Raw genomic sequence first — 57,671 nt, 5'->3', positions numbered from 1 at the left:
TCCACGACGGCACCCACCGCTGTCGAGGACGAGGTCACAGCGACGGTTCTTGCCTTGGTCGCCGAGAAGACCGGGTATCCGAGGGAGATGCTCGACCTCGATCTCGACCTCGAGGCCGACCTCGGCGTCGACACGGTCAAGCAGGCCGAGCTCTTCGCCGCCGTGCGCGAGAAGTACGGCATCGCACGCGACCCGAACCTCAAGCTGCGCGACTTCCCGACGCTTGCCAAGACGATCGGCTTCGTCTACGACCATCGGCCCGACCTGCGACCGGGCGCCTCGCCGGCGGCACCGCCCGAGCCCACCGTCGCCGCCCCCCCTGCCGGAGCCACGGCGAGCGAGGCGGCACCGGCTCCCGACGCGGGCACGTTCTGCCGCCGCATTCCGGTCGCCGTGCTGCGCCCCGCGCTGTCGCTCTGCAAGGCAACCGACGTCGAGCTCGGCCAGGGACGGCGCGTGCTGGTCGCCGGGGACCGGGGCGGCGTCGCCGCGCCGCTGATCGCCCAGCTCACCGCCCTCGGCGTCGCGGTCAGCGAGATCGACGCCGACGCCGCGCTCGACGAGCTCGCGGCCCGCGTCACCGCGATCGCCGCCGAGGGAGTCGACGGTCTCTACTGGCTACCGGCCCTCGACGTCGAGCCAGCCATCTCCGAGCTCGACCTCGACGGCTTCCACCGCGCCACACACCGGCGCGTCAAGGCGTTCGCCGCCGTGTTGCGCGCCCTCTACGAGCCGTTGGGCCGCGCCGGCGCCTTCGTCGTCTCCGCCACCCGCCTCGGAGGCCGGCACGGCGTCGGCGGCGCGAGCGCTCCGCTCGGCGGCGCGGTCAGCGGGATGACGAAGACCTGGGCGCGCGAACGGCCGGCCGGGCTCGTCAAGGTCGTCGACTTCGAGTCGACCGCCGACGCCTCGGCGATCGCCGAGGCGCTGCTCGACGAAACCCTGCGCGATCCGGGGGCGATCGAGATCGGTCACGCCGGCGGTGAGCGCTTCACCGTGACCGTCGAGGTCTCGCCGCTTCTCGCCGAGGCGGACGGAAATCGCGACGCCGACGACGGCGTGAGCCTCGGCCCGGACAGCGTCGCGGTCGTCACCGGCGCGGCCGGCAGCATCGTCGCGGCGATCGTCCGCGACCTGGCGCGCCACGGCGGCAGCTTCCACCTGCTCGATCTCGCCCCCGAGCCCGATCCGGCCGACGCCGACCTCGCCCGCTTCGCCAGCGACCGCGACGGCCTGAAGCTCGAGCTCTTCGCCCGACTCTCCGCCTCAGGGGAACGCGCCACGCCGGCGCGGATCGAGAAGGAGCTGGCGCGTCTCGAGCGGCAGCGTGCGGCGCTCGACGCGATCGACGCCATCCGCGCCGCCGGCGGCCGCGCGACTTACCACTGCCTGGATCTGCGCGACCCCGCCGCGGTCGCCACCGCGGTCGAGGCCGCCCTCGCCGAGCGTGGACGGATCGACTTGCTGCTTCACGCCGGCGGCCTCGAGGTCAGCCGCCTTCTGCCCGACAAGAGCGACGAGGAGCTCGCGCGCGTCTTCGACGTCAAGGCCGACGGCGCCTTCAACCTGATCCGCGCGCTGCGCGGCGCACCGCTCGGGGCCCTGGTGACCTTCGGATCGATCGCCGGTCGCTTCGGCAACGGCGGTCAGGCCGACTACGCCGCCGCCAACGACTTCCTCGCCAAGCTCGTCGCCTCGCTGGCGACGACGCAACCGGGAACGCTCGGACTCGCCTTCGACTGGACCGGCTGGGCGGAGATCGGCATGGCCAGCCGTGGATCGATTCCGAAGCTGCTCGAGGCCGCGGGCATCGACCTCCTGCCGCCCTCGCTCGGCATCCCGGCGGTGCGGCGCGAGCTCGCCGCCGGCGGACCGTCGCGCGAGATCGTCGTCGCCGGCAGGCTCGGCGCGATGCTCGACGAGCGCGAGACCGAAGGTGGACTCGACCCACAGGCCGTCGACGCCGGCGCACCGCAAGGTCCGATGCGCGGCCACGCCCGCCGATTGACCCTCCGCGAGGGTCTGGTCGTCGAGCTGACGCTCGATCCGCGCGAGCAGCCGTTTCTCGACGATCACCGGATCGACGGCACGCCGGTGCTCCCGGGAGTGATGGGCATCGAGGCGTTCGCCGAGACGGCCCGCCAGCTCTTCCCCGAGCGCCGGGTCGCCGCGGTCGAGCGGCTGGAGTTCCTCGCCCCCTTCAAGTTCTACCGTGACGAGCCGCGGACGCTCGAAGTTCGCGGACAGTTCCGCCAGGAGCGCGACGAGATCGTCGCCGATTGCCTCCTGGTCGGCCGTCGGGCGCTTCCTGGCCAGGCGACCTCTCAGGAGACGGAGCACTTCCGCGGTCGCGTCCGGCTCGCGGCGCCCGGCGCCAACCCGCCGGTTCGCCGGCTCGACCTGCCCGAGCTCGCCGACGCCAGCGAGCTCGCGAGCGAGGCGATCTATCGCGTCTACTTCCACGGCCCCGCCTACCAGGTGGTGGCTCGTGCCCGTCGTGTCGGCGAGGCGGTCGTCGCCGAGCTCTCGCCGGCGCTGCCGCCGAATCACCGGCCGGCGGAGCTCGCCACCGAGATGGAGCCGCGCTGGATCGAGCTCGCCTTCCAGACCGCCGGCCTCGATCAGCTCGGTCGGCTCGGCACCCTCGGCCTGCCGCGGGCGCTCGGCCGGGTCGCGCTCCTCGCCCGCCCCGAACCGGGCGAGTCGATCTTCGCGCTCTCGCAGCGCGAGCCCGACGGAACCTCGTCGATCGCCCTGGTCGCCGGGAGCGGCCGGATCCTTCTCGAGGTCGAGGGTTACGCGACCATCGATCTGCCGGGGGCCGGAGATCCGGAGACCCTCGCGCCGATCCGACAAGCGCTCGGTGCCGAGCCGGCGCTCGAGGAGCGCTCATGAACGCCCCGCGGTCCCAACGCCCCGCCGGCACGCGCCGTCTCGAGGTGCCGGTCCTGCTCGACGCCCGAGGCGACGCCTGGGCGCCGGCGGCGATCGACACCACGCTCGCCGTCGACGAGGTCACGGTGCTCGCGGAGTGTCCGCCGCCGACGCTCCATCCGTCGACGATCGACCGTGCGATCGCCGCGGCGATCTCCACGGCGAAAGCGGCCGGTCCCGCCGGAGCCTGGACCGTCGTGTTCAGCGTCGCCGGCGCTGCCGGCGATCCCTGCCTGCTTTCCTGCCGGCGCGGCCTGCCGCGCAGCTACGCGGCCGTCGACGAAGCCTGTGGGGTCGACCTCGCCGCGCTGGCCGCGCGCATCGAGGCCCACGCCCCCCTTCCCGTCGACCGCCCGGCGCCGCGCGGCGGCGCGGCCCACGCCGTCCTCTCGGCCCGCGATCCCTGGAACCACCTCGCACCGCGCGGCGGCGTCGTCGAGATCCTCCGCTTCCCCACCGGCGCGGGCGTCCGCGTCGACCGCGAGATCGAAGAGGGCGAGTCGATCCGCGATCGGCCGGGCACGCCGCTGCTCCGCTTGACGGCACGCGGCGGCGGACGGAGCGAGGCGCTCGCGCGCCTCCGCGGCGCCCTGGCGCAGACGGTGATCTGGATCCGCGGCGGAGCGACCGACAAGGAGCTCCTCCTCGCCGTGCTCGACCGCGACGAAGTGACCGACGGGAGCGCCGACGCCCCGTGGCTCGTCGAGCTCGCCGAGCGCGGCGAGCTGCTGCCTCGCCGCGGCGCCGACCTCGCGCTCGTGCAGGCGGCGATCGCCGGCTACGAGTCCGAGCTCGACCGCGCCAAGGCCAGCTTCTACTCCTCGGCGACCCGCGGACGCCCGGAGGTGCCCGCCGAGGCGGCCCGTACCGTCGAGCTCGGCTATCGCGGCGAACGCTACGTCGCGCGCGTCGCCAAGCTCGAAGCGCGCCGCTACCGCGTCGAGATCGAAGGGCGGGCGTTCGAAGCCGAGCTCTCGCGGACCACACGCTCCGGCCAGCAGCTCACCGTCGGAGCGCGCGCCGCACGCACCTTCGTGATGCGCGACGGCGGCCATCTGCTCATCGAGGTGGACGGACTGCCGCACCGCGTCGCGCTCGACGAAGGCGGCGTCGTCCGCGCCCCGGGCCCTGCCGTGGTGGTGTCGATCGAAGTCGAGCCGGGGGACGAGGTGCGGCCGGGCGATCGGCTCGCGGTGCTCGAGGCGATGAAGATGGAAACCGTGCTGCTCGCCGAGAGCGCCGGGCGGGTGCGCAAGGTCCTCGTGCGACGCAACGCCCAGGTCGCCGCCCAGGCGCCGCTCCTGCTGCTCGACGCCTCGGCGGCAGCCCCGCCGCCGGCCGTTGCCCCGGGCAGCCGTCGCGTCGCCTTCGACGCACTCGCCTCGCCCGCGCCCTCCGCCGGCACGGCCGACGATCTCGACGAGGCGCGCCGCCTGCTGCTCGGTTACGACGTCGAGTCCCGCGGGCTCGTCGCGTCGCTTGCCGCCGGTCGCCGGGCCGGTGCCGCCATGCCGCGGCTCGAGCTTCAGCCGCTGCGTGCCTGGGTCGACCTCGTCTCGCTCTTCCGCCGCCGGGCCGGCGGGCAGCTCGCCGCCGAGGTCGACGACGACGGCCGGCGCAGCGTCGAGGAGCACCTGTTCACCTACCTGCGCGACCTCGACGCCCGCGGCAAGGGCCTGCCGGCGAGCTTCCTCGCCAAGCTCGAACGCGCCCTCACCCACTTTGGCATCGAATCGCTCGACCCGTCGCCGGAGCTCGCCGAGGCCCTCTTCCGCCTGGCCGTCGCCCAGCGGCGCTCGGCCCAGGGTGCCACCGTCGTCCTCGCCCTGCTCGAGCGCTGGCTGGTCCACGGCGCACCGGAAGACAACGAAGAGACCCGCGCGCTGCTCGACCGGCTGATCGCCGAGAGCCGCGACCGTGAGCCCGCGGTCTTCGACTCGGCGCGCGAGCTCTCCTACCGCCTCTTCGACCGGCCCCTGCTGCTCGCTGAGCGGGAGCGCCTGCTGGCGCGCGCCGGCGCCGACCTCGCCACGCTCGCCTCGGCCGACGACGGGCATCACGGCGCGGCGCGCCGCGCTCTCGTCGAGTGTCCGCAGTCGTTGCACGCCTGGCTCGCCCTGCGCCTGGCCGACGCCAGCCCGCGCCTGCGGGCCGAGATGCTCGAGGTCATGCTCCGTCGCTTCTACCGCGTCCGACCGCTCGGCGAAGTGTTGACCTCCGTCGGGCCGCCCTCGGAGTCGGCGACGGCCGACTACGACCACCGCATCGGCCGCATCCACGTCGTCGCCACGCACGGGCCGGCCGCCGACCTGCGCGGTTCGCTCGATCGCGCCCTGATCCTCGCCGAGCAGGCCACGGCCCGCGGTCTGCAGATCGTCGTCGATCTCTTCCTCTGGGGTGAGCCGACCACCGCGGACGACGACGCCCTCGCTGCGGCGATCGCCACCTGGCTCGACGAGCACCGCCTCCCGAACGACCTCTGGCGCCTCGCCGTCTCGTTCGCTTCGCCCGGGCACTCGCGCCTCTTCACCTTCCGCCGCAACGAGAACGGCAAGCTCGCCGAGGATCGCCCCTCGCGCGGCCTCCACCCGATGATCGCCGAGCGGCTGCAGGTCTGGCGGCTGCGCAACTTCGCCCTCGAGCAACTCGAGTCGTCGAGCGAGGTTCGCCTCTTCCGCGGCGTCGCCCATCGCAATCCGAAGGACGAGCGCTTCTTCGCCCTCGCCGAAGTGCGCGACATGACGGCGCTGCGCGACGCGCGCGGCCGGGTCGTCGCCCTGCCGCAACTCGAGCGGGCCTACCACGAAGCCCTCGCCGGAATCCGCCGCGCCCAGTCGCGCCGCAGCGCCTCCCAGCGCCTGCCGTGGAACCGCGTGCTGCTCTACCTCTGGCCGGCCACGCTGATGCGGCGCGACGACCTGCGCGCCATCGTCCATCGCCTGGCGCCGTTCGCCGCGGGCCTCGGTCTCGAGAAGGTCGTGGTGCAGTTCCGCGCCCCCGGGGCGGCCGCCGAAGCGCCGGCCGACTGGGTTCTCGAAGTCCAGCGTCCGGGCGAAGGCGACCAGGTGGTGCGCTTCCGGCGCCCCTCCGTCGAGCCGCTCGCGCCGCTCGGCGAATACGCGCAGAAGGTCGTCGAGCTGAAGCGTCGGGGCGTTCCCTACGCCTACGAGGTCCTGCGCCTGCTCGCTCCGCCCGCGGAAGAGGCGAGCTCCGGGATCCCGCCGGGCAAGTTCGTCGAACACGATCTCGACGCGAGCGGCGACCTGGTCGCCGTGGAGCGGCCTGCCGGTGGCAACACCGCGAACGTGGTCGTCGGGGTGATCCGCAGCTTCACCGCGCGCTACCCGGAGGGGATGGCGCGCGTCATCGTGCTCGGCGACGGCAGCCGCGGGCTCGGAGCCCTCGCGGAGCCGGAGTGCCGGCGCATCAACGCCGCCCTCGACCTCGCGCAGCGCATGGGCGTGCCGCTCGAGTGGGTGGCGCTCTCGGCGGGCGCGAAGATCGCCATGGACAGCGGGACGGAGAACATGGACTGGATCGCCCTCACCTTGCGACGGCTGATCGAGTTCACCCAGGGCGGCGGCGAGGTCAACATCCTCGTCCCCGGCATCAACGTCGGCGCCCAGCCGTACTGGAACGCCGAAGCGACGATGCTCATGCACACGCGCGGGATCCTGGTGATGACGCCCGACGGCGCCATGGTGCTCACCGGCAAGCAGGCGCTCGACTACTCCGGCGGCGTCTCCGCCGAGGACAACTGGGGAATCGGCGGCTACGAGCGGATCATGGGGCCGAACGGCCAGGCGCAGTACTTCGCCCGTGACCTGGGCGAGGCCTGCCGCATCCTGATGGCCCACTACGAACACGCCTACGTCGCACCCGGCGAGCGCTTCCCGCGGCCGGCGGCGAGCAGCGATCCGCGCGATCGCGACGTGCGCCCGTTCCCGCACGGCGGCGAGTTCGTCACCGTCGGCGAGATCTTCTCCGACGCGGCGAACCCGGGCCGCAAGCGCCCCTTCGACATCCGCCGCGTGATGCGTGCCGTCACCGACCAGGACCACGAGCCGCTCGAGCGCTGGTTCGCCATGCGCGACGCCGAGACCGGCGTCGTCTGGGATGCTCACCTGGGCGGCCAGCCGGTGTGTCTGCTCGGCTTCGAATCGCGACCGCTCCCCCGCCTCGGCTGGGTCCCCGCCTACGGCCCGGACCAGTGGACGTCGGGCACGCTCTTCCCGCAGGCGTCGCGCAAGATCGCCCGGGCGATCAACGCGGCGAGCGGCTCGCGGCCGCTCGTCGTCGTGGCGAACCTCTCCGGCTTCGACGGCTCGCCGGAGTCGATGCGCAACCGCCAGCTCGAATACGGAGCGGAGATCGGCCGCGCCGTGGTCAACTTCAAGGGGCCGATCGTCTTCGTCGTCGTCTCGCGCTACCACGGCGGCGCTTTCGTCGTCTTCTCCGGCGCGCTGCACGACAACATGCAGGTGGCAGCGCTCGAGGGCAGCTACGCCTCGGTCATCGGCGGCGCGCCGGCCGCCGCGGTGGTCTTCGCCCGGGAGGTCGACAAGCGCACCAAGAAGGACCCGCGGGTCGCCGAGCTCGAGAAGGCGCTCGCCGATCCGGCCTGCCCGGACCGCGCCGCGGTGCGGGCGCGCCTCGCCGAGGCGACCGAGATCGTGCGTTCCGAGAAGCTCGGCGAGGTTGCCGCCGAGTACGACCGCGTGCACGACGTCTCGCGCGCCCAGCGCGTCGGATCGGTGCACGAGATCATCCCGGCGGCACGACTCCGGCCGTGGCTGATCGAGGCGCTCGAACGCGGCATGGCGCGCGCGGGCGAGGCGACGAGCTGAAGGCGACGGGAGCGCGGGTGAAGCACTGGGTCGTGCCCATCGCTCCCGTGCCGCCGGAGAGTGCGGCGGAGATCGACCTCGCGCTCGTCGCGGCGGCGGAGCTGCCGGAAGGCGAGGACTGGCTGAGCGACGGCGAGCGCCAGACGCTCGGCGCACTTCGTCTGCCGGCACGGCGAGCCGATTGGCGTCTCGGCCGCTGGACGGCCCGCCAGGCTTACCTCGCGCGATCGTCTCGCCTCCGCCCCGGCGAGCGCCTTCCCGAGCCGGCCGCGCTCGCCGTCGTCGCGGCGCCCGACGGCGCGCCGGAGCTCTTCCTCGACGGCTCCCCCGGCGAGCTCACGCTGACGCTCAGTCACCGCAACGGCTGGGGGCTCGCCGCCGTCGGCGCCGGCCGGCTGGCGCTCGGCTGCGACCTCGAGTGGATCGAGCCACGAAGCGACGCTTTCGTGCGCGACTACCTGACACCCGGCGAGCAGGACGCCCTGGCGAGGTGGCCGGTGGCGGACCAGGCGCTGGGTGCAAACCTCGCCTGGAGCGGCAAGGAATGCGCCCTCAAGGCGCTGCGCGCCGGCTTGCGCCTCGACACGCGCGCCGTCGAGGTCGACCTCGACCGGGCACGCGCGGCCACCGCGGCACTCGACGGCTGGCGCCCGCTCTCCCTGGCGACCGCCGGCCTCGACCCGCTCTCCGGCGGCTGGCGCACCGACGGCGAACTCCTGCTCAGCTGGATCGCCGCCCGTCCGCGGATCGCTTCCGCGGACTGACCGTCCCGCCTATCCCTGCTCGATCTCGCGCACCACCGCCTCGGTGAACTCGGTGGTCGTCGCCGTGCCGCCGAGGTCGCGGGTCATCACGCGGCGCTCGACCACGGTGCGGCGGAGTGCGGCGCGCAGGCGCTCGACCTCCTCGGTCATCTCGAGGTAGAGCAGCATCTGGACACCCGAGCGCATCATGGCGAGGGGGTTGGCGAGGTTGCGCCCGGCGATGTCCGGGGCGCTGCCGTGTACCGCCTCGAACACCGCCACCTTCTCGCCGAGGTTGGCTCCGGGGACGACGCCGAGGCCGCCCACCAGCCCGGCGGCGAGGTCGGAGACGATGTCGCCGTAGAGGTTCTCCATCAGCAGCACGTCGAAGGTCTCGGGGCGCATCACCAGCTGCATGCAGAGGTTGTCGATGATCCGGTCGTCGGCCTGGATCTCCGGGTACTCCTTGGCCACCTGGCGGAAGCAGTCGAGGAAGAGCCCGTCGGAGAGCTTCATGATGTTGGCCTTGTGCACCGCGGTGACGCGCTTGCGGCCGATCTTGCGGGCGTGCTCGAAGGCGAAGCGGGCGATGCGCGTCGAGGCGCGCTCGGTGATGATCTTCAGGCTCTCCACCACGCCGGGAACCACGATGTGCTCGAGCCCGCTGTAGAGGTCCTCGGTGTTCTCGCGCACGATCACCAGGTCGATGCCGGTGTAGCGCCCCGGGATCCCCTCGAGCGTCCGCACCGGCCGCAGGTTGGCGTAGAGGTCGAGCTCCTTGCGCAGTCGCACGTTGACCGACTGGAACCCGGTACCGACCGGCGTCGTCACCGGACCCTTGAGGGCGATGCCGTGGCGGCGGATCGAGTCGAGCACGTCGGCGGGGAGCGGATCGCCGAGTCTCGCCAGCGCCTCGGCGCCGGCCGAGTGCGTCTCCCAGTCGAATCGAGCGCCGGCGGCCTCGAGCACGCGGACGGTGGCGGCCGTGACCTCGGGGCCGATGCCGTCGCCGGGGAGCAGAACCACGGTGCGGGTCATGGGACTTCCTTTCGTCGAGCTCGGACGAGCTCGTCCGGCCGGTGGTTGAAGAGGCCGCCGCGGCGACCGGAGCGGGACGGGTCTCCCGCAGGCCACGGATTCTAGCCGCGATGGGTGGCGGGAGACGCCCTTCGCTTCTCCCCCGGCAGGCCGGCAATTGTTAGAGAATCACCGCTCGGCCCGCCCGCGCCCTCCCGGCCCGGGCCCGGCAAGGAGGAGTGGACGTGGCCAGCACCCCGATTCGTTCGTTCATCGAGCACCACTATCGGCACTTCAACGCGGCGGCCCTGGTGCGGGCAGCGGCCGACTACGAGAAGCACCTGGCCGGCGGCGGCAAGATGATGGTGACGCTCGCCGGGGCGATGTCGACCGCCGAGCTCGGGCTCTCGCTCGCCGAGATGATCCGCCGCGACATGGTCCACGTCATCAGCTGCACCGGGGCGAACCTCGAAGAGGACGTCTTCAACCTGGTGGCGCACGACCACTACGTCATGGTGCCGAACTATCGCGACCTGACCCCCGGAGAGGAGCGCGACCTGCTCGACCGGCACCTCAATCGGGTCACCGACACCTGCATCCCCGAAGAGGAGGCGATGCGCCGCATCGAGCGGGCGGTGCTCGAGGAGTGGCAGGCCGCCGACGCGCGCGGCGAACGGCTCTTCCCGCACCAGTTCATGTATCGCATCCTGCTCTCCGGCAAGCTCGCCGGCAGCTATCAGATCGACCCGAAGGACTCCTGGCTGATGGCCGCGGCGGAGAAGAACCTGCCGATGATCGTCCCCGGCTGGGAAGACGCCACGCTCGGCAACATGTACGCCGGCCACGTCCTCAAGGGGAACATCAAGAACGTCCACACGGTGCGCACCGGCATCGAGTACATGACCTTCCTCGCCGAGTGGTACCGCGCCGAGAGCGCCAAGTCGTCGATCGGCTTCTTCCAGATCGGCGGCGGCATCGCCGGCGACTTCCCGATCTGCGTCGTGCCGATGCTCTATCAGGACATGGGCATCCACGACATCCCGTTCTGGGGCTATTTCTGCCAGATCAGCGACTCGACCACCAGCTACGGCTCCTATTCCGGGGCCGTGCCGAACGAGAAGATCACCTGGGGCAAGCTCGACGTGCCGACGCCCAAGCACATCATCGAGTCCGACGCGACGATCGTCGCGCCGCTCGTCTTCGCCTACCTGCTGGGTTGGTGAGGGCCGGCGAGCCCGGTCAGGCGTCGGCGCCGAGCTCGGCGAGGACCGCGGCGATGTCGCGGAAGTTCGCGTTGGCGCCGTAGACCTCGCCGAAGGTCTCGCGCGCGGCGGCCTTGTCGCCGGCGGCCATCTGGGCGTTGCCCAGATCGTAGAGCAGGCCGAGCGACGTCTCCTCGTTGAGCCCCGGGGAATCGAGCGCCCGCCGGTACCACTTCACCGCGAGCTCGGGCAACCCCTTGTCGAGGAAACAGATGCCCAGCATCGACGAGCACTCGACGAGGTAGCGCGGGTCCTTGGCGGCGACCTGGAACTCGCCGATGGCGTCGTCGAGCAGGCCCATCTCACGGTAGGCGATGCCGAGGTTGTAGTGCGTGTCGACGTCCTCGGGCGAGAGGCTCTCGGCGACGCCCTTCTTGAACCCTTCGACGATCTCCTCGAGCGACGGCTCTTTGGGCATCGGCAGCAGGTCGCCGCCGTCGAAGAGGTCGTCCTTCGACAGCTCCTGCTCGAGCTCGGCGGCGAGATCGAAGAACCCCTCTTCGTCGTCGAAGAGCTTCTCGTCGGCCTGCTGCGCCGCCGGGGCCTTGGCGAGCGCGTCGTCCAGCCAGTCGAGCTCGTCGGGCGAGGCGGCCTGCCGCGCGGGCGCGGGCGCCGGCCTGGCCGTTGCCGGCTTCATCGGAATGCGGATCCCTGGCAACTCGTCCTCGTCGACCGCGCCGAGGCCGTCGTGGTCGGCGGCGCCGAACCCCGGACCGGACGAGAACGCCGGCGGCGGCAGCTCGAGCCGTTCGTCCGCCCGCGGCGTCGGGGTAGCGGCGCGCGGCGCCGGGATCTCGGGGATCGCCGGCGGGACCGGCGGCGCCGAAGCGGTCGGAGGAGCCTCCGCGGCGACCGCCCGCGGCGGGGCGGCCTTCGGCTTGCCCTTCACCGGCTTGGTCAGCACCTGCGAGGCCAGGAGATCGAGCTCGGCCTCGATCTGTTTAGCGGGCTTGGCCGGCCGGGTGGGCTTGGCCGCCGCTGCCGGCGCACTCGGCCGGCGCGGCGGATGCGGCACCAGCGAATCGACCAGCTGGGACAACCCATCCTCGTGCGAGGCGATGGCGAACTCGGCCCCCGAAAGATCGAGCCCGGCGTGAATCAGCTTCTGCCGGACGGAGCTCCAGGCCTCCGGCTTGCCGGCTTCGGTCGCCGCTCGAGCGAGCTGCTGGGCCCGCGACAGCGCGCGCTCGGGCTTGCCTTCCTTCATGTGGAGCTGGACGGCGAGCGCGAGCGCGCCGAGGTGCTTGGGGCTCATCTGGAGCACTTCGCGCACGCGGTCGAGCGCCTTCTCCATCAGCTCGTACTTGGCAAAGACCTCCGCCTCGGCGAGCAACTCGGCTTCGCGCGGCGGCGGCTTGCGCTGGATCTCCTGCACCGAGCGCTCGAGCGCCGCGGTGTCGAGCGGCACCGTCGTCAGGCCGTTGGCACCCGATCCGACCTCCGGCATCGCCGGCGAAGCCGAAAGCGAGAGGTGGGGATCGGAGGCGTCCAGCGAGATCTCCGGCAGCTCCACGTCGAGGTCGAGCGCGGCATCTTCGAAGTTCCAGTCGATGTCCGGCGGCAGGTCGGCCGACGGGACGACCTCGCCGGCGAACGACTCTCCCTCGTCCGGTCCGAGATCGAGCGAGAACGCCTGGGGCGCCGGCCCCGGCGCCTCGAACGCCTGCCGGACGGGCGACGCCAGCATGTCCGAGGGCGGCTCGACCCAGGTCGAGGGATGCGCGTCGTCGTCGAGCTCCAGCTCGATCTCGATCTCGTCGGCAGAAAAGACCGGCGGCGCCGTGTCCTGGCGCGACGGCGCCGGCATCGCCGGCACCGGTCCGATGACGTCGAGACCGGCGAGCGGCGCAGCGCTGTCGAGATCCAGGTCGATGACCAGGTCCTCTTCTCCGAGCGGCTCGGGATTCCACTCGGTCGCCGCCGGCGGCGCGAAGGGGGACGAGACCGGCGGAGCGGAAGGCAGCGGGTCGGGCTCGGCGGGTGCGAGCTCCCAGACCGGATCGGCGGCCGGCGGAGGCGCGACGACCGGGACGGCCTGAGTCGTTCGGCCGAGCCCGCCGGCGAGCTTGGCGATCCGCTCCGCCAGCGGGTTGAGCTCGACGGCGCGCGTCAGAAGACGAGCGGCGAGGCCGAGGTGGCCGGCGTCCTTGAGGCCGAGCACCATGTCGGTGACGAAGCTCAGGTCCTGCGGCGCCAGCTCGAGGGCGCGCGCGAAGACCTTGTGCGCCTCCTCGGCCTTGCCGTGGCGCAGCATCAGCTCGGCGATCTTGCGGTACTCGGCAAGCGCCTTGTCGTGCAGCTTCTGTCGCTCATAGAGCTCGGCGAGGCGCAGCAGCAGCGTCGGATCGTCCGGCTGCACCGCCGCCATCTTCTGCAGGATCTTCGAGGCCGACGCCGGATTCGCGTGCTTGAGGTAGTACTCGACGAGCACCTGGTACTGCTGCAGCGCGTCGTTGACCAGGCGCTCGTGGGCATAGAGCTCGGCCAGGCGCTCGTAAGCGTCGAGCCGCGTCGGATCGGTGCGGATGATCTTCTTGAAGATGGCGATCGCCCGGGTGTGGAAGCCGTCGCGCGTGTAGCGCTCGGCCACGTCCGAGAAGAGGCGGATCGCGTCCTCGGTCTGGTCGTTCTGGACGTAGAGATCGCCGACGCGGTTGAGCGTCGAGACGTCGTCGGGGTTCTCGGCGAGCAGGCGCCGGTACTCCTTGATCGCCGAGCCGATGCGACCCCGAGCGACGAAGCGCTCGGCCTCCTGCACTACCTTGGCCCGGTTCAGCGCCATCAGGCCGCCTCCCGCAGGCGCGGCAGCACCCGTCCGAAGGTCAGCCGGTGGCTCGGGCTCGGCCCGAGCGCCTCGAGCGCCGCGAGGTGGGATGCGGCACCGTAACCCTTGTGCTCGGCCAGGCCGTAGCCCGGATGAGCGCGATCGAGGTCGCGCAGCATGCGGTCGCGGCCCACCTTGGCGAGGATCGAGGCACAGCCCACGGCGTGGCAGAGGGCGTCGCCGTGAATGACCGCGAGGCAGGGCACGCCGAGGTCGTCGAAGGGCATGGCGTCGGTGATCACCGCGTCAGGGCGCACGGCGAGCGCGGCGAGCGCGCGGCGCATCGCCAGCCGGGTCGCCTGGAGGATGTCGATGGAATCGATCGTCGCCGCGTCGACCGCGACGACCGCCCAGGCGAGCGCGCTGCGCTCGATCCAGGGAGCGAGCGCTTCGCGCTTCTCGGGCGAAAGGGCCTTGCTGTCGTCGACGCCGGGAATCGGCCGGGACGGGTCGGGAATCACCGCGGCGGCGACCACCGGACCGGCCAGGGCACCGCGGCCGGCCTCGTCCACGCCCGCGACCCGACCGTAGCCGGCCAGGGCGAGCTGCTCCTCGATCGCCCGCACCCGGCGCAGACGGCAGGTCTCGGCCACGAGACGAATCCAGGTCGACAACCGACCTCCTTGCCCGCCGGCAGATCTTGCGCGCCGGCTCCGCGCGTCAGCCCGCGTTCGCTGCAGCCTTGCCCGGCTCGTCGCGCCGTTCCTCGATGCGCGCCGCCTTGCCGCGCAGATTGCGCAGGTAGTACAGCTTCGCCCGGCGCACGCGCCCGCGGCGCAGCACTTCGATCCGGTCGACGTTCGGCGAGTGGAGGGGGAAGATCCGCTCCACCCCGGTGCCGCCGGAGATCTTGCGCACGGTGAACATCTCGCGGGTGCCGCCGCCCTTGCGGGAGATGACCACCCCCTGGAACGCCTGCAAGCGCTCCTTGTCCCCTTCGACCACTCGCACCTGCACCCGCACGGTGTCGCCGGGACGGAAGGATGGGATGCCCTCCCGCAGGTAAGCGCCTTCGACTCGCGTCAACTCATTCATGATGATGCGTCCTCGATCTTCCCTGTCCATCGCGACGTGAACTCGCGATTATTCTCGATGCTCCGGCGACACTGCAACCCCCGGCGGCCGGACCTCCCGGTCCTGCCGCCCGAGCTCGCGCCGCTGATTCTCGCAGACGCGCACTCGGTCGAGCAAATCGGGCCGCTTGCGGAGCGTGGCGGCGCGGGCGGCGGCCTCCCGCCAGCGCTCGATTTCGGCGTGGTTGCCCGAGAGCAGCACCTCGGGGACCGCCAGCCCCTCGACCACCGGCGGACGGGTGTAGTGGGGGTGGTCGAGGAGCCCGGCGCGGAAACTGTCCCGCTCGACCGACTCGGCGAGTTGGACCACCCCGGGCACCTGCCGCGACACCGCCTCGATCAGCACCATCGCCGGCAGCTCCCCGCCGGACAGCACGAAGTCGCCGATCGACACCTCTTCGTCGACCACCGTCTCCCGCACCCGCTCGTCGATCCCTTCGTAGCGGCCGCAGAGCAGCACGAGCGCCCCGCGGCCGGCCAGCTCCCGCACCTTCGCCTCGTCGAGCGGTGCACCCTGCGGCGAAAGCAACACCCGCCAGGGACGGCGCTCGCCCGAAACGGCCCGCACCGCGCGAATCCACGGCGGCGCGGTCATCACCATCCCACCCCCCCCGCCGTAGGGGACGTCGTCGACGGTCCGATGGCGCCCCTCGCCCCAGCTCCGCAGGTCGTGCACCTCGACCTCGAGCAGGCCGCGCTGACGCGCCCGGCCGATGAGCGAGGTCGCGAGGAACGGACCGAAGAGCTCCGGGAAGATCGTCAGGACGTCGACGTGCACGCTTCCACCAGCCCTTCGGGCAGCTCCAGCCGCACCTCGCGCGCGGCCGCGTCGACCGCCACGACGAAGCGATCGACGAACGGCACCAGCAATTCGGCCCCCGGCCGCACGATCCTCAGCACGGTGCCGCCGCCGTCCTCGACGAGGTCGGCAAGCGTGCCGAGCTCGCCGTGCCGCGAATCGACGCAGCGGCTCCCCAGCAGGTCGAAGATCCAGTAGCTCCCGGCCGGCGGTGGCGGCACCTCGCTCCGGTCGACTTCGAGCCAGGCGCCGCGCAGCGCTTCAGCCGCCTCGCACGACTCGACGCCGTCGAACCGGACGACCAGTCCGTGCGGGTTGGCGCGACGCTCGGCGACCCGCATGGCGACGGCGGGGCGCCCTTCACGCCGGAGCAGCAGCTCGGCCCCGGGTTGATAGCGTGAACTGTTGTCGGAAAGGCTCTCGACCAGGACGGCGCCGCGCAGACCGTGGGGACGCAGGACGCGGCCGACCAGCACGCGATCGGGCGGCTCAGTCATCTCCCGTGTCGAGGACATGGCGTTCGCCCAGACGGGCATCGCGGACGGCGAGCAGCGACCGGAGGGCGTTGATCGTGCGTCCCTGACGCCCGATCACCTTGCCACGGTCCTCGGGGGCGGTGTCGATGACCAGCTCGACCACGCCGTCCCGCTCGCTCTCGTGCACCCTCACCCGGTCGGGTCGATCGACCAACCGGGAAACGACGGCGACGAGATCCTCGCGAGCGCCCAAGGACGGCTCCTCGCTCAGGCCGACACCTTCTGCCGGGCGACCAGCTTCTTGACCGTGTCGGAGCACTGGGCGCCACGGGCCACCCAGTAGTCGAGGCGGGTCGCGTCGACGTGAGCCTTGGCCGGCTTCGAACGCGGGTCGTAGTAGCCGATCTCCTCGATCGCCGCGCTCATCGGCACCTTGCGCGAGTCCGAGACGACGATGCGGTAGTACGGCGCATTGGTCGCGCCCATCCGGCGCAGACGGATCTTGACCATCTCGTTTCCTTCCTCCAGCGTGAGAAGCGACCGCGGCTCCGGGACCCGGAGAGCGGACGGAACGAGGATCATACCCTGCCCCGTTCCCCGAGCCAACCCCGCCGCGATCCGGCGCCGACCCGCACGGCCAGGAAAGGCCGATCCCACTCCTTCGTGCATCGACAGCGCTGCCGCCGACTGGGACAATGCTCACTGGCACCCCACTCGCCCAGGACGATCGCTGGTGAGCCCCCATCGTCGAGCCTCCCCGCGCCACCGAGCCACGGCTGGGCTCCGTCTCGCTTGCGGACTGGCCGCGCTTGTCGCCTCGGCGGGCAACTCCCAATGGCCGGTCTCCGGTCCGGTGCCGGTGCAAGAGGACCAGACCGAGCGTCAGGCACAACCATCTGTAGGAATGGACTACTCCGGTCGAACCGTGATCGTGTTCGAGGACACCCGGCAGCTACGACCGATCCCGACGCCCAGCCAGATCACGGTCATCGCGAGGTTCTTCGACGAAGCCGGATCCTCTTCCGACATCGGACTCTTGAGTCCGATCGCCGCACAGTCCTTCGCACCGGTCCTCGCGCTCGCTCGCAACGGCCGCGGTGCCGTAGCCTGGTACCAAATCGATCCGGCTCGGCGGACCTCGGACCGCCAGGGAAGGGCGCTCGATTCGACCCAAGGAGCCTGGGGCCCGAGCTTCGCCTGGGTGGATTCAGCAAGCGGCCTGGACGGGGTCGACTCCGTTACCGCTTGGCCGGACGCAACGATCGCATTGTCGAATCAGCAGACCGTGGTGCTTGGGGAGCCGTCCGCAGCCTCCGTTCAACGCTTCACCTCCGGTGGCTTGCCGTTGACGCCGGTGATCCGCGAGGGAATCGGCGGCGGATTTCAAAGCTCCGAGGTCGCCGCGCTTCCCGGCGGGAGGTTCGTTCACGCCTGGTCCAGCCCGGATGGCGACGCCTCCGGCGAGGGCGTGCGGGCTCGCGTGTTCAGTCCTGAAGGCGTTCCCGAGGGAGACGAGATCGATGTCAACACCTTCACCGAAGGTACGCAGCACTACCCTTCGGTCAGCGCCGGGCAGTCGGGCTCCGTGGTGGTCTGGGAGAGTCTCGGTCAGACCGGCCCCGGCTATCGCGTGTTCGGGCAACGCTTCGACCTTCTCGGAAGGAAAGTCGGCACCGAATTCCAGGTCTCGACCGGCCCGACGCTCGGCTACGACGCGAAGGTAGCGATGGACTCGGCGGGGCGTTTCGTCGTCACCTGGACGAGCGCCTGGGAGCAGGTCTTCCTGCGCGCCTATCGCGCCGACGGGACTCCCTACGGGGCGGAACTGCCGGTCGACGACTGGCCCGACGCTCTCGAGGAAACGTCGCCCCGCGTGGCGATCTCCGACGCGGGCGTCTTCACCGTCGCTTACGAGTGGTGGAACGGCTACCAAGGCAACATGGACGTCCTGGCGCGGCGCTTCGCGCTGCCCTGCGAGGCGGACGGGACGACGCTCTGCCTCCACGACGGGAGGTTCCAGGTGCGCGCCTTCACGCGCCTCGCCGAGACCGGCGGCGAGAGCGCACACGCGATCCCGCTGACGCGCGAGTCGGGTGCCTTCTGGCTCTTCGCGCCCGACAACCTCGAGCTGCTCGTCAAGGTGCTCGACGGCTGCGGGGTCAACGGCAACTTCTGGGCGTATGCCGCCGGGCTCACCGACCGCGAGGTCCAGCTCGTGGTCACCGACCTGTCGACCGGCATCGTGCGCTCCTTCTACTCCCCGGGCGGGGTCCCCTTCTCTCCGGTGCAGGAGCTCGGTCTCTTCTCCACCTGCGCCGCGGACCCTCTGGTCGGTGGCGGCCCCGTCGAGCCACCGGACTGGAGCTGTGCGGCGTCGGGCGAGCCGGTGCTGCTCGGCGGCGGGAGGTTCCGCGTGCGCGCGAGCTGGCAGGACTTCCAGGGCCGACGAGGCGGCGCACGCGGCTGCCGGCTCGGCGACCAGAGCGCCCTGTTTTCCTTCTTCGACGACGAGAACCTCGAGCTCGTCGTCAAAGTGCTCGACGGCGATGCCGTCAACGGACACGCCTGGGTCTATGCCACCGGCCTCACCAATGTCGCCGTCGAGCTCGAGGTCGAAGACGTGGCGAGCGGGACGACCTGGAGCATGTCGAACCCCCTCGGCAGGCCGTTTCCCCCGGTCCAGGAGGTCGGCGCCTTGCCGGTGTCCCGGGCGAACGCTCGCTGACCGGCCGGGCCGCCGCGCCGGCCGGCGACCTCGCCTCAGCGCTTCCGCGCCAGGGCCTTGCGCAGCCAGCCGCCCTTGGATTGGGCGGCTTTCATCATCTTGCGCATCTCGAGGTACTGCTTGAGCAGTTGGTTGATGTCCTGCACCGAGGTGCCGGAGCCGCGAGCGACGCGCTTCTTGCGGTTGGCGTTGAGGATGCTCGGGTTGCGGCGCTCGGTGGGGGTCATCGAGCCGATGATCGCCTCGACCCGCTTGAGCCGCTTCTCCTCGGCGTCGCCGATCTCGAGGTTGCGCATCCCGCCCATCTTCGGGAGGAGATCGAGGACGGACGAGAGCGGCCCGAGCTTGCGGAACTGGCGGAGCTGGTCGCGCAGGTCCTCGAGGGTGAACTCCTGGCGCGCCATCCGCTCGGCCAGGCGCTGGGCGTCGGCGACGTCGACCTGTTTTTCGGCCCGCTCGATCAGGGTGAGGATGTCGCCCATCCCGAGGATGCGCGAGGCGAGCCGCCCCCCCTGGAAGAGCTCGAGGTCCTCGACCTTCTCGCCGGTGCCGACGAAACGGATCGGCAGGCCGGTGACCGAGCGCACCGAGAGCGCCGCACCGCCGCGGGCATCGCCGTCGAGCTTGGTGAGCAGCACGCCGGTCACCGGCAGGGCGCGGGCGAACTCTTCGGCCGAGCGGACCGCGTCCTGGCCGGTCATCGAGTCGGCGACGAAGATCGTCTCGCACGGCTTCAGGCGAGCCGAGACGCCCTTGAGCTCGGCCATCAGCGCCTCGTCGACGTGCAGCCGGCCGGCGGTGTCGAAGAGGATCACGTCGTAGCCGCGGTCGCGGGCGTACTTGAGCGAGCGCTCGGCGAGCGCCAGCACCCCTTCGCCCGGCTGCGGCACCAGCACCGGGACCTCGACCTTGGCGCCGACCTGGACGAGCTGCTCGACCGCTGCGGCGCGCTGCAGGTCACCGGCGACGAGCAGCGGATAGCGCCGCCGCCCCGCCAGCCGCTTGGCGAGCTTGCCGGCGGTGGTCGTCTTGCCGGAGCCCTGGAGGCCGCAGAGCAGGACGACCGCTGGCGTGCCGGAGAGCTGCAGCTCCTTGCCGTCCTCGCCGAGCAGGGCGACGAGCTCGTCGCGCACGATGCGCAGGACCTGCTGGTCGGGCGAGAGGCTCTGCAAGACCTCCTCGCCGAGCGCCTGCCGCTCGACCTTCTCGAGGAACGCCTTGACCACGCGGAAATGGACGTCCGCCTCGAGCAACGCCAGGCGGATCTCGCGCAGCGCCGCCCGGAGGTGGTCCTCGGTGACTCGCCCCTCGCCGCGCAGGCGGCGGAAGACATCCTGGAATTTGGTCTGCAAGCCGTCGAACATGGGAGCCCTCGGTCCTCGGGCGGACGCCCGGGCCGGCGAGGATAGCAGACCCCCGCGCTATACTTCCGCCCCCTGTGAGCGAACGTCGCGCCAAGATCGTCGCCACCGTCGGCCCGGCCAGTGCCGAGCCGCGGATCCTCCGGGCGCTGCTGCGCGCCGGCGTCGACGTGGTGCGGCTCAACCTCTCCCACGGGGCGCCGGAGATCCACCGCCGGACGATCGCCGCCGTCCGGGAGGCCGCCGGGGCGATCGGCAAGGAGGTGCCGATCCTCCTCGACCTGATGGGACCGCGCTTCCGCCTCGCCGAGCTCGCCGGCGGGCCGCGGATGCTGCGGCGCGGCGAGCGCGTCGCCCTCGGTCCGGCGAGCGCCGGGGTCGAGCTGCCGATCGACGATCCGGAGTTCCTCCGCCACCTGCGCCGCGGCGAGCGGGTGCTGATCGACAACGGGCTCGTCGAGCTCGAGGTCGAATCCAAGCGCGGGCGCATGGTCCACGCGCGCGTGCTCTTCGGCGGGGCCGTCTCGACGCGCAAGGGGATCAACCTGCCGGACACCTCGATCCCCTTCTCGATCTCCCCCAAGGACCGCGCCGACCTGGCGATGGCGGTCGAAGAGCGCGCCGACTTCATCGCGGCGAGCTACGTCGCCGCGGCGAGCGATCTGCATGCCCTGCGGCAGGCGCTGCGCGAGCTCGGCGACGAGATCCCGCTGATCGCCAAGCTCGAGCGCGCCGCCGCGGTCTCCCGCTCCGACCGGCACGACCGCATCGCCGAGCTCGTCGAGGCCGCCGACGCGGTGATGGTCGCCCGCGGCGATCTCGGGGTCGAGGTGGAGCTCGCTCGCGTGCCGGTGCTGCAGAAGGAGATCGTCGCCGCCGGACGCCGCGCCGGCAAGCCGGTGATCGTCGCCACGCAGATGCTCGAGTCGATGATGGAACGACCCCGTCCGACCCGCGCCGAGGCCTCGGACGTGGCTAACGCCGTCTTTGACGGCGCCGACGCCCTGATGCTCTCGGGGGAGACCGCCGCCGGGCGCTTTCCGGTCGAGGCGGTCCGCACGATGGCGCGGATCATCGGGCGCGCCGAGGCCTATCGCCAGGCGGCCGCCGCAGAGGACTCCGCCGCCTCCGGCGAGAGGCACCTCGACGTGCCGACCTCCGGACCGGAGCGCGGCGCCCAGGCAAGCGCCCTCGCGGTGGCCGACGTCGTCGCCGCCGCGGCGGTGCATGCGGCACGCCGCCTGCCGGGCAGCCGGATCGTCGCCTTCAGCCAGGGCGGTTTCACCGCGCGGCGAGTGGCGCGCTATCGCCCGACCAGCCCGGCGATCGTCTACTCCACCGACTCCCGCGTGGCGCGGCGCATGCAGTTGCTTTGGGGGGTCCGGCCGCTCCAGGTCGAGCCGCCTTCGGCGGGGCTCGCGGCGCGCACCGAAGAGCTGATCGCCCAGATCGAGAGTGACCTGCTGCGCCGCCGCCTGGTGGCGCCGGGCGAGGCGTTGGTGCTCCTCATGGGAGCCCCGATGCGCGACCGCCCGCTGACCAACATGGTGCGCATCCACGTCGTTCGCCCCCGGCCCGTTCGCCGCCCGACCCGGCGCGACGCCGGCCGCACCGGCTGAACGACGAGCCGTCCCGAGCGACGATGCTGCCGCTGCGCAGCGAGGCGCGGACGCGCCGCTTCCCCGCCGCCACGGCGGCCCTCGTCCTGCTCTGCCTCGCCGCCTTCGCCGTCGAGCTCCGCCTCGGCGCCCGCCTGCCCGCGCTGCTCGCCGAGCACGCCCTCGTCCCCGCGCGTGTCCTCGGCCCCGATCCGCTCGGCGTCGGACCGTTCCGGCTGCTCGCCGCGACGGCGGTCTCGATGTTCCTTCACGCCGGCTGGCTGCACCTCGGCGGCAACCTGCTCTTTCTCTGGGTGTTCGGCGGCCCGGTCGAGGGCGCGCTCGGGGCGCGTCGCCATCTCGCGCTCTACTTTCTCTCCGGTCTCGCCGCAGCGGCCGCGCACCTGGCGATGAGCCCGCGGTCGGGGCTGCCGATGGTCGGCGCGAGCGGAGCGATCGCCGGGCTGCTCGCGGCCTACCTGGTGCTCTACCCGCGGGCCCGCATCTCGGGCGTCAGCATGCTCGGCTTCTTCGCCTGGTGGTCGCGCACGCCGGCCTGGCTCTACCTGCCGTTCTGGGCGCTGCTGCAGCTCGTCTCGGCGCTGCTTGCCCGGCCGGATGCCGGAGGCATCGCCTGGTGGGCCCACCTCGGGGGCTTCCTCGCCGGCGCACCGCTGCTCCTGCTGCTGCGCCCTCGCCGGGCGCGGCGCTGAGGGCCAGCCCACCGCGACCGCACCAGCGGAGAGACTCAGCCGGCGAGCAGCTCTTCCCAGCGCTCGATGCCCGGCGCGGCGATTCGCACCCCGCCCTGGGATCGCTCGATCAACCCCTGCGCGGCGAGGTAGGAGATCTCGGCGGCGATCCGTCGCTCGGGAAAGGCCGCGAGCGAGGCGACGAACGCGTCGACCGCCATGCTCTCCTCGCCGCCGCTCTGCCAGCGCGCGTAGAGCTGGCCGAGCACCGCGCGACGCGGCGCGAGGTCGAGCAGCGGCACCGCCCGGCTGGCGAAGAGCGGCCCGCCCATGGCGAAGACGCGGCGGCCGGTGACCGGGTTGAGCAGCAGCGCGAAGGCGATCCACAGCGAGATCGCCACCAGCCCGACCGTCAGCAGGGCGATCGGCAAGGCGAAGGCTTGCGTCTCGAGCAGGTGTCCCGCCACCTTGAACAGGTAGAGCAGGTCGATGTCGAGCAGGAACAGGAAGAGCAGCGAGCTGAAGTGACCGAACCCCCAGGTGATCAGGACGAAGATCACCAGGAACGTCACCTCGGTGGCGAAGACGATCGTCCCGTCGGCGACCTTCCCCTGGGCGAGCGAGTGCAAGCCCCACCAGTTGTAGATCCAGTTGAAGGCGAAGGTCAGGAAGAGCGTGCCGCCGTAGAGGTTGCGGTTCACCAGGTTGAGCAGCCCGGCGAAGAACTGGCAGCCGGCGCCGAAGAGCAGGCAGAACATCGCCGCGGTCTCGAGCCCCGCCGGGGTGAGGCCGCGGCCGAAGGCGATCGGCACCAGGGCCGCGCAACCGATCGCCAGGCCGAGCAGGCCCATCGGCGTCGGGTCGGCAACGACCTCGCGGCCGTGCGGGGACGGGGGTGCAAGCTGGATCATCGTCTCTCCCTGTCGCGTCCGGTCCGCCTCCGGCCGTGCCGGGGCGTCCACGACGCCGTTGGTCTTCGTGCGAGCGACCCGGCGCCGGGCGACGGCGCCACGGTGCGGTCGCGGATTCTCAGTCGCCGGCGCCGCGCCGCTTCTGCCGCTCGGCGCGCAACTGGAGGTAGGCCGGCAACACGCCGATCGAGGCCAGCGCAGTCGCCAGGGTGCCGAGCGTCGCCACGACACCCATCGACACCAGCCCCGGGTAGTGCGAGGTGGCGATCGAGCCGAAGCCCACCACCGTGGTGAGCGCCGCGAGCAGCACGGCGCGCGCCGTCTCCTCGAGCCCGGCGCCACCGTCGTGCCCAGCCTCGACGTCCTCGCGATAGCGGTGGACGACGTGGATGCCGTAGTCGACCCCGACACCGATGATCATCGTCACCACGAAGACGTTCATCAGGTTGAGCGAGAAGCCGAGCGTCACCATCGCGCCGACCATCCACACCAAACCGAGACCCAAGGGGAGCAGCGCGAGAAGCGCATCGCTCAAGCGGCGGAAGTCGGCGGCGAGCAGGCCGAGCACCAGGAGCATGCCGATCGCCGCCGAGATCGAGGCGTCGCGCCAGACCTCGCCGCGCAGCGAGCGGCTGACGACGTTGATCCCGGTGAGCGTCGCCCCGGGGCCGAGCGAGGTGGCGAGATCGACCGCCGCCTGCGGCACTTCGCGCTTCGGCCGCCCCGGCACCGGATAGAGCTTGACGACGCTTCGCCAGCCGCCGTCGAACCGCTTGAGGTAGCGGTCGAGCAGCGTCCGCCCCTGCGGAATCGCGAGCACGGTGTCGCGGGTGATCGGTCCCGGCGGGGCGACGGCCCGCTCGAAGAGATCGAGCCCTTCGGCGAACGGTTCGGCCCGCAACCCTTCGGCGGCGAGGGCCGTGGCGAAGGTGTGCCGCACCCGCTGCGGGTCGAGCTCGGAGCTCCGCGCCTCGGCGAGCCAGGCGAGAGCCTGCGCCTGGGCCGTCGGCGGCGGCAGCACCGAGGTGACGGCGTCGAGCCCGCCGAGCTCGCCGCGCTGCACCGCGAGGCGCGCTCCGGCCGCGGCGCGCTCGGCGAGCGTCAGCGTCTCGTCGAGCGTCGGCGCCGAGACCACCAGCGACATGTGGTCGAAGCCCGAGCCGAAGTGGGTGTTGATCTCCTGCTGGGCGACCACCCCGCGATTGCCGGGCGGCCGCAGCTTCTCGACGTTGTCCTCGAACTGCAGCCGTGGCGCCATGGCGGCCGCGGCGAGCGTCAGCACCGCGGTCGCCGCGAGGACCCACACCGGCCGCCGCCGCGCCGCGCGGACGAGGTACTCGGCACCGAAGCCGAAGACCTGCAAGCGCGGCTCGCGATCGCGCTTGCGATGGTGCGCTTCGGTCCAGGCGAGCATCGCCGGCACCAGGAAGAGCACCGCCGCCAGGCAGAAGAGGATGCCGGCGCCGATCATCAGCCCCATCTGCCAGAGCCCGGTGAAGTCGGTGATGAGGAAGGCGAAGAAGCAGGCGGCCGTCGTCGCCGCGCCGAGGATGACACCGCGCGCGGTGGCGCCGCCGAGGTCGCGCATCGACGCGTCGAAGTCGAGGCCGGCGCGGCGCGTCTGGACGTAGCGGCCGTAGAGCACGATGACGAAGTCGTCCCCCAGACCGAAGAGCAGTGCCGCGACGCCCGCGGTGGTCGCCGAGAGCGTGCCGACGGCGACCGATGCGAAGCCGAAGGTGAAGACCACGCCGCAGACGAGCGGGAGCGTGGCGAGCACCAGCAGCGAGCGGCGCCGGTAGGCGAGGTAGAAGAGCAGCAGCAGGCCGCCGAGCGAGCTCGTGAGGTTGAGCACCACGTCGTCGCGGATCGCCCGTTCGTCGTCGAGACCGATCAGGTAGCGCCCGCCGAAGAACGCCTCGGGGCGCGGCAGCTCGACGCCGGCCGCGAGCTCGTTCCACGACTCGGCGGCCGCGGCGCTCTCGCGTTCCATCTCGGCCACCAGCTTGGCGTCGAACGCCAGGTCCTGCGGCGGCCGGGCGGGCTTGGCGAGGATCAGCAGCAGCCGGTGATCGCGCGACAGGTAGCGCCCGCTCGTCCAGTCGAGCGCCAGCGGCCCGCGCATCCCGCCGACGCGCTCGAGGAAGACCGGCGAGAGGCCGAGCGGGTCGAGCCGCAGCAGCTCGCGCATCGCGATCGCCTGCGGCGTCTGCAGCAACCGCTTGATCTCGCTCACCCGCTCGACGATCGCCTCGTCGGTGAGCCGGGAGGCGACCGCCGCGCGCCCTTCCGGCGGCAGGAAGAGGAGCGCATTGGGAAAGACCTGGCGCAGCAGGTCCTCCGGTTCGCCGAGCCGGTGCTCGATGGTGACGAAGAGGCCGCTCTGCTCCATCCGCGCCACCAGCTCGTCGGAGTAGGCCGCGTAGGGGTCGAATGGCGCGCCTTCGGGGATGCGGATGCCGACGACGAAGTAGTCGATGCTGCCGAACTGCTCGAGCGTGTCGCGGTAGGCCTGGACCTGCGGATTGTGCTTGGGCAGCAGGTTGAGCACGTCGGCGTCGAGCCGCAGGCGCGCGGTGAGCAGCAGGGCGACGACGACCAGCGCGAAGACCACCACGCCGACGGCGACGTGCCGTCGGCCGGCGAAGAGGAGCAAGCGCTCGAGCAGCCCGCGCGGGATCACGGAGCGGGCTTCGCGCCCGGGCCGGCCGTGCTCTCTTCGAGCAGCACCGCCCGGCCGTGACGGACGAAGTAGTCGATGCCCGAGAGCACCGTCGCGATCACGGCCACCCAGAGCGAGATCGGCGCCAGGTGGGAGAACTCACCGAGCTGGTTGTAGATGATGAGCAGCGAGATGGCGACGATCTGCGTCCCCGTCTTCACCTTCCCCGACCAGCCCGCCGAGATCACCCGCGAGCCCGCCGCGGCGACGCTGCGCAGCGCCGACACCGCGAACTCGCGCGACAGGATGACCACGACCATCCAGGCGGGCGTGACCCGGGCGTCGAGCTCGACGAGGGAGATGAACGCCGCCGCCACCAGGATCTTGTCGGCCGCCGGGTCGAGCAACTGGCCGAGCCGGGTCACTTGCCGGTTGCGGCGGGCGAGAAAGCCGTCGAGAAAGTCGGTCAGCGCGGCGAAGAGGAAAAGACCCAGGCCGACGAACTCGCGCCCGTCGAACTTGGTGAGCAGGACGACGACGAGCAGCGGAACGAGGAGGATGCGGAAGATCGTCAGCAGGTTCGGGACGTTGAGCGAGCGGATCAGGCTCACCGGTCTGCCCGCGGGGAGAGAAGGGGACGTCATGCGCTCAACGGGAGCCGTTGCCGATCGTCACGATCCGGATGCGGTTGTTGGCATCCCGGGTCAGCCGGACTGGCCGGCCCACCCGCTCGGAGGTCGTCGGGTTGATCATCCCCTCGCCGCGATAGAGCGCCAGGACGCGGTCGACGTAGACCTGCGTCTCCGGGTAGGGCGGGACGCCCGCATGGCGACCGACCGCTTCGGGGCCGGCGTTGTAGGCGGCGAGCGCCAGGTCGAGCTGGCCGTCGAACCGGTCGAGCATGCGCCGGAGGTACTCGGTGCCGCCGCGCACGTTCTCCGACGGGTCGTAAGGGTCCGCGACCGCAAGCTCGCTCGCCGTGCCGGGCATGAGCTGCATGAGCCCCATGGCGCCCTTGTTCGACAGGGCGCGGACGTTGTACCCCGACTCGGCCTGGATGACCGCCTGGACCAGCCGCGGATCGAGGTCGCGGTCGAAGGCGTGCGCTTCGATGATGCCGAGCAGCTCCGAGTCGATCGAGCGCACGAGCGGGCCGGTCAGCCGGCGCGAGCGCTGTTCGGACGATTCGTTGACGATCACCTTCCGCCCGTCTTCGCGCACCTCGATCTTCACCTCTGCCCGAGCCGGGAGGGCCAGGCAGACGGCAAGGGCGGCGGGTACGGCGAGGGTGGCCTTCATCGGGCGCCGTTTCGGCTCACACGCGGTCCGAATCAGTCTAGCAGGCGGAGGGCCGGGCCGGCAGCGTCTCAACCCGCCGCCAGCTGGTCGCGCACCGCGCCGGCCGCCGCGGCGAGCGCCTGCGGCAGGGCGTCGACCGCCTTGCCACCGGCCTGGGCGAAGTCTGGCCGTCCGCCACCGCTCCCGCCGACCAGCGGGGCCAGCACCTGGACCAGGCGTCCGGCGTGGAGCCGGCCGGCGAGGTCGGCGGTCACCGCGGCGAGCAGCGTCACCTTCCCCTCGCCCCGGGCACCGAGCACGACGACGCCCGAGCCGAGCTTGCCGCGGAGCGCGTCGGCCATCGTCCGCAGCTCGCCGGCCGAGGCCGGCGGCACCTCCCGGGCGAGGACCTTGATCCCGTCCACTTCGACCTCGTCGGCCGCACCCGCGGCACCACCCGAGACCATCTGGACCCGCAAGCGGCCGACCTCGCGCTCCAGGTCGCGGAGCTTCTGGCGGAGCGTCGCGAGCTCCTCCTCGGCCCGTGCCGCCGGCACGCCGAGGGCGCTCTCGATCCGTCCGAGCACCTCGGCCTGCCGCCGGGCGTGAGCGAGCGCCCCTTCGCCGGTGCGGGCCTCGATGCGCCGGACCCCCGAGGCGACCGCCTTCTCCGAAAGCAGGACGAACGGCCCGATCTCGCCGGTGTTGCCGACGTGGCAGCCACCGCAGAGCTCGAGGCTCACCCCGGGCACTTCGACCGTGCGCACTTTCTCGCCGTACTTCTCGCCGAAGAGCGCCATCGCTCCCGCCTCGATCGCCTCGGCGATCGGCCGGTCGTAGGTGATCCGCACCGGCAGCGCCTCGAGGATCCAGGCGTTGACCTGATCTTCGATCGCACGCCGCTCGTCGTCCGTCAGCGCCTGCGAATGCGTGAAGTCGAAGCGCAGATGCTCCGGGTGTACCAGCGATCCGGCCTGCCGCACGCCCGGCCCGAGGATCTTCCGCATCGCCGCCTGCAAGAGGTGGGTCGCGGTGTGATTGCGCTGCGTCGGCAGCCGATGCGCCGGGTCGACGACGAGGTCGACGACCTGGTTGTTGCCGAGCGTGCCTTCTTCGACAACCAGGAAGTGGTAGTAGTCGTAGGACGAGAGCTTCTGGACGTCGGTCACCCGCGCCGAGCCTCCCGGCCAGACGAGGCGACCGCGGTCGCCGACCTGTCCGCCCGACTCGGCGTAGAACGGAGTCCGAGCGAAGACCGCGACGCCGGTCTCACCGGCAACCAGCGGCTCGCTCACCGCCCGCGGCTTGTCGCCGGACAAGGAAAGCAGCGCCTTCGCTTCCTCACCCAGACGTCTTTGGCCTTCGTCTCTTCCACGAAGGTCCAGATAGCCAGTGAACTCCACGGCTTCCCAGTTCTGCCCTCGTTCCTTGATCTTCTCCCGGATCTCTCCGAGCCGCTTCTGCGTCTCGGAGAGGTGCTGGCGCGAGCGCTCGCGCTGACGCTCGAGCGCCTGCTCGAAGCCCGGCTCGTCGAGGCGGAAGCGCTCCTCCTCGGCGATCTCGCGGATCAGCTCGAGCGGCAGGCCGAAGGTGTCGTAGAGACGGAAGACCTCCTCGCCGCCGAGCACCTGGACCCCCGCCGCCTTTGCGCCTTCGATCGCCTCCTGCACCTGCCGGGCACCGGAGGCGACGGTGGCGAGGAACTTCTCCTCCTCGGCTCGGATGGTCTCGGCCGAGCCGCCGCGCGTCGCCACGAGCTCCGGGTAGGCAGCGCCGAGCACCTCGCCGACGACCGGCAGGACGCGATGCAGGAACGGCTCCTCGAAGCCGAGGCGCATCCCGTGCCGCACCGCCCGGCGCAGCAGGCGCCGCAGCACGTAGCCCCGCCCCTCGTTGCCCGGGATCACGCCGTCGGCGAGCAGGAAGGCGAGTGCCCGCAGGTGGTCGGCGATGACGCGCAGCGAGACGTCGGCCTCGGCCTTCTCGCCGTAGCGCCGCCCGCAGAGCGTCGCCGCGGCACCGAGGATCGGCTGGAAGAGGTCGGTGTCGTAGTTCGACGGGACGCGGTTGAGCACCGCCGCGACGCGCTCGAGCCCGGCGCCGGTGTCGATCGACGGCTTGGGCAGCGGCGTCATGACGCCGGCGGCGTCGCGCTCGTACTGCATGAAGACGAGGTTCCAGATCTCGAGGTAGCGGCCCGACTCGGTGCCCTCTTCCCAGGAGACCTCGGGCCGCTCGGGGCTGCGGTCGACGTAGATCTCGCTGCACGGCCCGCACGGGCCGGTCTCGCCCATCGCCCAGAAGTTGTCGGCCTTGCCGCAGCGCACGATCCGCCCGGCAGGCAGCGACGAGAGCTTGCGCCAGAGCTCGCCGGCCTCGTCGTCTTCTTCGTAGATCGAGGCGAAGAGGTGCTCGGCGGGCAGCCCCCAGACCTTGGTCACCAGCTCCCAGCCGAACTCGATCGCCTCGGCCTTGAAGTAGTCGCCGAAGGAGAAGTTGCCGAGCATCTCGAAGAAGGTGTGGTGCCGCGGGCTGGGCCCGACGTTTTCGAGGTCGTTGTGCTTGCCCGAGACGCGCAGGCACTTCTGCGACGACACCGCCCGGCGCGCCGGCGGGGTCTCGCGCCCGAGGAAGAAGTCCTTGAACTGGACCATCCCGGCGTTGGTGAACAGCAGCGTGGCGTCCCCATGTGGCACCAAGGGCGCGCTCGGATACAGCCGATGCCCGCGCGTGGCGAAGTAGTCGAGGAAGCTCTGGCGAATGTCGTGGCTCTTCATGACGATCTCACTGGAGAGAAACCTGGATGTCGGCCCGCCCCGCCGCCTGCCTGCGAGCGACCCGCGTTCGATGCCGCCGAACGATAGCAGGCTGGCCGGAGGGCTGGCCAGAAGGGAGGTTCGCTAGTACGCCGCCGCCAATCCGTCCCGGCGCGAATCGGAACCTGCCACCCAGCCTCGGGGTCGCTTCAGGATCGCCTGGCCGCCGCCGAAAACGAGACCCCCGTTCGAGCCGAGGAGGACGGTCTGTGCCGTTTCCAGAAGCGGATTCTGCGGGGCATGCCCCATGGCGCGAAGCTCCTCGATCACCGCCGGCGAGATCGCCCCTTCGAAGCTCACGCGGTTGCCACTCCAATGACGGAAACGCGGAGCATCGAGAGCCTGCTGGACGTCCATGTCGAAGAGCAACAGATTGAGGAGGACCTGGACGTGCGCCTGCGGCTGCTGCGGCCCACCGACGATGCCGAAGCTCAGGAAGGGCTCCTGTCTTCCGTCCGGGGTCGTTCGGGTCACGAAGCCGGGAATGATGGTGTGAAACGGTCGCTTCCCGGGACCCACGCTGTTCACGCGGCCCGCCTCGTACGAGAACCCGACGCCTCGGTTCTGGAGCGCGAAGCCCGTGCCGGGCACGACGACTCCCGAGCCGAAGCCCCCGCCGAGACTGTTGATGAGCGAGACCATGTTGCCCTCGTCGTCGGCCACGGCGAGGTAGGTCGTCTCGCTCGTCGTCAAGGAGGGCTCCGGATCGGCCCGCACCAGCGCACGGCGAGGATCGATGCGAGATCGGCGGCGGGAGACCAGGTCGTCGGCGAGCAGCTGGTCGGGCTGGACCGTCATGAAGCCCGGGTCGCCGACGAAGCGCTCCAGGTCGGCGTAGGCCAGCTTCTTGGCCTCGATGAGGTGGTGAAGGTAGGCGGCCGAGTTGTGTCCCATCGTCGCGAGAGCGAACGGCTCGAGGATGCGGAGCATCTCCAGCGCCGCGATCCCCTGGCCATTGGGTGGGAGCTCCCACAGTCGATAGCCGTGGAAGGGCACGGACAGCGGTTCCATCCACTCCGCCCGATGGCTTTCGAGGTCCTCCGGCGTCAGAAATCCACCGAGCCGCTGGACCTGCGTCGCGATCCGCCGGCCGAGATCGCCGCCGTACAGCACGCCCGCCCCGGACCGCGCGATCGCTCGCAACGTGGCGGCATAGTCCCGGTTGGAGAACCACTCCCCCACCCCGGGCGCGCGCTTGCCCTCCACGAGGAACGCAGCGCTCGCCCCCACGTCCTCCTTCAGCAAGCTCGCGTAGATCGACCATTCCGCCGCCGTGACGTCGGACACCGGGAAGCCCTCTTCGGCGAGCGCGATCGCCGGCGCGAGAGCTTCGGCAAGAGAGATCGTCCCGTAGCGCTCCAGCAGCGCCGCCCAACCCGACAGCGCTCCGGGGACGGTGATCGTCTTCGGCCCGTCCCCCGGGATCCGGCCGACGCTCGCGAGCGCCTCTCGGGTCATCGATGACCCGGAACGCCCGCTCCCGTTGATGCCGACGAGGCGTTCCTCCCGAGCCGACCAGACGATCGCGAACATGTCGCCGCCGATGCCGGTCATGTACGGCTCGACGACGCTCAGCACCGCGGCAGCGGTGACCGCCGCGTCGACCGCATTCCCGCCCCGCTGGAGCACCGCCAGCCCCGCCTGGCTCGCCAGCGGCTGACTCGTCGCGACCGCGCCGTGCGGAGCGTAGACCGCGTGGGGTACCGACCGTTCGGCGGCTGGCCCCAGTGCGGCCCGAAAGCTGAGGCCGCCGACGACGGCGGCCACCACGACGACGAACAGAACGAGCGAGATCCAGCCGAGTCGCCGCTTCATGCTCGATGCCTGCTCAACCTCTTTCCCGTCGTGGGCCGAGGATCTCGACTTCGCCCGATGGGGGTCGGTTGGTTTCATGGTCTCGAGGCGCGCGACAGCGCAGGAGGCATTCTGTTCCATTCTTCGGAACCCGGTCCCGTGGTGGCGTGGACATCCCGTCACCGCGGCCAACCCCATCCGCTGGCCTCTTGGCTATTCCGGGTCCCGCTCTCGGCCTGTCAGCGCGGGGGCACATCCTCGCCAGCCGCCCGGTTCGGCGTCCCTCGTGTCGCGACGAAGCCCGGGACGACGATGGGCGAGGGGCCGATCGGTCACTCTCGAGGCTCGGGCGCGAGCGGATCCTCTCGAGAAGCCTGCTGCCCGAGTTGCTGGGCGAGCCCGAGGAGGATGCCTTCGGGGCCCCGGATGTAGCAGAGCCGATACGAGCTCTCGTACTGAACCAGCTCGCCGACGAGCGTCGCGCCGCGGCGGGAGAGTCGGGCGAGCGTGTCGTCGATGTCGTCCACCGCGAACATGACGCGCAGGTAACCGAGCGAGTTCACCGGCGCCGTCCGGTGATCGGCGACCGCGGGCGGCGCGAGGAAGCGCGACAGCTCGAGGCGGCTGTGACCGTCTGGCGTCCGCATCATGGCGATCTCGACCCGCAGGTCGCGCAACCCGGTGACGCCATCGGCCCACGCTCCTTCGACCGGCGCGCGACCCTCGAGCTCGAGGCCGAGCTCGGCAAAGAACGCGATGGCGGCGTCGAGGTCTTCGACGACGATGCCGACGTTGTCCAGCCGCTTGACCGTCACGATCTCTCCTTGTCGTCTAGCGACATCCGCATCCCGCGCTGCCATGGCCGCGAAGCGGGCCTGGCTCCCGCCGCAAGGAAGCGCCTGCCTCCTCCGTCGATTCGCTCGGCACATCGAGTGACACGGTCGGGGGAGTCATGGCCGCATGCCCTCGGGAAAGTCGGGGTGCGCATGTCAGAGTACCGCGACCGCCGGACTTCTGGCAGAGCGGTTCTTCGTAGCGACGGACCCCATGCAGCCGACGCCACCAGTGAGCACGCCTCTCGCTGCTCCTTCTGGTGGTCGGGCTACATCGCCGCGAAATGCGTCGTGGCCGCGAACGCAGACTTCCGCTTCGCGCCGGGGCCGGAGGGCTCGCGGAAGTCCACTCGCGTGGGGCCAGCCAGGCAGACACCCTCGAGGCCTTCCGTGGCACGCCAGACTTCATGCTCCAGAGCCGCCTGGCATGCTCCCTGCCTTGGTGGTCCCTGGCGCCCACCCTGGTGGGGACGAAACCCGTTCGTCGCCGCCACCTCCAAGTCGCCAGCGGCTCCGCTGGACTTCGTATTGCCCATCGCAGCTTTCGTCCTCGGAGTTGTCCTCTAGCTCACCCACCGATCGCTGCAACGAGGCCTCCTTCCGTTGCGTGCATCGCTGGATCCCTCTCTCGCAGCGCTGGAAGAGCAGGGCAACGCCTGAGCGGAGAGATGCCCACGGGCCACCCACCACCAAGGTCGAAAAGGCCAGCGCCAAGACGAGGCCTCGGACGCCGAGCCGCGCGTGAACCCAGCGCCGGAGGAAGCGGTCGCGGTGGGTTCCGCCGCGCAGCGCGTCTTCCTTGGCGGTCGGCGGGCACACGATTTCCAGGACCGCCTTCGCCACGACGAGGGCGATCGCGGCGTGGCGAAGGCCGCGGACCCTGCGGTTTCGCGCGAAGCACCCGCCGGACACAGGACCAAGAAAGGTGGCGGCGAGGCTCCGTCCGCGAGGATCACGCATGCGGCGTGGAGCCCGGCGCGGCGCCGGCCCGCGCCCCGGCGATGGCGCTACATCTCGACGATCGTCTTGAACCCGCCGAAGGCCATGCGCTTGACGTCGAAGAGCATCGGCAGCTTCATCAGCTTCGCCATGCGCGGGTCCTTCATGACCTTCGCGTTCACGCTGTCGCGGTGCTTGCGCGACTTGTAGACGATGAAGGAGAAGATCACGGTCTCGCCGGTCTTCATCTTCGTCATCGGTGGAAAGCGCGCACCGTACTTCGGCTTCAGGTCGTCGCCGACGGCCTCGGTGTAGGAAAGCGCGCCGCACTCCATCCACACCTTGCCCGCCGCGCGCGCGACCTTGCGATACGCCGCGAGGTTCTTCTTCGGTACCGGGATCACGAATCCGTCGACGTAGGTCATCGGTCTCTCCTCGACTCTCGGGGTAGGAGCGGCCATCTTAGCCGCTCGCGCGCCTTGCGCGTGTGCACCGCGTGCGGTCGAGCTCGGCCCGAGCTGCCGCCGGGTGTTCGAGCTTCGCGAACAGCTCGCGATGGAACGTTGTTGTCTTGCTCGTTCGAGGATGGCGGCTCGCCGACGATCGCTCCTCGCCCCCCTCTAGGTCGTCCGCGCCTGCACGTGCCGCGCGAAGTTGTCCAGAATTGCCTGCCATCCGGCGCGCTGCTGCTCCTCCGAATGCGTGGGCTCGCCGTCGAAGGTGACGGTGACGGAAACGCCGGCCGGGCCTTCCGCGAGCTCCACGACCGCGCTCCGATCCCCGAACGAGTACTCGAGGAGGCGACCCGGAACGATCTTCGTGTACTCGCCGGCGAAGTCGAAGCCGAAGGAGCCGTCCTTCGCCTCCATTCGTGACGAGAACTTGCCGCCGACCCGAAGGTCCACCGTCGCGGCGGTCGTATGCCAATCGGGAGAGGCCGCGTTCCAGCTCTTGATGTCGTCAGGTGTCGTGTACGCGCGCCAGACTTCGGCAAGGGGAGCGGCGACAAGTGTCGAGACGGTGATCTTCATCGGACCTCCAGGGTGGGAAGAGGGGTGGCCTGTGAAGCCTGGCGAAACACGAGCTCAGCAGCGGGTGCGCGCAGCGCCGCCGTCCACTCGAGCGAGTTGCCAGGCGACGATTCACTTGCGTCCGCAGTGCGTGGCTCGGGTGTCGCGAGCAAACTTCTGCCAGCACTGAACAGTCCTGGCCCGCTCCAACTCAGACGCACCGTTGAAGATGAACCCGCAGTCCCACAGCGTGATGTGGTTGAGAATGGCGGCGAGGGCATCCGTCATGACCTCCGGGCCATATTGGCGATACGCCTCGAAAGCCTCCGGAGAATCGTTTTCCAACTTGAGATAGGCCAGAGGAAGCTTCCGCCGGTCGTCTAGGCGGTCGACGATCGCTGGCACTGCTGGACAGCCCAGGCTCACTATCGAATCGAAGGCCAACTGCTGCGCTTCTTGTGTCTCGGCCGCAAGGGCGCGCTCAATTCCTGAGTGAACCTTTGCCGCGATGTCGTCCCTTGCGGCGACACCCAGCCCGGGGCCAAGCAGGAGCAACAGCGCAGCCGGGATTCGGCGGTGAAGGACCATCTTCTCTTGCTGGTTCGCCTAGCTACATTGCGTCGACTGCCGCGACGCTTGCGTTCGGAGAACCAACGTCGCATGGACCGATTTGGAGTGTTGGGTCATGGCGTCCCGAAGGTGCCTTAGTTTCTGGATTTCGGCGCAGTGTAGACGGGCGCACGGAGGTTGGCAATCCTGGCGACAACGGCCGGAGGAACAGGATTCTCGACCGCAAGCCTGGCCGGCGTGGAATGGCCGACCGCGAGCGGTCAGCCGGGGGCGAGGAGAGCGACATGGTTGAAGAGGATGCGAGGGCGGGCGACGACGCGGAAACCCGCTTCGGTGGCGACTCGAAGGGTCACGGCAAACGCGGCCTTGGAGACGTGCAGCGGCGGTTCGACAATCAGGAGTTGGCCGCCAGGAGTGAAGAGCGGCCGGAGCTCGGCGAGGAAGGCTCTCGGATCGGGAAGCTCGTGGAGGACGTAGAACGCGAGCACGAAGTCGAGCGGCTCCGCGACGCCGAGGCGATTCGGCTGGCAGGGATGGAGAGTGATGCGCGCGGCGAGCTCGGTGCCGTGCGCCTTGAGGCGAAGCAGCTCGAGCATTTCTGGCTGCAGGTCGACCGCGAGGACGCGACCCGACGGACCGACCAGGCGGGCGAACTCCAGCGTGAAGAAGCCGGGGCCGCAGCCGAAGTCGAGCACGGTCATTCCCTCTCGCACGTAGGGCGCGAGCAGGCGGCGGGGGTTCTGCAACCAACGCCGGATCCGGCTGTCGAGGTGACCGGCGAGAGCGACGGGACAGACGGAAGACGGAGGCTCCGGCATGAGATTGCTCTTGGGCGAGAGCTTAACGTCGAGCGAACCGGCGCGAGCAGGCAGGACGGCTTGCTCCGGCGACGGTTCTCGCTCGATTAGAGGGCCTTGGCATAGAAGAGGAACCAGGCGGCACAGTACAGCAGCCCGGCCACCCCGACGAACGTGGACTCCCGAAGCACGAAGATCAGGCCGACACACGCTGCCGCGAGGACGACAGCGGTCGTGTGAAGGAGCACCCGATTGTGCGGTGCGACGACCGATGCCAAGGCCAACCCCATCACCAGGGCCGGCCCGAGCTGCGTGAACGGCCCGACGGCCGAGGCCCCGAAGGAGCTCCGGAATCCGCGGCCCAGGGCCGCGACCGCGAGCCATCCACCGCCCACCACGACGGCGATGACGCCGAGTGTCCAGCGCAACGATTGCATCGTTCCACCTTCTTTCAGCACCGGGAACCGTTCACTTCACTCTCCTGGGATTCGGTCAACCGTCCGCGACTTCCACCTCTGGCCTCAACGGCGCGTGCGGCGAGCCGGCTGCCCGCCAGGGTCGGACGGCACGGTTGGTTTCGCGGCGGCTTCGCGAAGCCGCGACGACCACTGCCAGAGCCCGCCGACGGTCGGCGACGGGAGGCGGTGACCGAGCGCACGGGCCGCGACGACGAGCTGCCCGCGATGGTGCGCCTCGTGGGAGAGGGCGTAGCCACAGAAGAGGACGGCGTCGCGCGGCATCGCGCCGTAGACGAACCGGGTCGAGACGCCGGGGAATTCGCCGCCGTTCTCGAGGCCGACCTGCAGGAGACGGCCCACCGCGTCGCTGCTCAGGGCCAGCGCGGCGAGGACCTCGTCCGGCGAGACGGCGGCGCGGCCGACACGGCGAGGGATGGCGACGCCGGACTCCTTCGCCAGGCTCTTCATCCAGAGGCAGCGGCAATCGTGAAGGTGAACGGCGAGGCTCCGCACAGTGCGGCGGGGAGCGCCGGGGATCCCGAGAGGCCAGAGATCGCTCGGGAGCCGCTCGACGAGGAACGCCGTGGCGCGGCTGCAGACGCGCCAGGCATCCAGGACGGACTCGTGCAGTGCGTTCATCGGGAAACCTCCCCTACCCTAGTCTTCGAACGGGACCGGCGTCCAGCGTCCGAGGCCCGCGCGCACGAGGATGTGCGTGTTGCGCCACCGGCTGGAATCGGTGCCGGTCAGGACCAGGTGGAGTTGCCGCACCGGACGCAGGTGTCACCGCGCCCGACCTCCTGCGTCTGCCCGCAGGTCGAGCACCGCCGCGCCACGGTCGAACGAGGGTCGAGCGCGCGGAGGAGCTCCCCGTTCTGATAGATCCCGGCGGACCAGTCCGAGCGCAGAACCTCCTCCGCTCGGGCTCGCCCGAGCACCGTCACCAGGTCGTTGGCCAGGTCCAGCACCTGGTTCGGGTCGGACTCGGCAGGCAGATGGACGGCGATTCCCAGGCAGTTCCAGTCGCCAGCCATCTCGACTTCGCACCTGCAGCCCGGTCGCGTCGAGACGAGGGCGTCCAGCAACTCCTTCACGACAGCCTCCGGGTCCAGGCGGCTGCGATGCCGCTTCTTCTGCTGCGAGGTCGCCATGTCAGTTGCCGGCTCGTGGTAGATGGGGTGCGATCATTTCGCGTTTTGAATGCATGGTCACCTCACGGAGCTCGAGGTCAGCGGCGGACGCTCGGCCGCATGATCCCAGTGAGGTGCCAAGTGAGGCGCCACCCGATTTTCACAGCTCCTCTGGTTCACCTGCGCCGAGCCGGTGGAACTCGCCCTACCTGACCATCGACCAGCGTCGCGCAAGATCGCCGCCCCGCTTCTCGTCTTAGGGAGGCATGGCGAGGAGATTACGCTACATCCCCCCGGGCGGCGGGCTGGTCGAGGTCACTTGCCGCACCCTGCAGGGCCGGCTTCTGCTCCGACCCTCGGCCCTTCTCAACGACACCGTCGCCGGCATTCTCGCCCGCGCCGCGCGGCTCTACGCGGTCGAGGTCATCGGCTTCGTCTTCCTCTCGAACCACTTTCACCTGCTGCTCGCCGTCCTCGACGCGCTCCAGCTTGCCGCCTTCATGAACTACCTCAACTCCAACCTCGCCCGAGAGGCCGGCCGGCTCGTCCAATGGCGCGAGAAGTTCTGGGGGCGACGCTTCCAGTCGATCCTGGTCTCGGACGAGGAGGGAGCCCAGATCGAACGCCTCACGTATCTCCTTGCCCAAGGAGTCAAGGAAGGCCTCGTCGCCTCACCCTTCGACTGGCCTGGAGCTCACTGCGCGCGGCATTTGGTCGAAGGTACGCCGGTCGTCGGCCACTGGCACGACCGAACGCTCGAGTCGAAGGCGCTGAGGAAGGGCATCCTGTTGGACCCGAAGGACTACGTCGTCGAGGAGGAGCTGACGCTGTCCCCGCTTCCCTGCTGGCGTTCGCTCGACCCCGAGGTCTATCGAGCACGCATTCGGGACCTGATCGCGGAGATCGAGGCCTGGGGAGAGCAGCGCGAGGAGGAGAGCGGCAAGCCCCCGCTCGGTCGGGAAGCCGTCTGTCGCCAGAGCCCGCACCACGAGCCGAACCGGATCAAGAAGGCTCCCGCACCGCTGGTCCACACCGTCGCACCCGAGGTCCGACGAGCGCTGCGCAAGGCCTACTTCGCCTTTCGTGAGGCCTACCAGCACGCCGCGCGGCTCCTCCGCGCGGGCGTGCGGGAAGTCGTCTTCCCGGAAGGCGCGTTTCCGCCGGCGCTTCCCTTCCGTGTTGCCGCTCGGAGCGGCTGAGTCTCAGCGCAGGCTCGCTCGATTCCGAGGACTGGATCTGAAGCACTGCCACTGCCTGCGGGGCCGAAGGCTGCGCCAGAGAGCCCTCTCGCGCCCTTCGACGGGCATTGCCCGAAAGCGACGCGACCTTCTCAGCTCGGCGACCTCACGACGACGCTCGAAGAGGGCGCGATCTTCCCCCGCGGAGAAGCCTGACTCATGATCGAGTCTCCAAGACGACTCTGGGCCGTCGCGGCGGTTGGGAAATCGGGGAAATCGGGTGGCACCTCTTCCTCCTCTTCCTCCAGGCGACCTCACGACGACGCTCGAAGAGGGCGCGAGCTTCCCCCACGGAGAGGCCTGACTCATGTCCAAGATTCCGAGACGACTCTGGGCCGTCGCGGCGATTGGGAAATCGGGTGGCACCTCTTCTGGGGCTCGGGCCCGGGCCGTCTAACCGTGGAATCAGAGGCGAGCGTAGCGAGTCTGCTGCATGCCGGGCTAGACGCCCGGCGGGTAGACGGGGGCTGTGACAACCGCCTCGATCTTGAGAAGGCGGCCGTCGGAGTCGAAGTGCGCCTCAAGAGACTGACCCACCTGCGACGCCGCAGTCAGGGTCTGACCGCTGTTCGTGAACGTGTAGCCCTTGAACCGAAGGTAATTCTCGACAGCCGTCCGGTGACGGCAATCGTACTGACAGACAAAGTCCAAGACGCGGCTGGAGATGCTGTGAGCGGACAGGTCGGAAAGGGCTCTCAACTCTGGCGCCGCGAGTACCAGCAGAAACGCCGCACCGTCCTCATACGGAAAGCGGTAGTAGCACGCCGCACCCAATACGCCGGCAGCGACCATGGAGAGGTAGTGCCCGTCGAATGCGAGCAGTGTGAACTTCGCCCGAGTGAGCTCCTGAATGGAGTGCTGATGCCCGAAGGCATGGAGCTCGTGCGATGCTTCCAGGCGCCACCCGGACAGGCCGGGATTGGCCCATGCCCAGAGCCAAGTGTTGTCGTAATCGGAGCGTGAGCCGATCAGCTGAACGGGCCATTCGAGATCGCGCCCGAAGGAAAGCGCGCCGTCACGATACGAGACGGAACCGAGCCCTTCGACAAGAGTGCGCAGCGTCAGCTGCTTGTCGTAGGAGATGAGGCCGTGGGAGTCGAAGAGCTCTGCGAGCGTGTGCATGGTTAAGGGCGTCTCACCCTGTGTTCGCCCCCACTCCGACCCCGTACGCGAACCGGCAATCGCGACAGATCTTGCCGCGTAGCACCGGCGAGCAGGAGGCAACGAGGGGCGAGACGTCGCATCCCTAGCTGCCTTGAGTTCAGTCTAGGCACGCCCGTGGCTGGTGTCAAACACGGCGTGTAGCGCTCGCATCACACCAGCGCGGCGTGGGTCAGTGCGGAGCGGACCTGCCGGCGCCGAGTTTCCAGAACCGGCTCCACCCCGCGCCGGGCGCGCGAGGGCGCTTCCTGCCCGCTCAGCTCTCCTCGAGCTCCCCCACCTCGCCCTCGCCGAGATCCTCGAGCACCGCGACGATCGAGCGCGCGGAGAAGCCCTTGCGTTCGAGGTAACGGGCGAGGGCTGCGGGTTGGGGGTTGCGGGTCTTGGCGGACCAGCGGGCGGCTTCGTCGCGGGCGCGCGTGAGCTCGTCGTCCGGCGATTCGGTGGCGACCTCGGCAGCGATCGAGCGCGGGGCCCCGCGGCGGGAGAGGTCGGCGGCGATGCGGGCGCGGCCGAGGCCTTTGCGGTCGCGCAGGCGCGCGGCTTCGGCGGTGGCGAGCGCTTCGTCGTCGAGGTAGCCGAGGCGGACGAGCTTCTCCATCGCCGCGGCGATCTCCTCGCCGTCGTAGTCGGCGCGGGCGAGGCGCGCGGCGAGCTCGGCGCGAAAATAGGGCCGGCGAGCGAGCAGCTCGCCGGCTTTGTCGAAGGCCGAGAGGCGGGAGGGGCTCACTCGCGGGATCACCACGGGGCTCGCGGCGCGGCCGGGCGCGGCGTCGTGCGCCTCACCCGCCGATGCGCTCGATCTGGAAGTTCAGCCCGTCCTGGAACTGGTCGGTCTCGTGCGGCGCCTCGAGCGCCTGCTCCATCGCCTCGCGCGAGGCGTCGGCGGTGAACTGCACGCCCTGCAGCTTGAGCTTGAACTCGTCCGGGTTCGACGCGCGGCGCAGCGCCTCGTCGAGCGTGATCAGACCGTTCTTGTAGAGCTGGAAGAGCGACTGGTCGAAGGTCTGCATCCCGTACTGGCTGGTGCCGAGGGCGATCTGCTCGCGGATGTACTTCGTCTTGTCCTTGTTCTCGATGCACTCGCGGATGTACGGGGTCGAGATCAGCACCTCGACCGCCGGCACACGGCCCGAGCCGTCGGCGCGCGGCATGAGGCGCATCGAGATGACCGACTTGAGCACCTGGGCGAGCTGGATGCGGATCTGCTTCTGATGGTGCGGCGGGAAGACCGAGATGATGCGGTTGATCGTCTCGGTGGCGTCGAGGGTGTGCAGCGTCGAGAAGACGAGGTGGCCCGTCTCGGCGGCGAGCAGCGCCGTCTCGATCGTCTCGTAGTCGCGCATCTCGCCGACCAGGATGACGTCCGGGTCCTGGCGCAGCGCCGAGCGCAGGGCGGTGGAGAACCCGCGCGTGTCGACGTCGATCTCGCGCTGGTTGACGATGGACTTCTTGTCGCGGTGCAGGAACTCGATCGGGTCCTCGACGGTGACGATGTGCTCGGTCCGCGAGCCGTTGATCAGGTCGATCATCGCGGCAAGCGTCGTCGACTTGCCCGAGCCGGTCGTCCCGGTGCAGAGCACCAGCCCGCGGCGCTCCTCGCAGATCTTCTCCAGCACCGGCGGCAGCATCAGCTCGCGGATGGCGAGAATGCGCCCCGGGATGACGCGCAGCACCAGGCCGACCGTGCCGCGCTGCTGGAAGATGTTGCAACGGAAGCGTCCGAGACCCGGCACCGAGTAGGCGATGTCGATCTCGTACTCCTCCTTGAAGCGCTGCTTCTGGCGGGCGTTCATCATCGAGAACGCCATCGCGATGGTGTCCTCCTGCATCAGCCGCTTGAGCTCGCCGAGCGGCAGCAGCTCGCCGTCGACACGCAGCACCGGGTGGCTGCCGACCTTGAGGTGGAGGTCCGAGGCCTTCCTCTCGACGGCGATCTTGAGCAGCTCGTTGATGTTCATCGAAGCCTCCGCTGTGCCCCAAGTCAGGCCGGACCGCCGACCGTCGGAGGCACCGGCGAGAGCCAGCCGTGCCGGTCCGGCAGGCGCCCCTCGACGATGCCCATGAACTCGCCCATCAGCCGCCGGGTGATCGGCCCGGGACGCCCCTCGCCGACCGGGATCCGGTCGACCGAACGGATCGGCGACACCTCGACCGCCGTGCCGGTGAAGAACGCCTCGTCGCAGGTGTAGAGCATCCCGCGCGGGATCGCCTCCTCGCGCACCGGGATCCCGAGATCGCCCGCCAGGGTGATGATCGCATCCCGGGTGATCCCGGGCAGGATCGAGGAGGAGCGCGACGGCGTGTAGAGCACCTCGTCCTGGACCAGGAAGACGTTCTCGCCCGAGCCCTCCGAGACGTAGCCTTGGGTGTCGAGGGCGATCCCCTCGGCGTAGCCGTTGCCGACCGCTTCCATCTTGATCAGCTGCGAGTTGAGATAGTTGGCCGTCGCCTTGGCGAGCGCCGGCGAGCTGCCGAGGCCGTGGCGCCGCCAGGAGGAGACGCAGACGTCGACGCCCTGCTCGGCGGCCTGGTCGCCGAGGTACTTGCCCCAGGGCCAGACGGCGATCGTCACCTCCACCGGAGCGGTGAGCGGGTTGATCCCTGCCGAGCCGAAGCCGCGGTAGACGATCGGCCGGATGTAGCAGGCGGGCAGCTCGTTGCTGCGGATCGTGGCGAAGACCGCCGCGGTGAGCTCGGCGCGCGAGAAGGGGATCTGCATCCGGTAGACCTTGCAGGAGTGCTCGAGGCGCCGGAGGTGCTCCTGCAGGCGGAGGACGGCCGAGCCCGCCGGCGTGGCGTAGCAGCGGATCCCTTCGAAGAGCCCCGAGCCGTAGTGCAGCGCATGGGTCATCACGTGGACCGTTGCCTTCGCGAACTCGACGAGCTCGCCGTTCATCCACACCCAGCGCACGCCGGCAAAGGGGTTTCTATTCAATGGGTTGACCTCCCGTGGGGCTCGCCGGGATGGTATCCGCCCCCCCGGGGGGTGTCAACGCAGGAATGCCGCGGCAGAAGCCGACGCGACGGAGCCGGAATGAAACGCGAGCGTCGCCGCGGCGAGCGCCGCCGTCTCGACCCGGAGCACGCGTTGCCCGAGGGCGATCGCCTCGCAGCCGAGCGCGGCGAGCGTCGAGCGCTCCCCCGCCGTCCATCCGCCCTCGGGTCCGACGAGGAGCGCGAGCGCGGCGTCGTCGGGCGCCGGGAAGGCCGAGCCGCCGAAGTCGAGGCAGAGCCGTCGCGGAAGCGCGGCGAGCAGCGAGGGCAGCTCGGAGAAGGCGTGAACGCCGGAGAGCGCCGGCAGACGGCTCCCACCGCACTGCTCGAGCGCCGCGGCAGCGACCCGGCGCAGCCGCTCGAGGTTGCCCTCGCCGATCGATCGCGGATCGCGCTCGGTGGCGACGAAGCGCACTGCGGCGACGCCGAGCTCGGTCGCCTTCTCCACCATCCACGAGGCGCGCTCCGGGCGCGGCGGCGCGACGATCAGCTCGACGTGACGGTGCGGCTCGAGCCCCGGGACGGGGGCGCCGAGGAGGACACCGGCGCTTCGCCGGTCGACGCGCTCGATCCTCCCCTGCCGCGCTTCGCCTGCACCGTCGACCAGCCGGAGCTCCGTGCCGACCCCGGCGCGGCGCACGCGCACCAGGTGGTGGTAGCGATCGCCGGCGAGCTCCAGCCGCTCGCCTGCGAGGTCGGCCGGCTCGACGAGCACGGTGATCATGCCGATCGAGCGGGAGCGCCGGCGCGTGCGGTGCGCAGCGCCGCCCACTCGCCGGCGACGCGTCGGTCGCGCTCGACGAGACCGTGACGGGCGAGCTCGGCGAGCGCCGCGTCAGCCTCGCGCTCCAGGATGCCGGAGAAAACCGCTTCCCCGTCGCAAGCGAGCAGCGCCAGGAGCTCGGGGAGCTCGCCGCGGATCTCCTCCGGAATGACGTTGACGAGGAGCAGGTCGAAGGGGGGGCGCGCCGCCGGGTGCGCGGCGAGCGCCGCGACCCGTCCGACGAAGAAGGGGACGGCGACGCGGTTGTGCCGTGCGTACTGGCCGGCGAGCAGCGCCGCCGCCGGATCGAGGTCGAAGCCGACGACGCGACCGGCGCCGAGCAGGCGGCAGCCGAAGGCGAGGATGCCGGTGCCGCAACCGACGTCGAGCACCGCACGACCGGCGAGATCGAGCGATTCGGCGAGCTCCCAGGCCAGGCGGGTCGACTCGTGACTGCCGACGCCGAACGCCGTGCGGGCCGGCAGCCGCAGAAGATGGCGCCCCCCCGTCTCGGGCAGCGCCTCGACCGCATCGAGCTCGCGCGGGTCGATCAACAGCTGCCGGCCGACCTCGATCGGCGAGGCCGCGGCGCGCCAGGCGGCGAGCCAGTCGGTCGACGCCACCGGCTCTTCGGCGAGCAGGGCGTAAGGGAACCCCTCGGGCAACGGCGGACAGTCGTCGGCGCGGAAGTAGGCGACCGCCACCGACCCCGCAGGCTCGTCTCGCCACTCGACGCCGAGCGGGTCGAGCGACCAGATCCAGGCCGAGGCCACGTCCTCTTCCCCGGCGACGACGCGAAAGCGGCGCTCGAGGTGCGAGGGGCTCACGAGAAGAAGTCCTTGACCCGCTCGAGGACGCCGCGCTCTTCGTGCACCGCTTCGCCCTCGATCTCGGCGAGACGGCGCAAGAGGGTGGTCTGCTCCTCGTCGAGGTCGCCCGGCCGCGGCACCCGCACGACGAGGTGCAGGACGTGGTCGCCGCGTCCCGAGGAGCCGAGCCGCGGGAAGCCCTTGCCGCGCAGGCGGAACTGCTCGCCGGGCTGGCTGCCGCCGGGCAGCTCGAAGGTCTGCTCGCCGAGCAGCGTCTCGACCGGGAGCGTCGCGCCGAGGACGGCCTGCGAATAGCCGACCTCGAGGCGGGCGTGGACGTCGGCGCCGTCGCGCTCCCAGCTCTCGTGCGGCTCGACCTCGAGGACGACGTAGAGGTCGCCGCGCGGCCCGCCGTGGCGGCCGTGCTCGCCTTCGCCGGAGAGCCGCATCCGCGCGCCGCTGTCGACGCCGGCGGGCACCTTCACCTCGAGCGTGCGCTCGCGCTCGACGCGCCCTTCGCCGCGGCAGCCGGGGCAGGGGTCGCGGACGATCGTCCCCTCACCGCGGCACTGCGGGCAGGTGCGCGCCACGGTGAGGAACCCCTGGCTGAAGCGCACCTGGCCGCGTCCGCCGCAGGCCGGGCAGGCGGTCGGCGAGCTGCCGCGCCGCGCCCCCGAGCCGGTGCAGTCGGGACAGACCTCGAGGCGCGGGATCTTCAGCTCGCGCGCGACGCCGCTCGCCGCCTCGGCGAAGGTCAGCGTCAGGTCGTAGCGCAGGTCGGCGCCGGGCGACGGCATCGGGCCGCCGCCGCGCGCACCGCCGCGCCGCCCGCCGCCGAAGAGATCGCCGAGGCCGAAGAGGTCGCCCAGGACGTCGGAGAAGTCGGCGAAGGTCGACGGATCGAAGCCGCCGGGCGAGCCGCCAAGCCCCTGGCGCCCGAAGCGGTCGTAGCGCGCGCGCTTCTCGGGGTCGGAGAGCACGGCGTAGGCCTCGGCCGCCTCCTTGAAGCGCTCCTCGGCTTCGCGGTCGCCGGGGTTCTTGTCCGGATGGTACTTGACCGCGATCTTGCGGTACGCCGATTTGATCTCCTGCGCCGTCGCCTCGCGGGCGACGCCCAGGGCCTCGTAGTAGTCGCGCGACACGGGATGCCTAGGACGGGTTGGCCGAGCGGTTCAGCATCGCGTCGGAGAGCACGCGCGAGATGGAATTCAGGTCGAAGAGCGCCGCCTCGATGTCGGCCCGCACCTCGTTCATCAGTGCCATGCGGGCGCGCAGCAGCGTCTCGTGGATGCGCTTGCTGTCGTCGGGGCGCAGCGCCTCGCGGAACTGCTCGAAGACCCGCTCGTTGGTATAGATGAGCCCCTCGAGCCGGTTCTTGATGCGGCGGATCTCGCGCCGCTGGAGGTCGGTCTTCGAATGCTCGTCGGCCTCGACCACCAGACGCTCGATCTCGTCCTTCGAGAGACCGCCGGCCGGGTTGATCTGGATGCTCTGTGACTGGTTCGTCGCCATGTCGCGGGCCGACACGTTGACGATGCCGTTCGAGTCGATGGCGAAGGTCACCTCGATCTGCGGCACGCCGCGCGGCGAGGGCGGGATTCCCACCAGCTCGAACTTGCCGAGCGAGCGGTTCTCCGCCGAGATGTCGCGCTCGCCCTGCAGCACGTGCACCTCCACCGTATCCTGGTTGTCGACGACGGTGGTGAAGATCTGCGTGTTCTTCGTCGGGATGGTGGCGTTGCGCTCGATCAGCTTGACGAAGAGCCCGCCGTGCGTCTCGATGCCGAGCGATAGCGGGGTGACGTCGAGCAGCACGAGGTCCTTGATGTCGCCGCGCAGGATGCCGCCCTGGATCGCCGCGCCGATCGCCACCACCTCGTCCGGGTTGATCTCCCGGTTGGCCGCGCGGCCGAAGATCCGCTCGACCGTCTGGACGACGCGCGGCGTGCGCGTTTGCCCGCCGACGAGCAGCACCTCGTCGACCTGGTCGGCGCGCAGCCCGGCCGAGCGCAGCGCGTCGAGGCACGGCCCCTCGGTGCGCTCGACCAGATCCTCCACCAGCGACTCGAAGTGCGCCCGCGTCAGCGTGCGCGCGAGGTGGCGCGGGCCGCTCTCGTCGGCCGAGATGAACGGCAGGTTGATCGCCGACTCGTTGGCCGTCGACAGCTCGCACTTGGCGCGCTCGCCGGCCTCCTTGAGGCGCTGCAGCGCCATCCGGTCGCTACGCAGGTCGACGCCGGTCTCGGCGCGGAACTCGCCGATCAGCCAGTCGATGATCCGCTGGTCGAAGTCCTCGCCGCCGAGGTAGGTGTCGCCGGCCGTCGACTTGACCTCGAAGATCCCTTCCGAGAGGCGGAGGATCGAGATGTCGAAGGTGCCGCCGCCGAGGTCGTAGACGGCGATCGTCTTCTCGCCCTCGAGCCGGTCGAGCCCGTAGGCGAGCGCCGCCGCCGTCGGCTCGTTGATGATGCGCAGCACCTCGAGCCCGGCGATCTTGCCGGCGTCCTTCGTCGCCTGACGCTGCGAGTCGTCGAAGTAGGCCGGGACGGTGACGATCGCCTCCTTGACCGGCTCGCCCAGCGCCTCCTCGGCGAAGGTCTTGATCTCGCGCAGGATGAAGGAAGAGATCTCCTCCGGGCTGTGCTGGCGGTCGCGGATCTGGATCTTGACGTCGCCGTTCGGCGCCTCGACGAGCGCGTAGGGCAGCAGGTCGCGCGCCCGCTGCACGTTCGGGTCCTCGAACTTGCGGCCGATCAGCCGCTTGACCGCGAAGACGGTGTTCTGCGGGTTGGTGATCGCCTGGCGCTTGGCGATCTGCCCGGCGAGCCGGTCGCCGTCGCCGGTGAAGGCGACGATCGACGGCGTCGTCCGACTCCCCTCGCGGTTGGGCAGCACGCGCGGCGAGAACGCCTCGACCACCGCCACGCAGCTGTTGGTGGTCCCGAGGTCGATGCCGATGATCTTGCCCAAGTCTCCTCCTCGCGCCTCGTCGCGTCAGCCCGGCTCAGCTCTCGCTCGCCGCCGCCCGGTCCTCGGACTCCGGCGGGACGGCCACGGTCACCATCGCCGGCCGCAGGACCCGGTCGTGCAACAGGTAGCCGCGCAGCAGCTCGGCAGTCACCGTCGGCTCGGTCAGCCCCGGCCGCTCCTCGCGCATCACCGCCTCGTGCACGTGCGGGTCGAAACGCTGGCCGACGGCGGCCACTTCGCGCAATCCCATCCGCCGCAGGATCTCCTGCAGCTGGCGCAGCGTCATCTCCACGCCGAGGCGCAGGTCCTCGAGCGAGCCCTGGGCGGAGACCGCCCGCTCCAGGTTGTCGACCACCGGCAGGAGCTCGCCGAGCGCCCCGGTCAGGGCGTGGCGGCGCAGCTCCTCGCGCTCGCGCTCGGCGCGCTTGCGGAAGTTGTCGAAGTCGGCCATCGCCCGCAGGCTCCGGTCGCGCAGATCTTCGAGCTCGCGCCGCAGCTCGAGCTCGCCGCCGCCCGGCTCGGCCGGCGGTGCGCCGGCGCCCTCCGGCGCGGGGCGCCCGTCGGGCTCGCCCGCGTCGCCGGGCTCGATCGAGAGGATCTCGATCTCGTCGCCCCCGGCCGCATCGTGGCTCGTCGACGGCTCGTCGATCGGCTGGAGGTCCCTGGTGCGCTCGTCCATCGTTTCCCCGTCCGCTGGCGCGGCGTCAGAAGGTCCGGCTCTCTTCGAGCGCCTGGCTGAGGCGCTCGCCGAGGTATTCGACGAGCGGGATCACCCGCCCGTACTCCATGCGCGACGGGCCGAAGACGGCGAGGGTCCCCTCGGCGCCCCCGGCGGCCTGGAACGGCCGCGCGATGAGCGAGAACCCCAGGTCGGAGGTCAGGTCGCTCTCCGCACCGATGACCACGCGGACGCCCTTGCCTTCGATGCACTGCCCGAGCAGCGCGACGAGCCGCTCGCGGTCGGCGAAGAGGTCGAGCATCCGCCGCACGCGATCGAGGCTCGAGAGCTCCGGGTGCGCGAGCACCGTCGAGGTCCCCTGGACGAGCACCTCGCGGCCGTGGGCCGTGGCGAGACCGCGTTCGGCGAGCGTGATCGCGTTGCCCAGCAGCTGGTCGACCTGCTGCCGCTGCTCGGCCATCATCGCCAGGAGGCGCTCGCGCACCTCGCGCAGCGTCTTGCCGCCGAAGCTCTCGGTCAGGTAGTTCGAGATCTCGACCAGCCGTTCGCGGCTCAGCAACTCGTCGGTCTCGATCAGCTTGCTCTCGACGAAGCCGCCGGCGGAGACGACGATGCAGAGCACCTTGCGCCCGGAGAGGGCGACGAAGTCGACGGCCTTGAGCCGCGTGTCGCCGAGCGCCGGGGTCACCACCATGCCGACCTGCGCCGAGAGTCGCGAGAGCAGCAGCGGCGCCGCACCCACCAGGCTCTCGGCGTCCCCCTCGGCGGCGAGCGTCGAGTCGATGACCTGGCGCTCCTCGGCGGAGACCTCGCGATTGTCCATCAGGCTTTCGATGTACAGGTGGTACCCGGCGCTGCTCGGCACGCGCCCGGCCGAGGTGTGGGGCTGCTCGAGCAGCCCGAGCTCCTCGAGGTCGGCCATGACGTTGCGAATGCTCGCCGCCGACAGGCCGTGCCGCTCGTGCTTGGCCACCGCCCGCGAGCTGACCGGCTCGCCGGAGAGGATGTAGGTCTGCACGATGTCCTTCAGGATCTCGCGATCCCGCGGATTGAGCGGCTGGGCGCTGAGGCGTTCGGGCATGGCGTCGCCGACACGGAGCCCCCGGCGCGACCCTGCCACGTCCCGGCCCCCGTCGTTTCGACCATTGTATCGGCCCGCGCACCGGCGGGTCAAAGCGAAGATCTTGAGATTACAGGGGTTCGCCGAGACCGCGGTTGCGTCGGAGGCGTCGCGGCCGTAGCGTAGCGCCCCGATGTCGACCCGATCGCTGCGCGAGCTGCGCTTCTCCCTCGTCGGCCCGGGACGGGTCGGCTCCAGCCTGGCCCGCTGGCTGACGCGGCACGACGCGACGCTGGTGTCGGTCGCCGGTCGCGGTCCGGCGGCGAGCGGCGCGCTCGCCAGCGCGCTCGGCGGCCGGTCCGTGCCGCTCGATCGCCTCGACACGGCCGGCGAGTCGCTGCTCCTCGTCGCGGTGCGCGACACGGCGCTCGACGAGGTCGCCGGGGTGCTCGGCGCCGCGCCGCAGGCCGCGGTGGCGCTCCACACCTGCGGCAGCCGCGGCGCCTCGGCGCTCGCGCCGCTCGCCGCCCGCGGCACCGCCACCGGCTCGCTCCATCCGCTCTTCCCCTTTCCTGCGGCGGTCGACGCGCCGCCGCGAGAGCTCGTTCTCGCCGTCGACGGCGACCTCGCCGCCCGACAGCTGGCCGAGCGACTGGCGCTCGCCTGGGGCGCACGCGCGGTCGTCGTGCCGGAGTCGCTCCGCGCCGTCTACCATCTTGCCGCGGTCCTTTCGGCCGGCGGCATCGTCACCCTCCTCGCCCTGGCCGCCGAGCTCGTCGCGCGCGGCGGGCTCTCCGCCGACCTCGCCCCGGGCTTCGCCGCCCTGTCGAGGGGAGCGCTCGAGGCCGCCTCCCACTCGGCGGACCCCGCCGAGGCGATCACCGGCCCCTGGCGGCGCGGGGAGGTGGAGACCGTGGCCCGCCACTTCGCCGCAGCGGCACGGCTCGCGCCCGAGCGCCTCGCCCTGCTCCGCGAGCTCGCCTGTGAAGCCGTGCGCCAGCGCCGGCGTCTCGATCCCCACGACGAGGCCACGGCAACGCTCGCCGCCTGGCTGGCAGAGTCCGATCTTCCTTGACCGGCCCCGAGGCGGGTGCTAGCTTCTTATCCCCAATCGTCCGGGGACTTTAGAGATGGTGTTCTTCAACTACAGCACCATGCAGATGGCGGCCAAGGTCGTCTACTACGGCCCCGGTCTGTGCGGGAAGACCACCAATCTCCAGTACATCTACGGCCACACCTCGAACGAGAGCCGGGGCGAAATGGTCTCGCTCGAGACCGAGACCGACCGCACCCTCTTCTTCGACCTCCTGCCGATCGACGTCGGTTCGATCCACGGCTTCAACACCCGGATCCAGCTCTACACGGTTCCCGGCCAGGTCTTCTACAACACCACCCGCAAGCTGGTGCTCAAGGGCGTCGACGGGGTGGTCTTCGTGGCCGACTCGCAGCGGCCGATGGTGCAGGCCAACATCGACTCGCTGCGCAACCTCGAAGAGAACCTCGCCGAGATGCAGCTGTCGTTCGACACCGTCCCGCTGGTGTTGCAGTACAACAAGCGCGACCTGCCCGACGTGCTGACCGTCGACGAGCTCAACCGGGCGATCAACCGGCGCGGCTGGGAGCACTACGAGGCTTCGGCGGTCACCGGCCAGGGGGTCTTCGAGACCCTCAAGGGGATCTCCCGTCTCACCCTGATCAACCTCAAGCGCCGCCTGGCGAAGATGGGCACGGAGTCGCGCCCTCCGTCTCCGTCGGCCCGCGTCGGTGCACCGGCGACCGGCGGAACCAAGCCGGGGGTGCCGATGCCGGCCGCCCCGGTCGCGGCGGCACCGACGCCGGCCCCGGCTCCGGCGACCGCGCCGGCGAACGCACCGCGCCCCTCGCCGTCGCTCCCGCCGACACCGCTGAGCGCGATCGCCCCTCCGGCTGCAGCTCCGGCGACCGCGGCACCGGCGCCGGCGCCGAAGGCCGCGCCGGCGCGCGCCGCGACGCCTCCGCCGGCCAAGGCGAAGGGGCATCTCGACGTGCTCGCCGAGCTCGAGAAGATCCGCAAGCAGGCGATGACCCCGGCCGCGGGAGCGGCGGCACCGCATCACGCCCATCTCTCGACGCCGCCGCCAGCCGCGCACGTCGCGCCGTCGCCGCCTCCGGCGGCGCCGTCGTCGATTCCGGCCCGGGCGGTCGCCGGCAACGGCCGCGGCGAGATCCACCGCACCCTCGAGCTCACCCTCAAGCGCGCCGACTTCCAGCGTGCCCGCCGGCTGACCTTCAGCCTGCGCGTCGAGGACACCGAGAACAAGATCGTCGACGGCATCCGCGATTTCCCGGTCGAGATCAAGGACGTCGCGGCGCTCGAGAAGATCCTCCTCCACCTCAACATCGCGGTCCACTCCAAGGAGTGACGGGAAACCCCGGATGCGCTGCCCCTTCTGCGGCAGCACCGAGGACCGCGTGGTCGACTCGCGCGAGAGCCGCGACGGCGACGCCATCCGGCGGCGCCGCGAATGCCTCGCCTGCGAGCGCCGTTTCACCTCCTACGAGCGGGTCGAGGAGATCCCGCTCATGGTCGTCAAGCGCGACGGCAGTCGCGAGGAGTTCAACCGCCGCAAGCTGATGGACGGTCTGCTCAAGGCTTGCGGCAAGCGACCGGTCCCCGTCCGCAAGCTCGAGGAGATCGTCGAGGAGGTCGAGACGATGCTCGCCGAGCGCGAAGAGCGCGAGATCACCACGTTCGACATCGGCGCCCACGTGATGGGTCGCCTGCGCGACCTCGACCAGGTGGCGTACGTGCGCTTCGCTTCGGTCTATCGCCGCTTCCAGGACATCGACGCCTTCATGGACGAGCTGCAGTCGCTGCTCCGCAAGCCCGGATGAGCGTCCGTTCCGCTGGCGGCCCTGCCGCGCTGCCCCAGGTGCTTCCGGTCCTGCCGCTGCGCGACGGACCGGTGCTGCCGTTCATCACCGCACCGCTCACCGTCCTCGGCGACCGGCAGGTGGCGGCGGTCGACGAAGCGCTCTCCGGCGAGCGGCGACTGCTGCTGCTCGGCGTCCGCGACCCGACCGTCGACGACCCGGGCGACAAGCAGCTCGAGCGCGTCGGCGTCGTCGCCGTCATCCATCGGCTGCTCAAGCTGCCGGACGGACGCCTGCGCCTGCTCGTGCAAGGGCAGGCCCGGGCGCGCGCCACGCGCTTCGTCGGCGGCGGCAACGCCCTGCGGGCACGCCTCGAGATCCTCCCCGAGGCCCGCCTGCGCCGCCCCACCGTGGCGACGCGGGCGCTCGTCCGCCATCTGCGCGAAGGGCTCGAGAAGCTCGCCTCGCTGGGCAAGCCGATCTCCCCGGAGGTCCTCGCCATCGCCGTCGCGGTCGAGGAGCCGGGGCGCCTCGCCGACCTCGTGGCGAGCAACCTCGACCTGTCGCGCGAGGTCGCCCAGAGCCTGGTCGAGACGGTCGACCCCGCCGTCCGGCTCGAACGGGTCGGCGCCCAGCTCGACGCCGAGCTCCGCGAGCTCGCGCTGCAGCAGGAGATGGCCGACCGTGCGCGCGGCGAGGCCGACCGCGGACACCGCGAGTTCCTGCTGCGCCACCAGATCCGGGCGATCCAGAAGGAGCTCGGCGAGGGCGAAGACGTCGCCGAAGAGGTGGCCGCCTACCGCCGCGCCGCCGAGCAGAAGGGGATGAGCGGCGAGGCCCGCGAGGAGCTCGAGCGGCAGATCCGCCGGCTCGAGCGCGGCCAGCCCGACAGCGCCGAGACCTCGGTGGTGCGGACCTACCTCGACTGGCTCACCGGCCTCCCCTGGTCGACGGCGAGCGCCGACGACCTCGACCTCGCACGCGCCCGCCGCGTTCTCGACGAGGACCACTTCGACCTCGACAAGGTCAAGGAGCGGCTCGTCGAGTTCCTCGCCGTGCGCCGGCTCAACCCGGAGGCGCACGGACCGATCCTCTGCCTGGTCGGTCCGCCCGGAGTCGGCAAGACCTCGATCGGCCGCTCGGTGGCGCGCGCCCTCGGGCGCCGCTTCGTCCGCCTGTCGCTCGGCGGGGTGCGCGACGAGGCGGAGATCCGCGGTCACCGCCGCACCTACGTCGGGGCGATGCCAGGCCGGATCCTCCAGGGGTTGAGCCAGGCCGGCACGTCGAATCCGGTCTTCATGCTCGACGAGATCGACAAGGTCGGCGCCGACCTGCGCGGCGACCCGACGGCCGCCCTGCTCGAAGCGCTCGACCCGGAGCAGAACGGCACCTTCCGCGACCATTACCTCGGCGTGCCGTACGACCTCTCGCGCGTCCTCTTCCTCTCCACCGCGAACGTCGTCGACCCGATCCACCCGGCCTTCCTCGACCGCATGGAGCTGCTGCGCCTGCCCGGCTACGCGCTGGAGGAGAAGGTGACGATCGCCGCACGGCACCTCGTGCCGCAGGAGCTCTCGCGCCACGGCCTGACGGCGCGCGACCTCACCCTGACGCGGCCGACGCTGCGCGCCCTCGCCGCCGACTACACGCGCGAGGCCGGCGTGCGCGAGCTCGGCCGCCGCATCGCCGCGCTCTGCCGCAAGACCGCCCGGGCGAAGGTCGAAGGTCGCCCGACGTTCGGACGGCTGGCCCCGGAAGGCCTCGCCGAGCCGCTCGGGCCACCGCCGTTCCCGCACGAGGCGGTGCTGCCCGAAGACCGCGTCGGCGTCGCGGCCGGGCTGGCCTGGACCGCTGCCGGCGGCGAGCTCCTCTTCGTCGAGGCGCTGGCCGCGCCGGGCGAAGGGAAGCTCCAGCTCACCGGACAGCTCGGCGAGGTGATGCGCGAGTCGGCCCAGGCGGCGCTCACCCACGTGCGCGCGATGACCGCCGGTCGACCGGGATGTGCCGAGTTCTTCGCCCGCCACGACCTGCACGTCCACGTCCCCGGCGGAGGCACGCCGAAAGACGGTCCGTCGGCCGGCCTGACGCTCGGCATCGCGCTGCTCTCGCTGGCCACCGGGCGGCCGGTGCGGCGCCGCCTGGCGATGACCGGCGAAGTCACGCTGCGCGGCGACCTGCTGCCGGTCGGCGGCATCCGCGAAAAGGTCCTCGCCGCGCGCGCCGCCGGGGCCACCACCGTCGTGCTGCCCGCGGCGAACCGGCGCGACGCCGAGGAGATTCCGCTCGCCCAGCGCCGCGGCCTCGAGCTCGTCTTCGTCACCACGTTCGGCGAGGTGCCGCCGCTCGCGCTCGTCGACACCGCCGCGCCGGAGCCCGGCCGCTCCGGCGGGCCGAAGCGTGCGCGGCGAGCCACCGCGCGCGCCCCGCGCGCGAGCCGGTCGTGAGCGGCGCCGAGGATCGGCTGCTCGGCTGGCTGCAACGCCGGCTCGGCCCGGGGCATCGGCTCGGCGACGACGTCGCCTTTCTCGACGAAGGCGGCGGGATCGCCGTGACGCTCGACCATCAGATCGAAGGGGTCCACTTCCTCCCGCACGTGCCGCCCGACGTCGTGGCGCGGCGGCTCGCCGCGGTGAACCTCTCCGATCTCGCGGCGAGCGGCGCGGAGCCTTGGCTGGCCTTCCTCGCTCTCGCCGCGCCGGCCGGATTTCCCCATCGGCGCTTCCTCGCCGCGCTGCTCGGCGAGCTCTCGCGCTTCGGCGTCGAGCTCGCCGGCGGCGATCTCGCCTCGGCACCCCGCTTGTCGAGCTCGCTCACGCTGCTCGGCAAGCGTCGCTCCGGCGGTCGCTGGGTGCGGCGCGACGGCGTACGGGCCGGCCATCGACTCTGGCTCGGCGGAACGGTCGGCGAGTCGCTCGCCGGTCGCGAGCTGGTGCGGCGCGGCGCCGGTTGGGAGCGAGGTCGAGCGGTCCTCCCGGCGCCCCTCGGCCTGCCGCCGGCGCTCGCCGCAGCGGCCCGCCGCGCGGTGCGCCGGCATCTGCTGCCGAGCCCGCAGCTCGACCTCGGCGCATGGCTCGCCAGGCGCCGCGACGGCGGCGGGCTCGACGTCTCCGACGGTCTCTCGCGCGATCTCCACCGGCTCTGTCGTGCGAGCGGCGTCGGCGCCCGCCTCGATTCTGCCGCCCTGCTTCCGGAGCGTGCCACGGGACGACTGCTCGAGCAGCTGGGGATCGATCCGCTCGCCGCCGCGCTCGGCGGCGGCGAGGACTACGTGCTGCTTTTTTCGCTGCCGTCGCGGACGGTGCCGCCGGCACACTTCGGCGCGCGACCGGTCGGGATCGCGCTCGCCCGCCCGGTCGTCGAGATCGCGACACCGCGCGGGATCGAGCCGCTCCCCGAGGCCGGGTGGGATCACCTCGACGCCGCGGCGCGCGACGCCGAGGCCCGGCTCAACGGCTCCGGCTGAGGGTCACCCGCCAGGGGCGATCGAGCATCCGCTGCAGGCGACGGAGCTTGCGCGTGAGCTCGGCATGCGCCTCCTCGAGCGCCTGCAAGCGGCGCACGAGCTGCGGGTCGCCGCCCTTCCGGCCGCGCGCGGCGACCTCTTCGCCGCGCGGCAGGCGGCCGCGATGCTGGCGCAGCGCGACGAACACCGGCACGGCCTCGGGTGGGAAGCGGCGCTTGCGCCCCGTCCCCTGCTGCGGGATCCCCTGTCCGTGCCGCGCCACGTAGCGCAGCAGCGTCGGGTAGGCGATCCCGGTCATCTGGGCGATCTTGCGCAACGACAGCAGACCGGCCTTGGCACGCACCCGACCGGGTGTCGCCTGGCGGGCCGAGCGCGGAGCGCTTCCCGGCCGCCGGCCGGCCGCGGCCTTGCGCGGTCCACGCGGTGGGGCGCCGACACCGCGCTCGCGCCGTTTCTTGGTGAAGAGCCCGCGCAGCACCTCGACCGCCGAGGGCAGGTAGCGCCGGGTCCGCCCTTCGCCGCGCGACGGGAGCAGGTCACCGTGCTCCTTCTGGTAGCGATGAGCGGTGGCGGGCGAGATCCCGGCGCGGCGCGCGAGGTCGGTGAGCGTGAGAAGCTCCGGCGCCTGACGGGGGCGGCGGGCAGGGGGACGACGTGTCTTCTTGGCCATGCGATCTCCGGCGGACGAACGTCCGCGCTGTGGAATCAGTGTAGCAGCCGCACCGAGCGACGACCGGCGGCACCGCGCCCCGGAAGATTGAATAGGATCCGCGGATGACGACGAACGCCTCCCGACCGCTTGCCGGATCTCCCGACTACGACGCCCTCACCCGCGAGATCGCCGCGGTGCTCGAAGGGGTCGACGACCCGGTCTGCGCCATGGCGACGATCGCCTGCCTGGTCAAGCAGGCGCTCCCGCAGGCGAGCTGGGTCGGCTTCTACCGCGTCGTCGCGCCGCGCTGGCTGCGCGTCGGCCCCTACCAGGGCCCGCTCGGCTGCCTCGAGATCTCGTTCGACCGCGGCGTCTGCGGCGCGGCGGCCCGCGAGGAGCGCACCCAGCTCGTCCCCGACGTTCACGCCTTCCCCGGCCACATCGCCTGCGATGACTCGGCACGCTCCGAGCTCGTCGTCCCGGTGCGCGACGCGGGCGGCAACCTCGTCGCCGTGCTCGACCTCGACTCGCGCGAGCCCGCCGCCTTCGACGAGCGCGACGCCCGCGGGATCGAAGCGCTCCTCGAGCGGCTCCGGGCGCACTTCGGTGCGACCGCCGCAGCGCCGCTCAGCTCGTCTTGATGCCGTAGCGCCGCAGCAGGTAGGCGAGCGTCTGCCGCGTCAGGCCGAGGCGCCGGGCGGCTTCGGCAGGACGGCCGTGGGCCGCGGCGAGGGCCTCGTCGATCAGTCGGCGGCGCAGCCGCTCGATCTGTGCCTGGTAGTCGCCGGCCGGGGCGGCGGCGGCTTCGGCGCTTCCGAGCTCGAGATGCTCGGGGCCGATCCGCCCTTCGCCGGCGAGCGTGCGCGCCACGGTGAGCACATTCTGCAGCTCACGCACGTTGCCCGGCCAGGCGTAGGCGAGCAGCTTCGCCTGCGCTTCGCGCGAGAGCCGCGCCGGGGTCCCGGTCGCCCCCGGCCCGCGGCGCGCCAGGAACGCCTCGGCGAGCCCCAGCACGTCGCGACCACGTTCGCGCAGCGGCGGCAGGCGGACGGTGGCCACGCGCAGCCGGAAGAAGAGGTCCGCACGAAAGTCGCCGGCGCGCACCATCGCCGAGAGATCGCGATGAGTCGCCGCGACGATCCGCGCGTCGACCTTGCGCGGCAGGCTCTCGCCGAGGCGGCGCACCTCGCCCTCCTGCAACACGCGCAGCAGATTCCCCTGCACGGCGAGCGGCAGGTCGCCGATCTCGTCGAGGAAGACGGTGCCACCCCGGGCGCTCTCGAAGACGCCGGCGCGATCGCGGTCGGCGCCGGTGAAGGCGCCGCGCGAGTGGCCGAAGAGATCGGAATGGATGAGCGTCTCCGACAGCGCCGCGCAGTTGACCGGTACGAACGGGCCACCGTGCCGCGCGCTGCCGCGGTGCACCTCGCGGGCCGCGAGCTCCTTGCCCGTCCCGCTCTCGCCGAGCAGCAGTACC

General features: G+C 71.3%; 48 protein-coding genes and 1 pseudogene (2 of these 49 cut by a window edge). 14 read left to right on the top strand and 35 right to left on the bottom strand.

Features of this window, described 5'->3' with window-relative positions; genetic code table 11:
* The 3 genes in view from IPJ17_11320 to IPJ17_11310 are tightly spaced (at most 17 nt apart) and all read left to right on the top strand, a layout consistent with a single transcriptional unit that may run on beyond the window.
* A protein-coding gene (locus IPJ17_11320) for an SDR family oxidoreductase (protein QQR72118.1) crosses the window boundary here: on the top strand, window positions 1-2,895 show its 3' end. 5,757 nt of this gene lie to the left of the window's left edge; 2,895 of the gene's 8,652 nt are visible here — the last part of the coding sequence; its start codon lies beyond the left edge, outside the window; it ends in the stop codon at window positions 2,893-2,895.
* The gene (locus IPJ17_11315) at window positions 2,892-7,781 is read left to right on the top strand and encodes a biotin attachment protein (GenBank protein ID QQR72117.1); all 4,890 of its coding nucleotides are present in this window, start codon (window positions 2,892-2,894) and stop codon (window positions 7,779-7,781) included. Before IPJ17_11320 ends, IPJ17_11315 begins: the two co-directional genes overlap by 4 nt.
* Before the next feature lie 17 nt (window positions 7,782-7,798).
* Window positions 7,799-8,545, top strand: a complete 747-nt coding sequence (locus tag IPJ17_11310) for a 4'-phosphopantetheinyl transferase superfamily protein (protein ID QQR72116.1) — start codon at window positions 7,799-7,801, stop codon at window positions 8,543-8,545.
* 9 nt (window positions 8,546-8,554) lie between these two features.
* Here the strand turns inward: IPJ17_11310 and IPJ17_11305 are convergent, their stop codons facing one another.
* Complete coding sequence (locus tag IPJ17_11305) at window positions 8,555-9,562, bottom strand: isocitrate/isopropylmalate dehydrogenase family protein (protein QQR72115.1); 1,008 nt, start codon at window positions 9,560-9,562, stop codon at window positions 8,555-8,557.
* A 224-nt stretch (window positions 9,563-9,786) separates the two neighbouring features.
* Between IPJ17_11305 and IPJ17_11300 the strand changes: the two genes are divergently transcribed.
* Window positions 9,787-10,764 (top strand): deoxyhypusine synthase family protein, encoded by a 978-nt coding sequence (locus tag IPJ17_11300; GenBank protein QQR72114.1) that lies wholly within the window; start codon window positions 9,787-9,789, stop codon window positions 10,762-10,764.
* A gap of 16 nt (window positions 10,765-10,780) precedes the next feature.
* Here IPJ17_11300 and IPJ17_11295 read toward each other — a convergent pair whose 3' ends face one another.
* The 7 genes from IPJ17_11295 to rpsP all read right to left on the bottom strand — a co-directional run bounded on the left by IPJ17_11295 (window position 10,781) and on the right by rpsP (window position 16,485).
* On the bottom strand, window positions 10,781-13,585 hold the full coding sequence (locus IPJ17_11295) for a tetratricopeptide repeat protein (protein ID QQR72113.1): 2,805 nt from the start codon (window positions 13,583-13,585) through the stop codon (window positions 10,781-10,783).
* Window positions 13,585-14,166, bottom strand: coding sequence for a ribonuclease HII (locus IPJ17_11290; protein ID QQR76147.1), 582 nt, complete (start codon window positions 14,164-14,166; stop codon window positions 13,585-13,587). Before IPJ17_11290 ends, IPJ17_11295 begins: the two co-directional genes overlap by 1 nt.
* A gap of 121 nt (window positions 14,167-14,287) precedes the next feature.
* A complete protein-coding gene (rplS, locus tag IPJ17_11285; protein ID QQR72112.1) occupies window positions 14,288-14,662 on the bottom strand; it encodes a 50S ribosomal protein L19 in 375 nt (124 codons plus the stop codon).
* Window positions 14,663-14,710: 48 nt separating this feature from the next.
* Window positions 14,711-15,478, bottom strand: coding sequence for a tRNA (guanosine(37)-N1)-methyltransferase TrmD (gene trmD, locus IPJ17_11280; protein QQR72111.1), 768 nt, complete (start codon window positions 15,476-15,478; stop codon window positions 14,711-14,713).
* Entirely contained in the window at window positions 15,460-15,996 is a 537-nt protein-coding gene (rimM, locus tag IPJ17_11275) for a 16S rRNA processing protein RimM (GenBank protein QQR72110.1), read from the bottom strand. The genes trmD and rimM overlap by 19 nt, the downstream gene beginning before the upstream one ends.
* Window positions 15,989-16,228, bottom strand: coding sequence for a KH domain-containing protein (locus tag IPJ17_11270; GenBank protein ID QQR72109.1), 240 nt, complete (start codon window positions 16,226-16,228; stop codon window positions 15,989-15,991). The genes rimM and IPJ17_11270 overlap by 8 nt, the downstream gene beginning before the upstream one ends.
* Window positions 16,229-16,242: 14 nt before the next feature.
* The gene (gene rpsP, locus IPJ17_11265) at window positions 16,243-16,485 is read right to left on the bottom strand and encodes a 30S ribosomal protein S16 (protein ID QQR72108.1); all 243 of its coding nucleotides are present in this window, start codon (window positions 16,483-16,485) and stop codon (window positions 16,243-16,245) included.
* Between the two features lie 343 nt (window positions 16,486-16,828).
* Between rpsP and IPJ17_11260 the strand changes: the two genes are divergently transcribed.
* Window positions 16,829-18,700: a hypothetical protein gene (locus IPJ17_11260; GenBank protein ID QQR72107.1), complete on the top strand. Its 1,872-nt coding sequence runs from the start codon at window positions 16,829-16,831 to the stop codon at window positions 18,698-18,700.
* Between the two features lie 35 nt (window positions 18,701-18,735).
* Here IPJ17_11260 and ffh read toward each other — a convergent pair whose 3' ends face one another.
* The gene (gene ffh / locus IPJ17_11255; protein QQR72106.1) at window positions 18,736-20,064 is read right to left on the bottom strand and encodes a signal recognition particle protein; all 1,329 of its coding nucleotides are present in this window, start codon (window positions 20,062-20,064) and stop codon (window positions 18,736-18,738) included.
* Window positions 20,065-20,138: 74 nt separating this feature from the next.
* Between ffh and pyk the strand changes: the two genes are divergently transcribed.
* Complete coding sequence (gene pyk / locus IPJ17_11250; protein QQR72105.1) at window positions 20,139-21,680, top strand: pyruvate kinase; 1,542 nt, start codon at window positions 20,139-20,141, stop codon at window positions 21,678-21,680.
* Window positions 21,681-21,703: 23 nt separating this feature from the next.
* Complete coding sequence (locus tag IPJ17_11245) at window positions 21,704-22,372, top strand: rhomboid family intramembrane serine protease (GenBank protein ID QQR72104.1); 669 nt, start codon at window positions 21,704-21,706, stop codon at window positions 22,370-22,372.
* A gap of 35 nt (window positions 22,373-22,407) precedes the next feature.
* Here the strand turns inward: IPJ17_11245 and IPJ17_11240 are convergent, their stop codons facing one another.
* The 14 genes from IPJ17_11240 to IPJ17_11175 form a co-directional block, all read right to left on the bottom strand.
* Complete coding sequence (locus IPJ17_11240) at window positions 22,408-23,262, bottom strand: hypothetical protein (GenBank protein ID QQR72103.1); 855 nt, start codon at window positions 23,260-23,262, stop codon at window positions 22,408-22,410.
* Between the two features lie 118 nt (window positions 23,263-23,380).
* Entirely contained in the window at window positions 23,381-25,945 is a 2,565-nt protein-coding gene (locus IPJ17_11235) for an MMPL family transporter (protein ID QQR72102.1), read from the bottom strand.
* Window positions 25,942-26,568, bottom strand: coding sequence for a CDP-diacylglycerol--glycerol-3-phosphate 3-phosphatidyltransferase (gene pgsA / locus IPJ17_11230; protein ID QQR72101.1), 627 nt, complete (start codon window positions 26,566-26,568; stop codon window positions 25,942-25,944). The genes IPJ17_11235 and pgsA overlap by 4 nt, the downstream gene beginning before the upstream one ends.
* A 4-nt stretch (window positions 26,569-26,572) precedes the next feature.
* Window positions 26,573-27,223: a lytic transglycosylase domain-containing protein gene (locus IPJ17_11225; GenBank protein ID QQR72100.1), complete on the bottom strand. Its 651-nt coding sequence runs from the start codon at window positions 27,221-27,223 to the stop codon at window positions 26,573-26,575.
* 68 nt (window positions 27,224-27,291) lie between these two features.
* Window positions 27,292-29,979, bottom strand: coding sequence for an alanine--tRNA ligase (alaS, locus tag IPJ17_11220; protein ID QQR72099.1), 2,688 nt, complete (start codon window positions 29,977-29,979; stop codon window positions 27,292-27,294).
* Between the two features lie 123 nt (window positions 29,980-30,102).
* Complete coding sequence (gene ggt / locus IPJ17_11215) at window positions 30,103-31,833, bottom strand: gamma-glutamyltransferase (protein ID QQR72098.1); 1,731 nt, start codon at window positions 31,831-31,833, stop codon at window positions 30,103-30,105.
* 311 nt (window positions 31,834-32,144) lie between these two features.
* Window positions 32,145-32,627 carry a VOC family protein gene (locus IPJ17_11210; GenBank protein ID QQR72097.1) on the bottom strand — a complete coding sequence of 161 codons (483 nt, stop codon included), beginning with the start codon at window positions 32,625-32,627 and terminating at the stop codon, window positions 32,145-32,147.
* A 1,025-nt stretch (window positions 32,628-33,652) separates the two neighbouring features.
* Window positions 33,653-34,009, bottom strand: coding sequence for a DUF1428 domain-containing protein (locus tag IPJ17_11205; protein QQR72096.1), 357 nt, complete (start codon window positions 34,007-34,009; stop codon window positions 33,653-33,655).
* 195 nt (window positions 34,010-34,204) lie between these two features.
* The gene (locus tag IPJ17_11200; GenBank protein QQR72095.1) at window positions 34,205-34,615 is read right to left on the bottom strand and encodes an SRPBCC family protein; all 411 of its coding nucleotides are present in this window, start codon (window positions 34,613-34,615) and stop codon (window positions 34,205-34,207) included.
* Between the two features lie 111 nt (window positions 34,616-34,726).
* Window positions 34,727-35,182, bottom strand: coding sequence for a hypothetical protein (locus IPJ17_11195; protein ID QQR72094.1), 456 nt, complete (start codon window positions 35,180-35,182; stop codon window positions 34,727-34,729).
* 242 nt (window positions 35,183-35,424) lie between these two features.
* A complete protein-coding gene (locus IPJ17_11190; GenBank protein ID QQR72093.1) occupies window positions 35,425-35,982 on the bottom strand; it encodes a methyltransferase domain-containing protein in 558 nt (185 codons plus the stop codon).
* An 86-nt stretch (window positions 35,983-36,068) separates the two neighbouring features.
* Entirely contained in the window at window positions 36,069-36,398 is a 330-nt protein-coding gene (locus IPJ17_11185; GenBank protein QQR72092.1) for a hypothetical protein, read from the bottom strand.
* A gap of 84 nt (window positions 36,399-36,482) precedes the next feature.
* Complete coding sequence (locus tag IPJ17_11180; GenBank protein QQR72091.1) at window positions 36,483-37,058, bottom strand: hypothetical protein; 576 nt, start codon at window positions 37,056-37,058, stop codon at window positions 36,483-36,485.
* Window positions 37,059-37,165: 107 nt separating this feature from the next.
* Window positions 37,166-37,570 (bottom strand): hypothetical protein, encoded by a 405-nt coding sequence (locus IPJ17_11175; GenBank protein QQR72090.1) that lies wholly within the window; start codon window positions 37,568-37,570, stop codon window positions 37,166-37,168.
* A 245-nt stretch (window positions 37,571-37,815) separates the two neighbouring features.
* On the opposite strand from IPJ17_11175, the gene IPJ17_11170 reads away from it, so the two are divergent.
* Window positions 37,816-38,748 (top strand): transposase, encoded by a 933-nt coding sequence (locus IPJ17_11170; GenBank protein ID QQR72089.1) that lies wholly within the window; start codon window positions 37,816-37,818, stop codon window positions 38,746-38,748.
* A 480-nt stretch (window positions 38,749-39,228) separates the two neighbouring features.
* Here the strand turns inward: IPJ17_11170 and IPJ17_11165 are convergent, their stop codons facing one another.
* The 10 genes from IPJ17_11165 to hrcA form a co-directional block, all read right to left on the bottom strand.
* Window positions 39,229-39,909 carry a hypothetical protein gene (locus IPJ17_11165; protein QQR72088.1) on the bottom strand — a complete coding sequence of 227 codons (681 nt, stop codon included), beginning with the start codon at window positions 39,907-39,909 and terminating at the stop codon, window positions 39,229-39,231.
* A gap of 295 nt (window positions 39,910-40,204) precedes the next feature.
* Window positions 40,205-40,678: a RecX family transcriptional regulator gene (locus IPJ17_11160; GenBank protein ID QQR72087.1), complete on the bottom strand. Its 474-nt coding sequence runs from the start codon at window positions 40,676-40,678 to the stop codon at window positions 40,205-40,207.
* Between the two features lie 52 nt (window positions 40,679-40,730).
* A complete protein-coding gene (locus IPJ17_11155) occupies window positions 40,731-41,909 on the bottom strand; it encodes a type IV pilus twitching motility protein PilT (protein ID QQR72086.1) in 1,179 nt (392 codons plus the stop codon).
* A gap of 23 nt (window positions 41,910-41,932) precedes the next feature.
* Complete coding sequence (locus IPJ17_11150) at window positions 41,933-42,847, bottom strand: branched-chain amino acid transaminase (protein ID QQR76146.1); 915 nt, start codon at window positions 42,845-42,847, stop codon at window positions 41,933-41,935.
* A gap of 93 nt (window positions 42,848-42,940) precedes the next feature.
* Complete coding sequence (locus IPJ17_11145) at window positions 42,941-43,669, bottom strand: 16S rRNA (uracil(1498)-N(3))-methyltransferase (GenBank protein ID QQR72085.1); 729 nt, start codon at window positions 43,667-43,669, stop codon at window positions 42,941-42,943.
* Complete coding sequence (locus tag IPJ17_11140) at window positions 43,666-44,535, bottom strand: 50S ribosomal protein L11 methyltransferase (GenBank protein QQR72084.1); 870 nt, start codon at window positions 44,533-44,535, stop codon at window positions 43,666-43,668. The genes IPJ17_11145 and IPJ17_11140 overlap by 4 nt, the downstream gene beginning before the upstream one ends.
* Window positions 44,532-45,659: a molecular chaperone DnaJ gene (gene dnaJ / locus IPJ17_11135; GenBank protein QQR72083.1), complete on the bottom strand. Its 1,128-nt coding sequence runs from the start codon at window positions 45,657-45,659 to the stop codon at window positions 44,532-44,534. The genes IPJ17_11140 and dnaJ overlap by 4 nt, the downstream gene beginning before the upstream one ends.
* A gap of 7 nt (window positions 45,660-45,666) precedes the next feature.
* Entirely contained in the window at window positions 45,667-47,487 is a 1,821-nt protein-coding gene (gene dnaK / locus IPJ17_11130; GenBank protein ID QQR72082.1) for a molecular chaperone DnaK, read from the bottom strand.
* A 34-nt stretch (window positions 47,488-47,521) separates the two neighbouring features.
* A complete protein-coding gene (grpE, locus tag IPJ17_11125) occupies window positions 47,522-48,166 on the bottom strand; it encodes a nucleotide exchange factor GrpE (GenBank protein ID QQR72081.1) in 645 nt (214 codons plus the stop codon).
* Window positions 48,167-48,191: 25 nt separating this feature from the next.
* Window positions 48,192-49,247: a heat-inducible transcription repressor HrcA gene (gene hrcA / locus IPJ17_11120; protein QQR72080.1), complete on the bottom strand. Its 1,056-nt coding sequence runs from the start codon at window positions 49,245-49,247 to the stop codon at window positions 48,192-48,194.
* Window positions 49,248-49,419: 172 nt separating this feature from the next.
* Here hrcA and IPJ17_11115 point away from each other — a divergent pair, with 172 nt between their 5' ends.
* The 5 genes and pseudogenes from IPJ17_11115 (at window position 49,420) to IPJ17_11095 (ending at window position 55,542) form a co-directional block, all read left to right on the top strand.
* On the top strand, window positions 49,420-50,301 hold the full coding sequence (locus IPJ17_11115; GenBank protein ID QQR72079.1) for a DUF2520 domain-containing protein: 882 nt from the start codon (window positions 49,420-49,422) through the stop codon (window positions 50,299-50,301).
* 55 nt (window positions 50,302-50,356) lie between these two features.
* A pseudogene (locus tag IPJ17_11110) lies at window positions 50,357-50,935 on the top strand (GTPase domain-containing protein).
* A 706-nt stretch (window positions 50,936-51,641) separates the two neighbouring features.
* On the top strand, window positions 51,642-52,100 hold the full coding sequence (gene nrdR, locus IPJ17_11105; protein ID QQR72078.1) for a transcriptional repressor NrdR: 459 nt from the start codon (window positions 51,642-51,644) through the stop codon (window positions 52,098-52,100).
* Window positions 52,097-54,523, top strand: coding sequence for an endopeptidase La (gene lon / locus IPJ17_11100; GenBank protein QQR72077.1), 2,427 nt, complete (start codon window positions 52,097-52,099; stop codon window positions 54,521-54,523). Before nrdR ends, lon begins: the two co-directional genes overlap by 4 nt.
* Window positions 54,520-55,542, top strand: coding sequence for a thiamine-monophosphate kinase (locus IPJ17_11095; protein QQR72076.1), 1,023 nt, complete (start codon window positions 54,520-54,522; stop codon window positions 55,540-55,542). The genes lon and IPJ17_11095 overlap by 4 nt, the downstream gene beginning before the upstream one ends.
* On the opposite strand, the gene IPJ17_11090 is transcribed toward IPJ17_11095, so the two are convergent.
* Window positions 55,526-56,212 carry a MerR family transcriptional regulator gene (locus IPJ17_11090; protein ID QQR72075.1) on the bottom strand — a complete coding sequence of 229 codons (687 nt, stop codon included), beginning with the start codon at window positions 56,210-56,212 and terminating at the stop codon, window positions 55,526-55,528. The genes IPJ17_11095 and IPJ17_11090 overlap by 17 nt on opposite strands.
* 104 nt (window positions 56,213-56,316) lie before the next feature.
* On the opposite strand from IPJ17_11090, the gene IPJ17_11085 reads away from it, so the two are divergent.
* Complete coding sequence (locus IPJ17_11085; GenBank protein QQR72074.1) at window positions 56,317-56,835, top strand: GAF domain-containing protein; 519 nt, start codon at window positions 56,317-56,319, stop codon at window positions 56,833-56,835.
* On the opposite strand, the gene IPJ17_11080 is transcribed toward IPJ17_11085, so the two are convergent.
* Window positions 56,822-57,671 carry the end of a sigma 54-interacting transcriptional regulator gene (locus tag IPJ17_11080; protein ID QQR72073.1) on the bottom strand. It continues 2,279 nt past the right edge of the window, so 850 of the gene's 3,129 nt are visible here — the last part of the coding sequence; the start codon falls outside the window, past its right edge; it ends in the stop codon at window positions 56,822-56,824. The two genes, IPJ17_11085 and IPJ17_11080, sit on opposite strands and share 14 nt — an antisense overlap.

Source organism: Holophagales bacterium (assembly GCA_016699405.1).
GTDB lineage: Bacteria > Acidobacteriota > Thermoanaerobaculia > Multivoradales > JAGPDF01 > JAAYLR01.
Note: the sequence above shows the minus strand (reverse complement) of the source record. Positions and strands in the feature narration are given on the sequence as shown.

Excerpts from the sequence above, each read along its gene's own strand:
- IPJ17_11150 (QQR76146.1), bottom strand. The coding sequence starts at position 42,847 with ATGAACGGCGAGCTCGTCGAGTTCGCGAAGGCAACGGTCCACGTGATG.
- IPJ17_11190 (QQR72093.1), bottom strand. The coding sequence starts at position 35,982 with ATGCCGGAGCCTCCGTCTTCCGTCTGTCCCGTCGCTCTCGCCGGTCAC.
- IPJ17_11295 (QQR72113.1), bottom strand. The coding sequence starts at position 13,585 with ATGGCGCTGAACCGGGCCAAGGTAGTGCAGGAGGCCGAGCGCTTCGTC.
- IPJ17_11090 (QQR72075.1), bottom strand. The coding sequence starts at position 56,212 with ATGGCCAAGAAGACACGTCGTCCCCCTGCCCGCCGCCCCCGTCAGGCG.
- IPJ17_11115 (QQR72079.1), top strand. The coding sequence starts at position 49,420 with ATGTCGACCCGATCGCTGCGCGAGCTGCGCTTCTCCCTCGTCGGCCCG.
- hrcA (QQR72080.1), bottom strand. The coding sequence starts at position 49,247 with ATGCCCGAACGCCTCAGCGCCCAGCCGCTCAATCCGCGGGATCGCGAG.
- IPJ17_11185 (QQR72092.1), bottom strand. The coding sequence starts at position 36,398 with ATGCAATCGTTGCGCTGGACACTCGGCGTCATCGCCGTCGTGGTGGGC.
- IPJ17_11195 (QQR72094.1), bottom strand. The coding sequence starts at position 35,182 with ATGGTCCTTCACCGCCGAATCCCGGCTGCGCTGTTGCTCCTGCTTGGC.
- rimM (QQR72110.1), bottom strand. The coding sequence starts at position 15,996 with ATGACTGAGCCGCCCGATCGCGTGCTGGTCGGCCGCGTCCTGCGTCCC.
- ggt (QQR72098.1), bottom strand. The coding sequence starts at position 31,833 with ATGAAGCGGCGACTCGGCTGGATCTCGCTCGTTCTGTTCGTCGTCGTG.
- IPJ17_11200 (QQR72095.1), bottom strand. The coding sequence starts at position 34,615 with ATGAAGATCACCGTCTCGACACTTGTCGCCGCTCCCCTTGCCGAAGTC.
- IPJ17_11145 (QQR72085.1), bottom strand. The coding sequence starts at position 43,669 with ATGATCACCGTGCTCGTCGAGCCGGCCGACCTCGCAGGCGAGCGGCTG.
- IPJ17_11085 (QQR72074.1), top strand. The coding sequence starts at position 56,317 with ATGACGACGAACGCCTCCCGACCGCTTGCCGGATCTCCCGACTACGAC.
- IPJ17_11245 (QQR72104.1), top strand. The coding sequence starts at position 21,704 with ATGCTGCCGCTGCGCAGCGAGGCGCGGACGCGCCGCTTCCCCGCCGCC.
- IPJ17_11240 (QQR72103.1), bottom strand. The coding sequence starts at position 23,262 with ATGATCCAGCTTGCACCCCCGTCCCCGCACGGCCGCGAGGTCGTTGCC.
- lon (QQR72077.1), top strand. The coding sequence starts at position 52,097 with ATGAGCGTCCGTTCCGCTGGCGGCCCTGCCGCGCTGCCCCAGGTGCTT.
- IPJ17_11170 (QQR72089.1), top strand. The coding sequence starts at position 37,816 with ATGGCGAGGAGATTACGCTACATCCCCCCGGGCGGCGGGCTGGTCGAG.
- IPJ17_11315 (QQR72117.1), top strand. The coding sequence starts at position 2,892 with ATGAACGCCCCGCGGTCCCAACGCCCCGCCGGCACGCGCCGTCTCGAG.
- IPJ17_11155 (QQR72086.1), bottom strand. The coding sequence starts at position 41,909 with ATGAACATCAACGAGCTGCTCAAGATCGCCGTCGAGAGGAAGGCCTCG.
- IPJ17_11205 (QQR72096.1), bottom strand. The coding sequence starts at position 34,009 with ATGACCTACGTCGACGGATTCGTGATCCCGGTACCGAAGAAGAACCTC.
- rpsP (QQR72108.1), bottom strand. The coding sequence starts at position 16,485 with ATGGTCAAGATCCGTCTGCGCCGGATGGGCGCGACCAATGCGCCGTAC.
- nrdR (QQR72078.1), top strand. The coding sequence starts at position 51,642 with ATGCGCTGCCCCTTCTGCGGCAGCACCGAGGACCGCGTGGTCGACTCG.
- IPJ17_11165 (QQR72088.1), bottom strand. The coding sequence starts at position 39,909 with ATGCACACGCTCGCAGAGCTCTTCGACTCCCACGGCCTCATCTCCTAC.
- IPJ17_11305 (QQR72115.1), bottom strand. The coding sequence starts at position 9,562 with ATGACCCGCACCGTGGTTCTGCTCCCCGGCGACGGCATCGGCCCCGAG.
- IPJ17_11225 (QQR72100.1), bottom strand. The coding sequence starts at position 27,223 with ATGAAGGCCACCCTCGCCGTACCCGCCGCCCTTGCCGTCTGCCTGGCC.
- rplS (QQR72112.1), bottom strand. The coding sequence starts at position 14,662 with ATGAATGAGTTGACGCGAGTCGAAGGCGCTTACCTGCGGGAGGGCATC.
- IPJ17_11175 (QQR72090.1), bottom strand. The coding sequence starts at position 37,570 with ATGGCGACCTCGCAGCAGAAGAAGCGGCATCGCAGCCGCCTGGACCCG.
- alaS (QQR72099.1), bottom strand. The coding sequence starts at position 29,979 with ATGAAGAGCCACGACATTCGCCAGAGCTTCCTCGACTACTTCGCCACG.
- ffh (QQR72106.1), bottom strand. The coding sequence starts at position 20,064 with ATGTTCGACGGCTTGCAGACCAAATTCCAGGATGTCTTCCGCCGCCTG.
- grpE (QQR72081.1), bottom strand. The coding sequence starts at position 48,166 with ATGGACGAGCGCACCAGGGACCTCCAGCCGATCGACGAGCCGTCGACG.
- IPJ17_11180 (QQR72091.1), bottom strand. The coding sequence starts at position 37,058 with ATGAACGCACTGCACGAGTCCGTCCTGGATGCCTGGCGCGTCTGCAGC.
- pgsA (QQR72101.1), bottom strand. The coding sequence starts at position 26,568 with ATGACGTCCCCTTCTCTCCCCGCGGGCAGACCGGTGAGCCTGATCCGC.